The sequence below is a fragment of the Paenibacillus campi genome (assembly GCF_034659835.1).
Taxonomy (GTDB): Bacteria; Bacillota; Bacilli; order Paenibacillales; family Paenibacillaceae; genus Saccharibacillus; species Saccharibacillus campi.
On record NZ_JAXSQZ010000013.1, the window covers coordinates 1 to 57671 of the forward strand.

Annotated in this window: 62 protein-coding genes, 1 rRNA gene and 1 other annotated feature (1 of these 64 running past the window's edge); of the genes, 62 read left to right on the forward strand and 1 reads right to left on the reverse strand. The window is 47.2% G+C overall.

The genetic code is table 11. The features are described from left to right. Positions 1 to 10 precede the first annotated feature (10 nt). The 6 genes from rrf (at position 11) to U1I11_RS20325 (ending at position 8031) form a co-directional block, all read left to right on the forward strand. Positions 11 to 127, forward strand: a 5S ribosomal RNA gene (gene rrf, locus U1I11_RS20300). Positions 128 to 406: 279 nt separating this feature from the next. Further along, positions 407 to 2209 carry a sensor histidine kinase gene (locus tag U1I11_RS20305; protein WP_322907955.1) on the forward strand — a complete coding sequence of 601 codons (1803 nt, stop codon included), beginning with the start codon at positions 407 to 409 and terminating at the stop codon, positions 2207 to 2209. A gap of 148 nt (positions 2210 to 2357) precedes the next feature. Then, positions 2358 to 3131, forward strand: a complete 774-nt coding sequence (locus U1I11_RS20310) for a response regulator transcription factor (RefSeq protein ID WP_322907956.1) — start codon at positions 2358 to 2360, stop codon at positions 3129 to 3131. Between the two features lie 967 nt (positions 3132 to 4098). After that, a complete protein-coding gene (locus tag U1I11_RS20315; protein WP_416235642.1) occupies positions 4099 to 5400 on the forward strand; it encodes an extracellular solute-binding protein in 1302 nt (433 codons plus the stop codon). A gap of 846 nt (positions 5401 to 6246) precedes the next feature. Then, positions 6247 to 7125: a carbohydrate ABC transporter permease gene (locus U1I11_RS20320; protein WP_322907958.1), complete on the forward strand. Its 879-nt coding sequence runs from the start codon at positions 6247 to 6249 to the stop codon at positions 7123 to 7125. A 15-nt stretch (positions 7126 to 7140) separates the two neighbouring features. After that, positions 7141 to 8031: a carbohydrate ABC transporter permease gene (locus U1I11_RS20325; protein ID WP_322907959.1), complete on the forward strand. Its 891-nt coding sequence runs from the start codon at positions 7141 to 7143 to the stop codon at positions 8029 to 8031. A gap of 563 nt (positions 8032 to 8594) precedes the next feature. On the opposite strand, the gene serS is transcribed toward U1I11_RS20325, so the two are convergent. After that, positions 8595 to 10034 carry a serine--tRNA ligase gene (serS, locus tag U1I11_RS20330; protein WP_322907960.1) on the reverse strand — a complete coding sequence of 480 codons (1440 nt, stop codon included), beginning with the start codon at positions 10032 to 10034 and terminating at the stop codon, positions 8595 to 8597. Between the two features lie 772 nt (positions 10035 to 10806). Between serS and U1I11_RS20335 the strand changes: the two genes are divergently transcribed. The 56 genes from U1I11_RS20335 to map all read left to right on the forward strand — a co-directional run. Further along, on the forward strand, positions 10807 to 11265 hold the full coding sequence (locus U1I11_RS20335; RefSeq protein ID WP_322907961.1) for a CtsR family transcriptional regulator: 459 nt from the start codon (positions 10807 to 10809) through the stop codon (positions 11263 to 11265). Between the two features lie 26 nt (positions 11266 to 11291). Continuing rightward, the gene (locus U1I11_RS20340; protein WP_322907962.1) at positions 11292 to 11816 is read left to right on the forward strand and encodes a protein-arginine kinase activator protein McsA; all 525 of its coding nucleotides are present in this window, start codon (positions 11292 to 11294) and stop codon (positions 11814 to 11816) included. A gap of 13 nt (positions 11817 to 11829) precedes the next feature. Further along, entirely contained in the window at positions 11830 to 12903 is a 1074-nt protein-coding gene (locus tag U1I11_RS20345) for a protein arginine kinase (protein WP_322907963.1), read from the forward strand. A gap of 19 nt (positions 12904 to 12922) precedes the next feature. Further along, complete coding sequence (gene clpC / locus U1I11_RS20350; RefSeq protein ID WP_322907964.1) at positions 12923 to 15400, forward strand: ATP-dependent protease ATP-binding subunit ClpC; 2478 nt, start codon at positions 12923 to 12925, stop codon at positions 15398 to 15400. 193 nt (positions 15401 to 15593) lie between these two features. Then, entirely contained in the window at positions 15594 to 16970 is a 1377-nt protein-coding gene (radA, locus tag U1I11_RS20355; RefSeq protein WP_322907965.1) for a DNA repair protein RadA, read from the forward strand. 12 nt (positions 16971 to 16982) lie between these two features. Further along, positions 16983 to 18059, forward strand: coding sequence for a DNA integrity scanning diadenylate cyclase DisA (gene disA, locus U1I11_RS20360; RefSeq protein ID WP_322907966.1), 1077 nt, complete (start codon positions 16983 to 16985; stop codon positions 18057 to 18059). Positions 18060 to 18114: 55 nt separating this feature from the next. After that, positions 18115 to 18846 (forward strand): CDP-diacylglycerol--serine O-phosphatidyltransferase, encoded by a 732-nt coding sequence (gene pssA, locus U1I11_RS20365; RefSeq protein ID WP_322907967.1) that lies wholly within the window; start codon positions 18115 to 18117, stop codon positions 18844 to 18846. 112 nt (positions 18847 to 18958) lie between these two features. Continuing rightward, positions 18959 to 20059, forward strand: a complete 1101-nt coding sequence (locus U1I11_RS20370; protein ID WP_322907968.1) for a PIN/TRAM domain-containing protein — start codon at positions 18959 to 18961, stop codon at positions 20057 to 20059. A 199-nt stretch (positions 20060 to 20258) separates the two neighbouring features. Beyond that, a complete protein-coding gene (gene ispD / locus U1I11_RS20375) occupies positions 20259 to 20957 on the forward strand; it encodes a 2-C-methyl-D-erythritol 4-phosphate cytidylyltransferase (protein WP_322907969.1) in 699 nt (232 codons plus the stop codon). Beyond that, positions 20954 to 21433 (forward strand): 2-C-methyl-D-erythritol 2,4-cyclodiphosphate synthase, encoded by a 480-nt coding sequence (gene ispF / locus U1I11_RS20380; protein WP_322907970.1) that lies wholly within the window; start codon positions 20954 to 20956, stop codon positions 21431 to 21433. Before ispD ends, ispF begins: the two co-directional genes overlap by 4 nt. Before the next feature lie 172 nt (positions 21434 to 21605). Beyond that, positions 21606 to 23069 (forward strand): glutamate--tRNA ligase, encoded by a 1464-nt coding sequence (gltX, locus tag U1I11_RS20385; RefSeq protein WP_322907971.1) that lies wholly within the window; start codon positions 21606 to 21608, stop codon positions 23067 to 23069. Between the two features lie 487 nt (positions 23070 to 23556). Further along, positions 23557 to 24237: a serine O-acetyltransferase gene (cysE, locus tag U1I11_RS20390; protein WP_322907972.1), complete on the forward strand. Its 681-nt coding sequence runs from the start codon at positions 23557 to 23559 to the stop codon at positions 24235 to 24237. 137 nt (positions 24238 to 24374) lie between these two features. Continuing rightward, a complete protein-coding gene (gene cysS / locus U1I11_RS20395; RefSeq protein ID WP_322907973.1) occupies positions 24375 to 25772 on the forward strand; it encodes a cysteine--tRNA ligase in 1398 nt (465 codons plus the stop codon). A 16-nt stretch (positions 25773 to 25788) separates the two neighbouring features. Further along, positions 25789 to 26232, forward strand: coding sequence for a Mini-ribonuclease 3 (locus tag U1I11_RS20400; RefSeq protein WP_322907974.1), 444 nt, complete (start codon positions 25789 to 25791; stop codon positions 26230 to 26232). 130 nt (positions 26233 to 26362) lie between these two features. Then, a complete protein-coding gene (gene rlmB / locus U1I11_RS20405) occupies positions 26363 to 27109 on the forward strand; it encodes a 23S rRNA (guanosine(2251)-2'-O)-methyltransferase RlmB (protein WP_322907975.1) in 747 nt (248 codons plus the stop codon). A gap of 5 nt (positions 27110 to 27114) precedes the next feature. Next, positions 27115 to 27639, forward strand: coding sequence for an NYN domain-containing protein (locus tag U1I11_RS20410; protein WP_322907976.1), 525 nt, complete (start codon positions 27115 to 27117; stop codon positions 27637 to 27639). A gap of 186 nt (positions 27640 to 27825) precedes the next feature. Continuing rightward, entirely contained in the window at positions 27826 to 28473 is a 648-nt protein-coding gene (gene sigH, locus U1I11_RS20415; RefSeq protein WP_322907977.1) for an RNA polymerase sporulation sigma factor SigH, read from the forward strand. Between the two features lie 348 nt (positions 28474 to 28821). Continuing rightward, positions 28822 to 29013, forward strand: a complete 192-nt coding sequence (gene secE, locus U1I11_RS20420; protein ID WP_188777936.1) for a preprotein translocase subunit SecE — start codon at positions 28822 to 28824, stop codon at positions 29011 to 29013. A gap of 22 nt (positions 29014 to 29035) precedes the next feature. Next, positions 29036 to 29569 (forward strand): transcription termination/antitermination protein NusG, encoded by a 534-nt coding sequence (gene nusG / locus U1I11_RS20425; protein ID WP_322907978.1) that lies wholly within the window; start codon positions 29036 to 29038, stop codon positions 29567 to 29569. 13 nt (positions 29570 to 29582) lie between these two features. Beyond that, positions 29583 to 29753 carry a hypothetical protein gene (locus U1I11_RS20430; RefSeq protein ID WP_322907979.1) on the forward strand — a complete coding sequence of 57 codons (171 nt, stop codon included), beginning with the start codon at positions 29583 to 29585 and terminating at the stop codon, positions 29751 to 29753. Further along, the gene (gene rplK, locus U1I11_RS20435) at positions 29738 to 30163 is read left to right on the forward strand and encodes a 50S ribosomal protein L11 (protein ID WP_026136396.1); all 426 of its coding nucleotides are present in this window, start codon (positions 29738 to 29740) and stop codon (positions 30161 to 30163) included. Before U1I11_RS20430 ends, rplK begins: the two co-directional genes overlap by 16 nt. A gap of 104 nt (positions 30164 to 30267) precedes the next feature. Then, positions 30268 to 30960 carry a 50S ribosomal protein L1 gene (rplA, locus tag U1I11_RS20440; protein ID WP_322907980.1) on the forward strand — a complete coding sequence of 231 codons (693 nt, stop codon included), beginning with the start codon at positions 30268 to 30270 and terminating at the stop codon, positions 30958 to 30960. 75 nt (positions 30961 to 31035) lie between these two features. Next, positions 31036 to 31202: a sequence feature (ribosomal protein L10 leader region), on the forward strand. A gap of 65 nt (positions 31203 to 31267) precedes the next feature. Further along, on the forward strand, positions 31268 to 31771 hold the full coding sequence (gene rplJ, locus U1I11_RS20445; RefSeq protein ID WP_322907981.1) for a 50S ribosomal protein L10: 504 nt from the start codon (positions 31268 to 31270) through the stop codon (positions 31769 to 31771). Between the two features lie 89 nt (positions 31772 to 31860). Further along, the gene (rplL, locus tag U1I11_RS20450; protein WP_322907982.1) at positions 31861 to 32223 is read left to right on the forward strand and encodes a 50S ribosomal protein L7/L12; all 363 of its coding nucleotides are present in this window, start codon (positions 31861 to 31863) and stop codon (positions 32221 to 32223) included. 88 nt (positions 32224 to 32311) lie between these two features. Further along, positions 32312 to 32908: a class I SAM-dependent methyltransferase gene (locus U1I11_RS20455; RefSeq protein WP_322907983.1), complete on the forward strand. Its 597-nt coding sequence runs from the start codon at positions 32312 to 32314 to the stop codon at positions 32906 to 32908. 427 nt (positions 32909 to 33335) lie between these two features. Then, a complete protein-coding gene (gene rpoB, locus U1I11_RS20460; protein ID WP_322907984.1) occupies positions 33336 to 36884 on the forward strand; it encodes a DNA-directed RNA polymerase subunit beta in 3549 nt (1182 codons plus the stop codon). 147 nt (positions 36885 to 37031) lie between these two features. Continuing rightward, positions 37032 to 40646, forward strand: a complete 3615-nt coding sequence (gene rpoC / locus U1I11_RS20465) for a DNA-directed RNA polymerase subunit beta' (RefSeq protein ID WP_322907985.1) — start codon at positions 37032 to 37034, stop codon at positions 40644 to 40646. A 273-nt stretch (positions 40647 to 40919) separates the two neighbouring features. Further along, positions 40920 to 41168, forward strand: a complete 249-nt coding sequence (locus U1I11_RS20470) for a ribosomal L7Ae/L30e/S12e/Gadd45 family protein (protein WP_322907986.1) — start codon at positions 40920 to 40922, stop codon at positions 41166 to 41168. Between the two features lie 134 nt (positions 41169 to 41302). Beyond that, positions 41303 to 41722 (forward strand): 30S ribosomal protein S12, encoded by a 420-nt coding sequence (rpsL, locus tag U1I11_RS20475; RefSeq protein WP_188777916.1) that lies wholly within the window; start codon positions 41303 to 41305, stop codon positions 41720 to 41722. A gap of 50 nt (positions 41723 to 41772) precedes the next feature. Further along, entirely contained in the window at positions 41773 to 42243 is a 471-nt protein-coding gene (gene rpsG, locus U1I11_RS20480; protein WP_017815359.1) for a 30S ribosomal protein S7, read from the forward strand. A 50-nt stretch (positions 42244 to 42293) separates the two neighbouring features. Then, positions 42294 to 44366, forward strand: a complete 2073-nt coding sequence (fusA, locus tag U1I11_RS20485; RefSeq protein WP_322907987.1) for an elongation factor G — start codon at positions 42294 to 42296, stop codon at positions 44364 to 44366. Between the two features lie 119 nt (positions 44367 to 44485). Next, on the forward strand, positions 44486 to 45676 hold the full coding sequence (tuf, locus tag U1I11_RS20490) for an elongation factor Tu (RefSeq protein ID WP_322907988.1): 1191 nt from the start codon (positions 44486 to 44488) through the stop codon (positions 45674 to 45676). Between the two features lie 332 nt (positions 45677 to 46008). Next, complete coding sequence (gene rpsJ / locus U1I11_RS20495) at positions 46009 to 46317, forward strand: 30S ribosomal protein S10 (RefSeq protein WP_017692074.1); 309 nt, start codon at positions 46009 to 46011, stop codon at positions 46315 to 46317. A gap of 45 nt (positions 46318 to 46362) precedes the next feature. Further along, positions 46363 to 46986, forward strand: coding sequence for a 50S ribosomal protein L3 (gene rplC, locus U1I11_RS20500; protein WP_322907989.1), 624 nt, complete (start codon positions 46363 to 46365; stop codon positions 46984 to 46986). A gap of 25 nt (positions 46987 to 47011) precedes the next feature. Beyond that, positions 47012 to 47635, forward strand: coding sequence for a 50S ribosomal protein L4 (gene rplD / locus U1I11_RS20505; protein WP_322907990.1), 624 nt, complete (start codon positions 47012 to 47014; stop codon positions 47633 to 47635). Beyond that, entirely contained in the window at positions 47635 to 47928 is a 294-nt protein-coding gene (gene rplW, locus U1I11_RS20510) for a 50S ribosomal protein L23 (RefSeq protein ID WP_188777907.1), read from the forward strand. The genes rplD and rplW overlap by 1 nt, the downstream gene beginning before the upstream one ends. Before the next feature lie 13 nt (positions 47929 to 47941). Further along, positions 47942 to 48772 (forward strand): 50S ribosomal protein L2, encoded by an 831-nt coding sequence (rplB, locus tag U1I11_RS20515; protein ID WP_322907991.1) that lies wholly within the window; start codon positions 47942 to 47944, stop codon positions 48770 to 48772. Between the two features lie 62 nt (positions 48773 to 48834). Then, positions 48835 to 49113: a 30S ribosomal protein S19 gene (rpsS, locus tag U1I11_RS20520; protein ID WP_188777901.1), complete on the forward strand. Its 279-nt coding sequence runs from the start codon at positions 48835 to 48837 to the stop codon at positions 49111 to 49113. A 35-nt stretch (positions 49114 to 49148) separates the two neighbouring features. Beyond that, on the forward strand, positions 49149 to 49496 hold the full coding sequence (gene rplV, locus U1I11_RS20525; RefSeq protein WP_188777899.1) for a 50S ribosomal protein L22: 348 nt from the start codon (positions 49149 to 49151) through the stop codon (positions 49494 to 49496). A 15-nt stretch (positions 49497 to 49511) separates the two neighbouring features. Next, positions 49512 to 50177 (forward strand): 30S ribosomal protein S3, encoded by a 666-nt coding sequence (gene rpsC, locus U1I11_RS20530; protein ID WP_188777897.1) that lies wholly within the window; start codon positions 49512 to 49514, stop codon positions 50175 to 50177. Between the two features lie 2 nt (positions 50178 to 50179). Further along, the gene (gene rplP, locus U1I11_RS20535) at positions 50180 to 50614 is read left to right on the forward strand and encodes a 50S ribosomal protein L16 (RefSeq protein WP_322907992.1); all 435 of its coding nucleotides are present in this window, start codon (positions 50180 to 50182) and stop codon (positions 50612 to 50614) included. Further along, a complete protein-coding gene (gene rpmC, locus U1I11_RS20540; RefSeq protein ID WP_017815370.1) occupies positions 50604 to 50804 on the forward strand; it encodes a 50S ribosomal protein L29 in 201 nt (66 codons plus the stop codon). The genes rplP and rpmC overlap by 11 nt, the downstream gene beginning before the upstream one ends. Before the next feature lie 51 nt (positions 50805 to 50855). Then, positions 50856 to 51119 carry a 30S ribosomal protein S17 gene (gene rpsQ, locus U1I11_RS20545; protein ID WP_322907993.1) on the forward strand — a complete coding sequence of 88 codons (264 nt, stop codon included), beginning with the start codon at positions 50856 to 50858 and terminating at the stop codon, positions 51117 to 51119. Between the two features lie 40 nt (positions 51120 to 51159). After that, positions 51160 to 51528, forward strand: coding sequence for a 50S ribosomal protein L14 (gene rplN / locus U1I11_RS20550; protein ID WP_322907994.1), 369 nt, complete (start codon positions 51160 to 51162; stop codon positions 51526 to 51528). A gap of 53 nt (positions 51529 to 51581) precedes the next feature. Continuing rightward, positions 51582 to 51938 carry a 50S ribosomal protein L24 gene (gene rplX / locus U1I11_RS20555; RefSeq protein ID WP_229685996.1) on the forward strand — a complete coding sequence of 119 codons (357 nt, stop codon included), beginning with the start codon at positions 51582 to 51584 and terminating at the stop codon, positions 51936 to 51938. A gap of 33 nt (positions 51939 to 51971) precedes the next feature. Then, positions 51972 to 52514 (forward strand): 50S ribosomal protein L5, encoded by a 543-nt coding sequence (gene rplE, locus U1I11_RS20560; RefSeq protein WP_322907995.1) that lies wholly within the window; start codon positions 51972 to 51974, stop codon positions 52512 to 52514. A gap of 70 nt (positions 52515 to 52584) precedes the next feature. Further along, the gene (locus U1I11_RS20565; RefSeq protein ID WP_013312154.1) at positions 52585 to 52770 is read left to right on the forward strand and encodes a type Z 30S ribosomal protein S14; all 186 of its coding nucleotides are present in this window, start codon (positions 52585 to 52587) and stop codon (positions 52768 to 52770) included. 32 nt (positions 52771 to 52802) lie between these two features. After that, the gene (rpsH, locus tag U1I11_RS20570; RefSeq protein ID WP_322907996.1) at positions 52803 to 53201 is read left to right on the forward strand and encodes a 30S ribosomal protein S8; all 399 of its coding nucleotides are present in this window, start codon (positions 52803 to 52805) and stop codon (positions 53199 to 53201) included. Positions 53202 to 53232: 31 nt separating this feature from the next. Then, positions 53233 to 53775, forward strand: a complete 543-nt coding sequence (gene rplF, locus U1I11_RS20575) for a 50S ribosomal protein L6 (protein WP_322907997.1) — start codon at positions 53233 to 53235, stop codon at positions 53773 to 53775. Positions 53776 to 53856: 81 nt separating this feature from the next. Next, positions 53857 to 54222, forward strand: a complete 366-nt coding sequence (rplR, locus tag U1I11_RS20580; protein WP_322907998.1) for a 50S ribosomal protein L18 — start codon at positions 53857 to 53859, stop codon at positions 54220 to 54222. Positions 54223 to 54248: 26 nt separating this feature from the next. After that, positions 54249 to 54746 (forward strand): 30S ribosomal protein S5, encoded by a 498-nt coding sequence (gene rpsE / locus U1I11_RS20585; protein ID WP_188777883.1) that lies wholly within the window; start codon positions 54249 to 54251, stop codon positions 54744 to 54746. A gap of 12 nt (positions 54747 to 54758) precedes the next feature. After that, positions 54759 to 54944 (forward strand): 50S ribosomal protein L30, encoded by a 186-nt coding sequence (gene rpmD / locus U1I11_RS20590; protein WP_322907999.1) that lies wholly within the window; start codon positions 54759 to 54761, stop codon positions 54942 to 54944. A 46-nt stretch (positions 54945 to 54990) separates the two neighbouring features. Next, positions 54991 to 55431 (forward strand): 50S ribosomal protein L15, encoded by a 441-nt coding sequence (rplO, locus tag U1I11_RS20595; protein WP_322908000.1) that lies wholly within the window; start codon positions 54991 to 54993, stop codon positions 55429 to 55431. Further along, the gene (gene secY, locus U1I11_RS20600; RefSeq protein ID WP_322908001.1) at positions 55431 to 56729 is read left to right on the forward strand and encodes a preprotein translocase subunit SecY; all 1299 of its coding nucleotides are present in this window, start codon (positions 55431 to 55433) and stop codon (positions 56727 to 56729) included. Before rplO ends, secY begins: the two co-directional genes overlap by 1 nt. 91 nt (positions 56730 to 56820) lie before the next feature. Next, positions 56821 to 57465, forward strand: a complete 645-nt coding sequence (locus U1I11_RS20605; RefSeq protein ID WP_322908002.1) for an adenylate kinase — start codon at positions 56821 to 56823, stop codon at positions 57463 to 57465. Between the two features lie 5 nt (positions 57466 to 57470). Further along, a protein-coding gene (gene map, locus U1I11_RS20610; protein ID WP_322908003.1) for a type I methionyl aminopeptidase crosses the window boundary here: on the forward strand, positions 57471 to 57671 show its 5' end (the start). It continues 552 nt past the right edge of the window; the window shows 201 of its 753 coding nt (coding positions 1–201); its start codon is at positions 57471 to 57473; the stop codon falls past the right edge of the window.

Genomic DNA, 57671 nt, shown 5'->3' on the forward strand with positions numbered 1-57671 from the left:
ACAACTAAGGTTTGGTGATGATGGCGGAGGGGTTCCACACGTACCCATCCCGAACACGACCGTTAAGCCCTCCAGCGCCAATGGTACTTGGACCGCAGGGTCCTGGGAGAGTAGGACGTCGCCAAGCGAATGAAAAGACATGATCCATTTTGGATGATGTCTTTTTTTTTGTGCTTTTTTGCATTGTGAGGATTATGTTTGATTGAGACATCTATATAGGATGAGCTATAGGCAAAAGATACTATTGAGCTTTTGCAGACTATTTTATGAACGGAAAATAAGATATGTATGTTCTATTGTGCGACTTTCTGCTATTCTTACCTTTAATTGTATATTACATAATTGGTTGTTATCAACTATGCTAGAAGGTAGGGTATGTACAAAGTACAACAGAAAGGCGATGGATATGCTGCATGTGTTAAGAAAATGGAATACGCTACGTAATCAGGTGCTGTTTGTGTTTTTGTCAGTGATGGTGATTGTGTTGCTTGTAGTCAGTGTACTGACGTTTCGACCGATTTCATCGATGTTGCAGGCAAATACGGAACATCAGATTCAGCAAGTAGCAGTGGAGGCGACTGGGCGGTTTGATTCATTGTATGAGCAGGTGAATATGGTATCTAAGCTGGTAACGACGAATAGAAATGTGCAAAATGTGCTACAGCGTAAGTATTATAACAATGAAGTTTCCTTTAAAGATCGGCAGGAGTTAAAAGGGATTGTGAATACGATTCAAGCGAATTCGGACGGTATTTCTTCGTTTGAGTTGTATACAAAGCAATTGGAACGTGTGTTGCCATTGGATGGTGTCAGTCCATCAGGGCGACTTACGGATGAATGGATTGCTAGAGCGGATGAAGCGGGTGGTAGGCTTGTATGGATTGGGGATGATCCGACCGATAAAAATTATTTTTTGGCGATTCGGCGGGTAAATTTGATGGAGCAGCATTATACGAGTGGTGGGTATTTGCTTGTGAGTATGTATCGTTATTATTTTCAGTTTGCTAATCAGCAACTGGCGAGTGAAGCGGATCAATATTCGATTTTGCTGGGCAGACAGTTGGAGACGATTAGTTCGAATTATGGTGGATCATTGACTGCGATTATCGATCATCCACAGCAGATGCCGATAGTGGAATTGGAGGGGCAGCAATATATTATGGCGAGGCAGCCGTCGACAGTTACGGGATGGACGGTTTTGATTTTAACTCCTGTAAGCGCTTTATATGAAAGTATTCATGTACTGCGAAATGGAATTGTGTATGCTGGTGTGATTGGGATCGTCATTTATTTTATTTGTTCTTATTTTTTGTCGACTTTAATTACGAAGCCGATTTTACGGTTGACGGATACGATGCAACAGGCGATTGCAGGCCCGCTAACGTTGAATCCGAACATTCATACAGTCAATGAGATTAATGAGCTAAACAGTACGTATAATCAATTGGTCAAGGAAACGAATCATTTGATCAAAATGGTGTATGAAAAAGAAATTACACGCAATCGTAGTGAACTGAAAGCATTGCAGGCGCAAATTAATCCGCATTTTCTATTTAATGCTTTGGATGCACTGCGTTGGTCGCTGGAGGAAAAAGACCAAGAGGAGCTTGCCGAGCAGGTGGTAACGATGTCGAATTTGTTCCGTTATACGATTACCCGGCAAAGCGATGAGGAATGGGTGCTGCTGCGCGATGAGATTCGGCATATCGATAACTATATGGAAATTATGAAAATGCGTTTTGGTGAACGACTGCATTATGAAGTGTTGCTGTCCCCCGCAGCGGCACAGGTGCGAATTCCACGTCTGCTCATTCAGCCGTTGGTAGAAAATGCGGTTTTGCATGGAGCAGGTAATAAAAAGGGTGCTTGCACGATTACGATCTGTGCACAGCCTGATGTGCAGTACAGTCAATTGCATATCGTCGTGCAGGATGATGGGCCAGGGATGACAGAGCAGACGCTGGAAAAGGTACAGAGATCGATGGAAAACGGTGGATTTTATGCTCATATCGGCACAGATCGCAATGAACAGGCAACACGCTCGGAAGCAAATGGAAAGGGGATTGCGTTATCGAATGTGTACCAGCGGCTACAGTTATATTTTCCAGAACAAGAGGGATCGCGTATTCATATCCAAAGTGAGCCTAATGTAGGCACATGTATTTCGCTGGAGATTCCGTTTCATACAGCGGATGTGCGACATGGATAGAGGAGTTGCTGATTGCATAGTGGCTGGTGGAATTACTGCGGATTATATGCTGTATAGTTGGAATCTGTACGTCAATCATAAGTAAGCACTTTAAGTCATCATACGTAAGCAATAAAGCTAAAGCTTAATGGATTAAAGGAGGTACAGTATGTATAGCAAAACGATTTTGATTGTGGATGATGAGCCGCGTACACGGCAAGGTTTGAAAAAGGTACTTGATCAATGGTGTGAGGGGCGGTATCAGGTCATAATCGCGGAAAATGGGGAGGAAGCGATCGGGATCGTCAGTCGACAGCAGGTGCATGTGCTGTTAACCGATATTCGGATGCCGGAGATGAGCGGGTTGGCGATGTTACAGCAAATTCGTGCGCAAGGGCAGACACCGGTCGTTATTTTGATCTCGGCGTATTCGGAATTTGCCTATGCACAGGAAGCGATTCGGCTCGGTGTAGTCAATTATTTGCTGAAGCCGATCGGTAAACATGATCTGATCGAAGCGGTGGAAGTGGCGCTCGACGTTGCAGCAAAGCAATCGCGCGCGACGATTATTGAAAAGGTCGTCGATGATAGACTGGTACAGGTGAACGAGAAAAGCCAGACGGCGGGTGAACGGATTCGAGAAGCGATGCATTATATTGACACTCATTTGCAAGATGAGCTGACATTGAAGGAGCTGGCGGATTATATTCATTTGAATCCGAGTTATTTGAGTGTGCTGTTTAAGGAGCAGGTGGAGCTGACGTTTAGCGAATATGTGACTCGGCAGCGTATGCAGCGGGCGAAGGAATTGCTCATTTCCACTAGCCTGTCTGTTAGCGATATTGCGGAGCAGTCGGGGTATCGGACGGCAAAATATTTTATTAAAATTTTTAAGGAGTTGGAAGGGATGACGCCGAGTACGTATCGTAAATCGGTGCAATGAGTGGATAGTAGACGAGTATGGCACAGGCAAATATAAACAGACAGCAGTGATGAGTGGATGAAATTAAAGATATGCAGTTTGTGTAAGTTTTACTGCATGTGTAGCAGTCTTAACTACTACTTTGAACGAGATTAATTTTAACTTTAAATATGCTTTAATTTTTAACGATATAAGTTTCGGTACACAATCAAAGTTAACATTTAGCATGGTCAATGCGCTATTGCCTTGACTTTTTTAATAGCAGCTTTAAATCCACGCGCTCGCTCTATTTATAGCGGAAACCTATACATTTAAAGCGGTTAGCTTACTATTAGCTTGTTTTAAGTACTGTTACAGTCGGTCTAACTATCGTTTGATGATGAATAGATTAAGGTACGTTCGTTCAAACACAATTTCACTTGAGACAGCCTACTATTACGTCGACCAAGTTGAATTTGAATTTTGATGGTGTACTGACATACTTATAAATAAGAGCTTGAGCTAGCTTCAAAATTAAGATTAATCTCGGTCAATATACGATGAGCTTGACCTTTTTCAATATTGGCTTTACATCTGCGATCTCTCCTTCATTCATAACGGAAACCTATGCAATGGTAAACTATATATTGAGAGCGGTCGTCTTACTATGCAGCAAGGGATGAAACGATTATACGATTGGGTTGATGTGTGTAGCAAGAAGTGAAGCGGAATTGGTGGGAACGCTGTAAAATATGCGTTCTGTTTTTGTTGGGCGGACGTTCGTTTGAGAATGGAGCGCTCTATTTATAGTGTGTGGCAAATGGACGGTATAAGGATGTAGCGTATATATTTGGCTACGAATGTAAAATGTCCAAAGAAAAGAGAATTTTTACCAATCGCTGTTGCCTTATGTGGATTTCTGCCAACTGCTAGACTTGAACTATAGTCAAACGGCTATGAACCCATAAAGGAGGTAGTTTCATTGTTTAAAAAGAAAGCGCTTCCCGTCATGCTGGCTTTATTGCTTATACTGTCTTTTGCGCTTGCAGGCTGTAGTTCTTCCGCTAGTAATGCGGATGGCAATAATGCATCCGGTAGCGGTGGACAGACGGTGATCAAATTTATGCATTTATGGCCGGAAGGCAGCTCAAAAGCACAGTATACGATCGTGAACGATATTATTAAAGATTATGAACAGCAACATCCGGATGTGAAAATTCAGACCGAAATTCTTGGCAATGACCAATATCGCGAAAAGCTGAAAGTACTCGCTTCTTCCAACGAATTGCCGGATGTGGGCATGACTTGGTCGGACGGCTTCCTCAAGCCTTATGTGGAAGGACAGCTTTTTGCACCACTGGATGATGTGATCGATGCGAATCTTAAAGATGCCTTTATCCCTGGTGTGAAAGAATCGTACGCCATCGATGGCAAAACATACGGCATGCCGCTGGAGCTGAACATTTCCTATATTTTCTACAATAAGGAAATGTTCAAAAAATACAACCTCCAGGTACCTAAAACATACGCGGAATTTAAAAATATCGTCAACACATTGAATCAAAACGGTGTCATTCCGGCAGCGGTTGGCAATAAAGAAGGCTGGCCAGGTTCGTTCTGGTTTATGTATTTGGCAGATCGCATTGGTGGCCCAACGATTCTAACCGATGTGATTCAAGGCAAACGCAGTTTTAATGATCCTGATATTTTGAAAGCGGCGACCGAAGTGCAAAATTTAGTCGATATGAATACGTTTGAAAAAGGCAATAGCGGTTTGTCCAATGATGAAGCTAAAGGTTATTTTATGAACGAGCAAGCGGCGATGTTCCTGACCGCAACATGGGAGCTGCCAAACTATACGACCAGCCAAGATGTAGCACAGGAGTTTAAAGACAAAATCGACTATTTTAAATTTCCGCTTTATGAAGGCGGTAAAGGTACAGATATAAACAGCTATGTCGGTGGGCCAGGTGTCGGTCTGTTTGTAGCGGATCATTCTCAGGTGAAGGAACAGGCGAAAGATTTTGCCGCTTTTCTCGTCAAAGAGTGGGGCAATAAATCGGTCACCGATGCGGGTGTCATTCCGGCAACAAAGGTTGATACGGCAGACAAAAAGCTTGATCCGATGTATGTGGAAATTTTGAAAGATTTGAGTGGGGCTTCTAATGTAACGACATATTTTGATACACAGGCGAGTCCAAATGTGGCGGAACTGCATCACGATCTGATCGCAGCGCTGTTCGGCAAGCAGATCACACCGCAGCAATTTGTCGATCAAACGGCTGCTGCACTGGCAGAGGAAAAGCAATAAAATCGTTGTGACAGGTGACAGGTGACAGGTGACAGGTGACAGGTGACAGGTGACAGGTGACAGGTGACAGGTGACAGGTGACAGGTGACAGGTGACAGGTGACAGGTGACAGGTGACAGGTGACAGGTGACAGGTGACAGGTAGCAGCTGGCTGTTGTCTGTCATGTTGCCGACTTTCATTATGCCGAATAGTACCCAGACCCCGTTAAATATTAGATTGGGTTATGTGCTGGTGTCGCTATAATTAAGAGCTTGAACCTAATTCAATATTCCAATTGATCTCGGTTTAGGTAATCGTACACTGACTTGAATAAAAATCATGTTTAAATGTACCTCAACGCGTTGGTGATTAAGCGATGATGAGATAGGCAGATGCTGAATTTATCTGAGGCAAGTTAATAGTAGCTTGCCCATGTTAAATATTAATTTTAATCGTATAGTGATATTTCTTTCGCGCAAGTATTGAACTCACTTGAACATTCAAATGAATCGTGATCAAAGTCATAACTAGCAGTTTGTCTTAAATACATTTACAGTTTGTCGATCTAACAATCGCTTGGCGCTGAATCGATTTAGGTACGGTTAAACGCAATTTTCATTTGAGACAGCCTACTAGGATGTGTCGGCGTTGCCAACACGATCGGAATGTGCGGCTGATGGTGTAATAGGTCGATTTTGATGCCAAATGAATAGCTTGTTTTGTTCCAGTTCAGCGATGTCTATCTCATCATAACTAGCTGGTAAATGAGTTTGGAGATATTCCAATTTGATTTTGGATAGAGTCAACATACCGGTTGTCTGTCATAAGTTGTAAAGGGGAATGGGATCAAAGGGAGGCAATCCATTATGAAAGCTGTCATGTCCAACAGAGCCGCAATTGCGATGTATGTGCTACCGGCGCTGCTGCTGATTCTAGTTATTATTTATATCCCGCTCGTGCTGACCGGTTATTATGGCATGATGGAATGGAAAGGCTTTGCACCGATGAAGTTTATCGGGCTGGGCAATTACAATAAACTGATCCATGATTCGATGTTTTGGAAAAGTACGTATCATTCGGTATTACTCGGCATTTTCTCGACGCTGAGCCTGTTTATTTATTTGGCGGTATCGATGGTGTTAGCAAGCCGGATTAAAGGTGCTAATCTGTTTCGCAAAATTTATCTGATTCCGATGCTGTTATCGTCGGTTGCGATTGCACAATTGTGGTCGAAAATTTATGATCCGTCGAATGGAATGCTAAACAATTTGCTAATGGCATTTGGCGTGGAAAATCCGCCGTTATGGCTGTCTGATCCGAATATCGTGCTGTATTCGATTTTCGTACCGATCGTATGGCAGTATGCGGGCTTTTATATCATCATTTATTATGCGGCATTGAAAAATGTGTCGGAGGAAGTAGTCGAAGCGGCTACGATTGATGGTGCGACACCGTGGCAAGTGGCAACACGCGTAAAATTGCCGCTCATTGCCTCTGTATTTAAAGTGACGATCGTACTTGCGCTGGTCGGATCGCTCAAATATTTTGACCTGATCTTTGTCATGACCGGGGGCGGACCAAACCATGCTAGTGAGGTCATGGCATCGTACATGTATGGGGAAGCGTTCAGCAAATACAATTTTGGCTATGGCAGTGCGGTTGGCTTTGCTTTGTTAGTCATTTGTTTGTTGATGACCTGGTTGATTCGCAAACTGACGGCATCGAGCGAAGATGTCCAATACTAAGGAGGGAATGGGCAGATGAGTGAATTTGCTGCACGTAAGCGATCCCATACAGGTACGAAGACAAGCGTAGGCGCCAAATGGATCGGACGGCTCGGTTTTGGTGTGCTGTATCTCGTACTGGGTATACTGGCGATTATTCAGATTTATCCGTTAATTTGGCTGTTTATGTTTTCGCTAAAAACGAATCAGGAAGTGTTTGGCATGTCGCCGTTTGCGCTGCCACAACAGCCGCAATGGAGCAATTATCCGAAGGTGTGGAGCCAGGGACATATTAATTTGTATTTTTTGAACAGTGTCTGGTATACGGTGGTGGCGGTCATTTTGACGATTGCGCTGGCAAGTTTGGTGACGTTTGCAATTACACGGATGCATTGGAAGCTGAGCAAGTTGGTACTGGGATTGTTTATTATCGGGTTGATGATTCCGCTGCATTCGACATTGATCCCGCTGTTTAACTTTTTCAAACATGTGCATTTGATCGATAATCCGCTATCGGTTATTTTATCGTATACGGCGTTTAATTTGCCGGTGACGATTATGATTTTGCTCGGCTTTTATCAGGCGATTCCGCGTGAAATTGAGGAGGCGGGCGTAATCGATGGTTGCTCGGTGCACCGGATATTTTTCCGAATTGTGTTGCCGCTCACTTCGCCGGTGATCGCTACGACTGCAATTATTAATATGATTTATAACTGGAATGAGTTTGTGTTTGTGAATACGTTTATTAGCTCGGATCGGTGGAAGACGTTAACGGTTGGGGTGAACAATTTTGTCGGGCAATATTTGACTGATTGGGGCGCGATTGGGGCGACATTGATGATTAGTATTGTGCCGATTTTGGTGGCGTTTTTGCTGCTTAGTAACCGGATTGTGGAAGGGTTGGCTGCCGGATCGGTGAAGGGGTGAGTGTGGGGGAAAGGTCGGATGGACAGTGGGAAAGCGATTGGATGTAGTTAAGGATAAGAGTAGTCGGTATGTTGGTGTTGAAATGGAGCCGCTTCGGTTGAGGAAGCGGCTTTGTTGTTGTTGTAAGATGGATGAGCTTAGGAATGAGCGATATTAAAATAGGGATCGGGCTGTGAAGAACGAGTGAAGCGTGCAAGGCAAGTGTGGGAAAAGGATGCAAAAAGTGCGAACCCCAAGCTCACATGAAATCCCTGGCAGGTTCGCACTCCTTGCTGGGCAAGGGATTGCGGCGTTTTTATTGTGTTTTGCTGACTTTTCGGCTACCCTAAAAGGGAGGTTCGCACTTTTGGGTGTGAAATGCCTTGTGGTGTAAGGGGTGAAAGTGCCCGCAGTCGCTCTCCGTGCGAGGGCGTGGATTGAAATTGGTAATGCATTAATGTAAGCTAAATGTGCTTTAGCGTCGCTCTCCGTGCGAGGACATGGAAATTACAACAGCACACAAACAGCCCGCGTAAAAGCGGGCTGTTTGCACACTGCTAAAATTAACTGTATTTCACAAACGATCAATCACAATCCGCTACCCCCATTTCCAACTTCTCCATCCCATTCAAATACGGACGCAATGCCACCGGTATATAAACACTTCCATCTGCCTGCTGGTGATTTTCCAACAACGGAATCAGAATACGCGGCGAAGCGACAGCGGTGTTATTGAGTGTGTGACAATAGCGCAGTTTGCCGTCTGCTGCCCGATAACGAATATTAGCGCGGCGCGCTTGGAAGTCATGCAAATTCGACGACGAATGGGTTTCGCCATACGCCTGACGACCGGGCATCCATGTTTCGATATCGTATTGTTTGTACGTTTTTTGCGACATGTCACCGATGCAGACGGCGACAACTTGGTATGGCAGTTCTAGCAATTGCAACAGTTGTTCCGCATTGGCGGTAATTTCCGCATGAATCTGTTCTGATTGCTGCGGGTCGGCTTCGCACACAATGACTTGTTCCACTTTGGCAAACTGGTGTACACGGTACAATCCGCGCACATCTTTACCCGCCGAACCAACTTCGCTGCGGAAACTTTGCGAAGCGGCAGCCAGCTTGATGGCGCCAGCGCTGAGATCGACGATTTCATTTTGATAATACGAGACGAGCGCGACTTCCGATGTGCCGGTTAGCCAGTGATCTTCGTTTTCGATTTTAAACGTTTGCTCAATGCCGAGCGGGAAAAAGCCGGTATTTTGCAGCGCTGCGCCTCTAACTAGCATCGGCACTTCCAGCGGTGTATAACCTTTGCCAAGCAGCAGATCAAAGGCAAGTTGCTGTACAGCACGATGCAGCAGCACACCGTTGCCTGTTAAATAATACTGGCGGCTACCGCTCACCTTCACGCCTCTCGCGGTATCAAATAAACCGTGTAGCTCACCAAGTTCAACATGATCTTTAAGCGGAAAAGGAAACTCCGGCACGGTTCCATATTGCTTCAGCACCACATTGTCTGCATCACACTGTCCATCCGGTGTATCCGGCGCGACGATATTGGGCACAAGATTCATTAATGTATCGTATTGTTGCTGAATCCGTTCAGCTTGCGGTTCCAATTGCTGCAATTGCGCATTGATGTGTTTGGCGAGTAAGCGCATTTGCTCGGCATCGGCTGGAGCATGCGCATAAGCGTGCTGGTGCGCTGTTGGGAGTGTACCGCTCGCCTTGGCACTCTGTTCACGATCATCGTTGGCATACACGATTGGCGTCTGTGGACGTTCAGCAGGATGATTGTGGCTGCTCGTCTTGGCAGCTGTTTGCTGTTGTTTCATCTGTGCGCCGATCTGGCGGGTAAGCTGATTGCGCTGTTGGCGTAGCTGCTCCATTTGCTGCATCAGTTGATTGCGCGCCTGATACGTGTGCAGTAGCTCGTCAATCGACAGCTGGATATGTTTTTTGGTGGCAATGTCCTGTAGCAAAGTGGCATGTTGCTGGATGTACTGAATGTCTAACATCGGTATTCGCTCCTTTGGCAGAGGGCAGCATCTGCGCTGCCGCTTATTTGGCAAAACACAAAGAACGCTCCTCATCAACTTGGGACGAGGAGCGTTCTGCTCGCGGTGCCACCCAATTTAATCAGAGACAACAGCCTCCGATCCACTCAGGTTCCGCGATAACGGGCGAATACCGTTTAACTTAGGGACATTACTGCAACCGATCATGATGCTATATCGCAGTAACGCCTTGACGAGAACGCCTCCGGGTTGGATTCCCTTCACAGGCGATTTGCCGAATATGGATTTTGTCACAGTGTACAGGATGTGGAGGAAGGAGTCAACAGGATGAATGTTAAGCGGATATAAATGATACTTTCCATCATAAGCTTGCGTACTGCTTCTCAAAGCCAAACACTTTGCTGAAGAAAAGCAAATCAAAGATCACACTGTAAAACACCAAAACACCGTTCTCCTCTTGGCAAACCGGAATTTTATGGTATAATATTATAAAGTCAAAGAAAGTCAAAGTCAGCGAGCAATGGCTTTCATTACTGTTAGCCACAGGAACGATATTTTGCTAGGCAAACTCCTGTTCATTGCATCTTGTGTTGGGGAATGATAAACACTGGAAATGGATGTTGTGATATTTGGAAATAGTAACCTAAATGTCACAATAACTGTGTTATGCATTCGTTTCTGACCATGAATGATATGGTTAATTGTTATTTATGTGGACTTTGATATTATCATTGACGAATTCATGTTTTAACTATACATGGAGGAGGATACGATGCGTAATATCTCCGACATTATCGAACAATATTTAAAACGCATGCTTCAGGAAGGTGAAGGCGCACTGGAAATTCAGCGTAATGATTTGGCTGACCAATTTTCCTGTGTACCATCACAGATCAATTATGTAATCAGCACTCGCTTTACGCTGGAAAAAGGCTATCTGGTGGAAAGTAAGCGTGGTGGCGGCGGTTATATTCGCATTCGGCGGATTGAGCTACCTGCGCAATCGACGATTCATACCCATATCCACGAAAGTATCGGTCAAAGTATGAGCCAGAGCGCTGCCGAAGGGCTGATTTATCAGCTGTCGGAAGCAAGGCTTATTTCCAAGCGTGAAGCTGAACTGATGCGTGCGGTTGTATGTAGAGATGTCATTTCAATCAATCTTCCCTATAGAGATGAAGTGCGTGCAAGAATGATGAAAGCGATGTTAATCGCCTTGCTCGGTTCTTGATCACTCGGGAGAAGGGGGTTACTTGAATGATTTGTCAGGAATGCCAGCAGCGACCGGCTACCCTGCATTTCACCAAAATCGTAAATGGCGAAAAGACTGAGTTTCACATTTGCGAGCATTGTGCGCGTGAAAAGGGAGAGCTGATCCCAGGCACTTCCGGCGGCTTTTCTATCCATAATCTGTTATCCGGATTGATGGATTTTGATGCAGGTAACAAAGCGAAGGCGACCGGTATGCCGACACAGCAGCTGCAATGTCCGGAATGCGGAATGACCTATGCACAGTTCCGTAAGCTGGGACGGTTTGGTTGTAGCTCGTGTTACGAAACGTTTGACCGTCAGCTTGATCCGATGCTTAAGCGTGTGCATGGCAGTACCGCGCATGCGGGAAAACTGCCTGCTCGTGCAGGTAAACAGATCAAAGCAAGGCAGCAGGTGAACGAGCTGCGCCAGCAAATGCAGCAACGTATCGCTGAAGAAGAATTTGAACAGGCAGCGCAGCTGCGGGATCAGATTCGCGAGCTGGACAAGCAAATTTCACAGGAGTTATAAGGAGGAATGACGTATGTCGAATCTCCGTTTTACCGAAAAGCCTTTGAGTGAATGGATGCAAAAAGGCGGAGATTATGCGGACGTTGTAATCAGCAGCAGGGTGCGAATTGCCCGCAATCTGGTGCATCAGCCATTCCCGATTATCGCTTCCACCGAGCAAGCCCAGCAAGTGCGTGAACGACTGACCGCTGCGCTGCATGATGAAGGTGTGCAAGCGCAGGGACCGTTTGAACCGCTTATGTTGGATGAGCTGGATGATGTGGACAAGGAAGTGTTAATGGAGAAGCATCTGATCAGTCCGAATTTGATCCATGACTCACGCGCTGGAGCGGTATTGCTGGCGGAGAATGAATCGGTGAGCATTATGATCAACGAGGAAGATCATTTGCGCATCCAGTGTTTGTATCCGGGCTTCCAATTGGAAGAAGCATGGCAGCGTGCTACCGCGATCGATGATGCATTTGAACGTGTCGTTGACTATGCGTTTGATGATCGGCGTGGATATTTGACCAGTTGCCCGACTAATTTGGGCACCGGGCTGCGCGCATCGGTCATGCTGCATTTGCCTGCATTGGCGATTATGAATCAGATCGGCCGCATTTTAGCAGCGGTATCGCAGGTCGGTTTGGCAGTGCGTGGGTTGTATGGTGAAGGTAGCGAAGCACTCGGGAATATTTTTCAAATTTCCAATCAGATTACACTCGGTCTGTCTGAACAGGAAATTATCGATAATTTGCGCAGTGTAGTCATGCAGATTATCGAATACGAACAACATGCACGCAGTCGGCTGCTGGGCGAATCGCGCCTGCGTATTACCGACCGGATTATGCGCTCGTATGGCATTTTGACGTATGCAACGATGATGGATGCGAAGGAAGCGTTTCAGCGCATATCCGATGTGCGGCTCGGTGTGGACCTCGGTTTGATCGACCGTGCTTCGGCAGGTCAGATGAACGAATTGCTGATTATGACACAACCGGGTTTCCTTCAGAAAACGTTCGGTGTTAAAATGGGATCAGGAGAACGCGATATGTACAGGGCGCAGATGATCCGCGATACACTAAGTGATGTACACGCAGAAGACTAAACCGTGGAGGTGCTTGAATATGATGTTTGGCAGATTTACGGAGCGGGCGCAAAAAGTCCTGGCCCTGGCACAGGAAGAAGCGGTTCGTCTCGGTCATAATAACATCGGTACAGAGCATATTTTGCTCGGATTGATTCGTGAGGGCGAAGGCATCGCCGCTAAAGCGTTAATCGGTCTCGGTCTTGGACTTGAAAAAATTCAGGACGAGGTTGAATCGTTAATCGGTCGTGGCCAAGAGCAACCTACGAATATTGCTTACACTCCGCGCGCCAAAAAAGTCATCGAGCTGTCGATGGACGAAGCGCGTAAGCTTGGTCATACGTATGTGGGTACAGAGCATATCCTGCTCGGTCTGATCCGTGAAGGTGAAGGCGTCGCTGCCCGAGTACTGAACAATTTGGGCATCAGCCTGAACAAAGCGCGTCAACAAGTATTGCAGCTTCTGGGCAGCAATGAAGCCGTATCGAGTCATCACGGCACACCTGCCAATGTGAGCACGCCGACATTGGATAGTCTCGCCCGCGACCTGACGGCAATTGCCAAAGACAGCAATTTGGACCCGGTAATCGGACGCAGCAAAGAAATCGAGCGCGTCATCCAAGTGCTGAGCCGTCGTACGAAAAATAACCCGGTATTGATCGGTGAGCCAGGCGTTGGTAAAACAGCCATCGCTGAAGGTCTCGCACAGAAGATCATCAACAATGAAATTCCGGAAACGCTGCGTGACAAACGCGTCATGACGCTGGATATGGGTTCCGTTGTTGCCGGTACGAAATATCGCGGTGAGTTTGAAGACCGCCTCAAAAAAATTATGGACGAAATTCGCCAGGCTGGCAATATCGTACTGTTCATTGACGAGCTGCACACATTGATCGGCGCAGGTGGGGCGGAAGGTGCGATCGACGCCTCCAACATCCTTAAACCTGCACTGGCACGTGGCGAGCTGCAATGTATCGGTGCAACTACACTGGATGAATATCGCAAATATATCGAAAAAGACGCCGCGCTGGAACGTCGTTTCCAACCGATTACGGTCGATCAACCTTCACCGGAAGAAGCGATTCAAATTTTGATGGGACTGCGCGATCGTTACGAAGCCCATCATCGCGTAAAAATTACCGATGAAGCGATCGAGCAGGCAGTGAAGCTGTCGGATCGTTACATTACCGATCGTTTCCTGCCGGATAAAGCGATTGATCTGATTGACGAAGCGGGTTCCAAAGTAAGACTGAACTCGTACACGATCCCACCTAACCTGAAGCAATTGGAAAGCCGTCTTGAAGATATCCGTAAGGAAAAAGACGCGGCTGTACAAAGCCAGGAGTTTGAAAAAGCGGCAGCACTGCGCGATACCGAGCAGAAAATTCGTGAAGAACTGGATACGACTCGCAATCAGTGGAAAGAGAAACAAGGTCGTACCGATTCCGAAGTGACGCCTGAAGATATCGCGGATATCGTAGCGAACTGGACCGGTATTCCGGTAACGAAGCTGAAGGAAGAAGAAACCGATCGTTTGCTCAATATGGAAAGCTTGCTGCATGAGCGTGTCATCGGTCAGGATGAAGCTGTTGTCGCTGTCAGCCGTGCGATCCGCCGTGCGCGTGCCGGACTGAAAGACCCGAAACGTCCGATGGGTTCGTTCATTTTCCTCGGTCCAACCGGTGTCGGTAAAACCGAGTTGGCACGTGCGCTTGCCGAATCGATGTTTGGCGATGAAAATGCGATTATCCGCATCGATATGTCCGAGTATATGGAGAAACATTCCACTTCCCGTCTCGTCGGTGCCCCTCCGGGATATGTAGGCTACGAAGAAGGCGGACAGTTGACCGAAAAAGTACGCCGTAAACCATATTCTGTTGTATTGCTGGATGAGATTGAAAAAGCGCACCCGGAAGTGTTCAACATTTTGCTACAAGTGCTGGAAGATGGTCGTCTGACCGATTCCAAAGGTCGTGTCGTTGACTTCCGTAATACGCTGATCATTCTAACCTCTAACGTAGGTGCCGAAGCGATCCGTCGCAATACGACGCTTGGTTTTACAGCGACGATCGATTCCGGCGCAGAATACAACAATATGAAGGGTAAAGTAACGGATGAGCTGAAACGCCATTTCCGTCCGGAGTTCCTGAACCGGATCGACGATGTGATCGTGTTCCACTCGCTGGAGCAAAAGCATATTGCTGAAATCGTTACCTTGATGTCCGAAGAACTGCGCAAGCGTCTGCGTGAATACGCGGTCGACTTTACGCTTAGCGACAGTGCCAAAGCGTTTCTGGCAAAAGAAGGCTTTGATCCTGCTTATGGTGCGCGTCCGCTGCGTCGTGCGATCCAGAAGCATATCGAAGACCGTTTGTCCGAAGAATTGCTGACCGGCAATGTCAAAAAAGGCGATCATTTGATCATCGATGAAAAAGAAGGCACGCTGACCGTCGAGAAGGTGGAGCCATCAGCGCAGCCCGATACGGATGAAGTGTCTGCCAATCAGACGAAATCCTGATTAACCCGAGCGAAAGCATCGTAAAATAAAGGTTGGTTCCAAAGGCAAATCTGCCCGCGGAACCAACCTTTTTAGTGTTATAATACAATAGACTGCAAAATACTGTCTGTGATTTGCTGAACGCTTCTATATTCAGCGCTAAAATAAATGAAATGTTAACATCAAGTTAACGTACAAATAGAAAGGGACGTTCATGGCTAAAGTAAAAACGAAATTTTTCTGTACTGATTGCGGATACGAATCGCCAAAATGGTATGGCAAATGTCCAGGTTGTCAGGCATGGAACACGATGGTGGAGGAAAAGGAAACGACTGCCGTTAAAACGCAAGGCATGAACTCCAGTCTGTTCCAGACACAAACGTCACAACGAGCACAAGCGATTACCGAAGTAGAAGCAGGACAAGAGCCGCGCATTCAAACCGGGATTGAGGAGCTAAACCGTGTGCTTGGTGGCGGCGTAGTACCAGGCTCGCTCGTACTCGTAGGCGGCGATCCGGGAATCGGAAAGTCGACATTGTTATTGCAAACGTCGCATGCGCTTACGCAGGCGGGTTTACGTGTGTTATATATTTCGGGCGAGGAATCCGTACGGCAAACGAAGCTTCGTGCCGAGCGCCTCGGTGCGCTGTCCAATGAGCTGTTTGTACTGTGCGAAAGCAATATGGATTTGATCGAAGAAGCGATCGATAGCATCAATCCAGGCTTTCTCGTCATCGACTCGATCCAAACGGTTTATCAGCCAGAGGTGACGAGTGCACCGGGCAGTGTGTCCCAGGTGCGTGAGTGTACGTCGCGTTTTATGCGGGTTGCCAAAATTCGCGGCATTGCCACCGTGCTGGTCGGTCATGTGACCAAAGAAGGTGCGATTGCCGGGCCGCGTATGTTGGAGCATATGGTCGACTGTGTGCTGTATTTTGAAGGGGAGCGACATCATACGTATCGATTGCTGCGTGCGGTAAAAAACCGTTTTGGCTCAACGAATGAAATGGGTATTTTTGAAATGCATGAGGAAGGATTGACCGAAGTATCGAACCCATCCGAGCTGTTTCTATCGGAGCGTGCGCTTGGAGCGGCAGGTTCGACGGTCATCGCCAGTATGGAGGGGACACGTCCGATGCTAGTCGAGCTGCAAGCATTGGTGGCGGCAACGCATTTTCCATCGCCACGGCGTATGGGCACCGGGATCGATAATAATCGGCTTGCGCTCATTATTGCGGTACTGGAAAAGCGAATGGGCATGTTTCTGCAAAATCAGGACGCGTATTTGAACGTAGCGGGCGGTGTGCGGCTGGATGAACCGGCGGTCGATCTGGCAATCGCGGTCAGTCTGGCTTCCAGTTTCCGCGATGCACCGACCAAGCCGGATGATGTTGTGTTTGGCGAGATCGGTTTAACCGGCGAAGTACGTGCGGTATCACGCGCCGAGCAACGTGTCAAAGAAGCAGCCAAACTTGGTTTTAAACGTGTTATTATGCCGGAGAAAAGTCTAAAAGGGTGGAAGCATCCAAAAGATATTCAATTAATAGGTGTCAATACGGTCGCGGAAGCATTAAAGGCGGCGTTGGATTAGGGGGAACAGGGAATGAAGGAGCTCAGCCAAGCTGAGAAAGTCAATCGTTTATTAAAAATGGTCGCGCCAGGCACCGCCTTTCGCGATGGCTTGGAAAACGTGCTGCGTGCCAAAACGGGCGGATTGATCGTCGTCGGCTTCTCACCACAAGTGATGGAAGTAGTCGATGGCGGCTTTTCCATCGACTGTGAATTTTCGCCCAACTATTTGTATGAATTGGCGAAGATGGACGGCGCCATTATTTTGAGTGATGATCTGAAACGGATTTTATATGCCAATACACAGCTGATTCCGGATTCGTCGATCTCGTCGATCGAGACGGGCATTCGGCACCGGACTGCCGAGCGTGTAGCTAAGCAGACCGGTGAACTGGTCATTTCGATCTCGCAGCGCCGCAATATTATTACACTGTACAAAGGTAATTTGCGTTATGCGCTCAAAGAGATCGGCGTCATTTTGACAAAGGCGAATCAGGCGATCCAGACGTTGGAACGTTATCAAGTCGTGTTGCGTCAGGCGCTGACGAATCTTACAGCGTCAGAGTTTGAGCAGATGGTAACGATCCCCGAGGTGGCAGGTGTTATTCAGCGGGTTGAGATGGTGCTGCGCATTCAGACCGAGATCGATCGTTATATTATCGAGCTGGGCGCTGAAGGTCGTCTGATCTCTATGCAAATGGAAGAACTGATCGGTACGATCGAGGAGGAGTTCCGTTTGCTGCTCAAAGACTACGGTCGCGATAGCAGTGAGGAACGTTTGAACGAGATTGTTAACGGATTGAAGCGGATTACCGATAATGAACTTATGGATGCAAACCAAATTGTGAAAATGCTCGGCTATCCGATGGCAGCGGCACAATCGGAAGAAGTAGTACCGACACGTGGCTATCGTGTGCTGAACAAAATTCCGCGCTTGCCTAATGTGATCATTCATAATCTGGTGGAGCGTTTCGGTGCATTTCATCATGTGATCAATGCCAGCATCGATGAATTGGACGAAGTGGACGGGATCGGTGAAGTTCGCGCACGTACGATTCGCTCCGGTCTGGAACGGATTCAAGAGCAAGTATTTATTGACAGACAAATCTAAAAGCGTTAGAATCGTAAAGTTAATTGGCTAATATATCCATTTTTGAGGTGACAAGATGATAACAAAATCAATTCCAAACCTATGTACGCTATTTAACTTAGGACTTGGAATGTTGGCTATTTTACTAGCGCTGAATGACAATTATAGTCTGGCGGCTATTATGGTCATTGTAGCAATGTTAATGGATGGTCTGGACGGACGTATGGCGCGTGCGCTTAATGCTCAGAGCGAGTTTGGTAAAGAGCTGGATTCACTGTCCGACCTTGTTTCATTTGGTGTAGCACCGATTGTCATTATGTACGATATGGTATTCAGAGACATTAACCCTGTGCTTGCCATTACAGCGGCATTGATTTTCCCGATGTGTGGAGCGATGCGTTTGGCTAGATTTAATGTCAAAGCCGGGGTACCGGGTTATTTTACCGGATTGCCGATTCCGGCAGCTGGTGGCGTACTGGCAACGTTGTCGCTTTTCCATAATGAAGTATCTACACCTTATATGATCATCAGTACATTTATGTTGTCGTATTTGATGGTCAGCCAAGTCAGATATCCAAATTTCAAAAAAATCGGCATTCCGAAAAAAGCATTATGGCTCGCACCGGTTGTAATCGCAGCCGCAATCTTTATTGCGATTATGTACCCGGATCAGGTGTCCAAGCTTATTTTTGTACCACTTGCTTTGTATGCATTGTATGGGTTTAAACAGAATATTCGCAAATTGATGCGCCGACAGCGGCGGACTCAGCGCGATGAAGACAATTCATCCAAAGAGTCGCTACGTTAAGCGAACACCGCCCGCAGCGACGCACACGATTAAAAAGCATTTATTTCTCGATTTCGTTGGGGAAATGAATGCTTTTTTTATTGGAATGAATAATAGTAAAGGAGAGCGATCGATGCTTGATCAATTATGGCAATGGAATACGGTAATATGGGATGGAGAGCAGACGCCGCTGCGCACATTTAGCGAGCTTGCATTTATTTTAATGGCTGTATTATTGTTGTCGCTGCTACTCCGCTATGTGCTCATCATGCTGGAAAAGTGGCGTTTGCACGTACTCACGATGCCGATTAATAGTGTGATCGTCGGTTTATGTGGCTTATCGTTCGGTCTGGTGCTCGGTTGGCTTGGTGCTATCATGATCAGTTGGTGGGAGCCTATATATGAGGCGGTGCGCACCTTTCTGATGCTGACGCTCGGTTATGTAGGATTGCGTATAGGTTATGAGCGCGCGGGAGAGCTAATGCCTACAATTGAGCTTACGCAAGTGACAGCAGGAGCAGACGGTCAAGGTCGGTGTCAACGTGACCAACAATCAAATGGTGAGCATACGGACATGTTACAGCCATCTATGACAGCGGCAGAGCAGACCGTTTTAGCAGCGTTGCCTACGATCAGTGTACTGGATGCTAATATTGCGATTGATGGACGCATCGAAAGTATAATCGAATGCGGATTTATAGGTGGAGTTGTGATCGTGCCTGATTTTATCGTACAGGAGTTACAGCTTATCGCCGATTCAGCAGATACGTTGCGTCGTCAACGCGGCAGAAAGGGTCTAGATACATTAACCCGGCTCCACACATTGCCCGGTATTGAGTTGGAACTCGCTACTACACATTATTCGGATAAGTTAAGCGCAGATGAGCGGTTGGTGCAGCTAGCGGCGGCGCGTAAGGCGGTGCTGCTGACCCATGATCGCAATTTGGAGCAGATTGCCGGTCTGTATAGTATCCGTGTGTTGTCGATCAATCGTCTCGCCGCACGGCTAAAGCTACCGCTGCTTGCCGGAGAGTTATTACAGGTGCAAATTACCCGTGTCGGTAAAGAGGCAGGGCAAGGTGTTGCTCATCTGGACGATGGTACGATGATCGTGGTGGAGCAAGGGCGAGCGTATATGAACCGTGAGTTGGAAGTGATCATTACGAGTGTACTGCAAACAGCTAGTGGACGTATGATCTTCGCCCGTCCGTATGATTCGGCAACCGGACAGTAACGGCAAGCAAGACTGCGTTTGAGCGTTAAAATAGCGATTACATCGCTAGTAGTGCATGTGCTCATACGGTCATCATCCTTATTCGCTGTTGTGCTGCGGGTGCAGACGGGTATATTATTAAAGAATGGAATTCAGATGCTGTTTAGCCATCTGTTCAGTCACAGAAGACGGCGAAAAGCAATCGTTAAGGATGGGGATTATGGCACAAAAAGCTGGAATCATCGTCGTCGCAGCGGGTAAAGGCTCGCGTATGGGCACGGTGGAAAGCAAGCAATATCTCAGGCTCCAAAACAAGCCGATCATTATACATACACTGGAAGTGTTTGAACGTTCGGAACTTGTGGACGAGATCGTCGTCGTTACAGGAGCGGACGATCGGGAGCGTTGTCAGCAATGGATAGAGCAATATAGACTGCACAAAGTTGTAAAGGTTGTGGCTGGCGGTTATGATCGTCAGCAATCCGTTTATTTGGGACTGCAACAGCTGACAGCGGATTGGGTGATGGTGCATGATGGTGTGCGTCCATTTGTGACTGAGCAGCAGCTTCAGCGCTGTTTGGAGGCAGCACAGCAAGTCGGCGCTTCCGTATTAGCGGTGCCAGTCAAAGATACGATCAAACAGGTAGATGCCAATCTGCATATCGCGGGTACGCCTGATCGCAGCACATTATGGGCGATTCAGACACCGCAGACGTTTCGTTATACCGAGTTACTTACCGCACATGAACAAGCGGATATAAGCGGTTTTCGTGGCACCGATGATGCGATGCTGATAGAACGGCTTGGCATACCGATTACTGTTGTTGAAGGTAGCTATACGAATATAAAGCTGACCACTCCGGACGATCTGGATTATGCTGCATATTTACTTGCTCGCAAGGGAGAGAATAATGGATGATTCGTATAGGACAAGGATTTGATGTGCATCAGCTGGTCGAGGGCCGCCCATGTATTATTGGCGGAGTGACGATTCCATATGAAAAAGGGCTACTCGGACATTCCGACGCCGACGTGCTGCTGCATACGATTGCCGATGCAGCGCTGGGCGCACTGGCACTGGGTGATATCGGCAAGCATTTTCCAGATACCGATCCGGCATTTAAAGATGCGGATAGCGTAAAACTGCTTCAGCATGTGTGGGGGCTTATTCGAGAGCGTGGCTATCGGCTTGGCAATGTCGATGCGACCATTATCGCGCAAAAGCCAAAAATGGCACCGTATATTCCACAGATGGTGGAAGTGATCGCCTCTGTACTGGAAGCGGAAGTCGATCAAGTCAATGTGAAAGCAACGACAACCGAATGGCTCGGCTTTACTGGACGTGGTGAAGGCATCGCGACGCAGGCGGTCATTTGTCTCGTCAAAGAAGCGTAAACTGTAATACGCGCTTGTATGCGAGCGGTACAGTATGCTGTTGTTCGTATGCTTATTAGAGCAGTATACCGTTAACAGCGAATGGATGAAGCGAGCATACAGTCTCCCAAGCTCCAAACAGCTTCTGCGTAGGGACATCTGTAACAACTTTGTTGAATCGGAGGAAATCAATATGTCTACTGAAATTCGTGTGCGATATGCACCAAGCCCAACCGGGCATTTGCATATCGGTAATGCGCGTACCGCATTGTTTAACTATTTGTTTGCCCGCAGTCAGGGTGGTAAATTCATTATTCGTATCGAGGATACGGATGTAAAACGTAATGTAGAAGGCGGCGAAGAAAACCAGCTTTCCTATCTGAAATGGCTCGGTATCGACTGGGATGAAAGTATTGACGTAGGCGGCGAATACGGCCCGTATCGTCAAACTGAGCGGCTTGATATTTACCGTAAGTACTGGCAAGACTTGCTAGATCGCGGCTTAGCTTACAAATGCTACTGCACTGAAGCGGAGCTGGAACAAGAGCGCGAACAACAAATCGCCCGTGGCGAAACGCCGCGTTACTCTGGCAAACATCGTGATTTGACCGCAGAGCAATGTGCAGCTTATGAAGCCGAAGGTCGCGTACCGAGTATTCGTTTCCGTGTGCCAGCTAACAAAACGTACACGTTTAACGATATCGTTAAAGGCGAAATTTCGTTTACGACAGAAGATACCGGCGACTTCGTAATCGTAAAAAAAGACGGCATTCCGACGTACAATTTCGCGGTAGCGCTCGATGACCACTTGATGCAAATTTCCCATGTGTTGCGTGGGGAAGATCATATTTCCAATACGCCGCGTCAGCTCATGATCTATGAAGCGCTAGGCTGGGAACCGCCGCAATTCGGTCATATGACACTGATCGTCAGCGACAATCACAAAAAGCTAAGCAAACGCGACGAATCGATCATTCAGTTTATCGAGCAATATGATCAGCTCGGTTACTTGCCTGAAGCGCTGTTTAACTTTATCGTGCTGCTCGGCTGGTCACCGGAAGGCGAAGAAGAAATTTTCTCGCGTGAAGAACTGATTAACATTTTTGATGCGAAGCGTCTGTCCCGCAGCCCGGCGGTATTTGATACAAACAAGCTGGATCACTTGAGCAATGTGTATATCAAAAAAGCCGATACCGACCGCATTACGGCGCTGGCGATTCCGCATTTGCAAAAAGCAGGTCGTCTGCCGGCGGAACTGAGCGAAGAACAGCAGGCATGGGCATATGATCTAGTAGCTCTGTATCAGGAGCAAATGGTGTCTGTATCCGATATCGTTGATCTGTCAGCGATGTTTTTCCGTTCCCATTTGCAGCTTGATGCCGAAGCACAGCAATTGCTCGGTGAAGAACATGTGAACACGGTATTGCAAGCATTGCTGGACAAAATTAAAGTTGCGGATGAGTTCAGCCCAACGATAGCAGCAACGCTGATCAAAGAAGTGCAAAAAGAAACCGGTTATAAAGGCAAACAGCTATTTATGCCGATCCGCGTAGCACTGACTGGCGAAATGCATGGCCGCGATTTGAACCATACGATCTATTTGCTCGGCCGCGATCGTGTTATTGCGCGTCTGGAAGCACAGATCAAAGGCTCCTGACGAAAAGGATATTGTTTATTGGCGCATAGTCCGTTATAATGATCACCTGAACAGTGATTCATTGTGGTTATACGTTTAACGTTACAACACGTAGTCATATATCGCATATACAATGGCAATGATCAGGAAAAGTACAGCTGTGTATGAAGTCTCAGAGAGGATGAATCCGCTACATGACAGCGGATCGCTGCGAATCATCTACTTCATCCAGTTGGAAAATGCACCTGTGAGCTGCGGAGCCGAACGTTCCCGCCTGCTTTTACCCATTTTGAGTGAAAGCGGTGGCGAAGAAGTAGGCTTTGCCGTCTAGTCCTCCGTTACGGACTGTATAAGTTGGGCAAGTGCTGTCGTTTACGGATGTGCAGTCAGGCGATTTGAGATCGCCCATTTGTCCAAGCAGAGTGGAACCGCGTAAATCGACGCCTCTGCAGCCATCACTGGCTGCCGGGGCGTTTTTTAATGAGTGCAAGCAAAGAGAGGTAATCCAATGCTGACCAATTTGAAATCCGATATCCGCGCCGTGTTCGATAATGATCCCGCTGCGCGGGGCTGGTTTGAAGTCATTTTTACCTATTCAGGGTTGCATGCAATCTGGGCGCACCGGCTTGCGCACTGGTTTTACAACAGACGATTTTTTACGATTGCGCGTGTCGTTTCACAGCTGAGCCGTTTTATGACCGGGATCGAAATTCATCCGGGGGCGACGATCGGCAAACGCCTGTTTATCGATCATGGGATGGGCGTCGTGATCGGGGAAACGTGCGAAATTGGCGACGATGTGGTCATTTATCAAGGGGTAACGCTCGGCGGTACAGGTAAGGAAAAAGGCAAACGCCATCCGACGATCGGCAATAACGTCGTTGTCGGCTCCGGCGCGAAAATTCTCGGCTCCTTTTCCGTCGGTTCGAATGCTAACATCGGCTCCAATTCAGTCGTCCTGCGCGAAGTGCCCGCCAATAGCACCGTAGTTGGCATTCCCGGCAAAATCGTCATTAAAGACGGCAAGCGCGCCGATCGGCTTAGTCACCAGATGCCCGATCCGGTCGCCTCCCGCTTGGCGGAGCTGCAAGCTGAGATCGATCGGCTGAAGCAGGAGTTGGAGCAACAGCAACGTCAGCTTGACCATCGGATGATGAGCAAGCGCGAGCATAATCGTCATTCCTGCTAAATCAATTAGCGCCAGCCGTATTGGCGCTGACGCACACAGCTAATATGCAGCATTATCAGATATAATCATAACAGCACAATTCAGCCGAACAGTCGAATCGCTATGATTCGCTTTGGAACAGAGGAAGGGATGAACGTATGGCATTGCAAATTTACAATACGATGAGTCGCCAAAAAGAAGATTTCGTCAGTCAAGTACCTGGCGAAGTGAAAATGTATGTGTGCGGACCGACCGTGTATGATTATATTCATATCGGTAATGCACGCCCGATGATCTTTTTTGATGTCGTGCGCAGCTATTTGGAAAATCAGCAATATAAAGTGAACTATGCGGTTAACTTTACCGATGTGGATGACAAGCTAATCCGCAAAGCGGAGGAGTTAAATACGACCGTTATCGAAGTGGCGGAACGCTTTATCGATGCGTACTTTGCCGATCTGGAAGGGCTCGGTATTCGCCGCGCTACGATCCATCCGCGTGTCACCGAAAATATGGACGTTATTCTTGATTTTATTAGCACATTGATCGATAAAGATGTCGCTTATGCGAAGGAAGGCGATGTATACTTCCGCACGCGCAAATTTAAAGATTATGGCAAGTTGTCCAACCAGAGGCTTGATGAGCTGCAATTCGGGATTCGGATTGAGGTAGATAAACGCAAAGAAAACCCGGAGGATTTTGTACTGTGGAAAGCGGCAAAGCCGGGTGAGATTTTCTGGGAAAGCCCGTGGGGCAACGGTCGTCCAGGCTGGCATATCGAATGCTCTGCGATGGTGCGTCATTATTTGGGCGATACGCTGGATATTCACGGCGGCGGTCAAGATTTGCAATTCCCGCACCATGAATGCGAATGCGCACAATCCGAGTCAGTCACTGGTAAGCCGCTGTCCAACTACTGGATGCACAACGGCTTTATCCGTATCGATGATGAGAAAATGTCCAAATCGCTCGGCAACGGCATTTTGGTCAAAGATTTGCGTGCCGCACACAAGCCAGCAGCGATTCGTTATTTGATGTTATCGACGCATTATCGCAATCCGCTGAACTATACCGATGATACGATGACACAGGCGGAGAACAGCATTGAACGGATCGCCAATGCGGTTGGCAATGTGAAGCACCGTCTGTCCGCTTCGGATACGGCGGCACCGGTAGATGAGGCGCTAGCTGCACGGCTGGAAGCGATTCGCGCCTTGTTCCATGAGAAAATGCAGGACGATTTCAATACGCCGGATGCAATTACAGCCGTATTTGAATGGGTGAACGAAGCGAACCAGTTGCTGCAACGCGAAGTTGTACAACAAGCATCGCTTACAGCGCTGCTGTCGCTGTTCGACGAAATGAACGAAGTGTTGCGCCTGTATTGGGAAGACGAGCAATTGCTCGATGAAGACGTAGAAAAGCTAATTGCCGAGCGTACCGAAGCGCGCAGCAACAAAAATTGGGCGCGTTCCGATGAAATTCGCGATCAATTGTCCGCGCAAGGCATTTTGCTAGAAGATACACCGCAAGGCATGAGATGGCGCCGCAAATGAACGGAGGGAGCAGCTTATGACATCTTCCGATCCGAAACAGCCGCTCATGTGGTTTCCGTTCGCAATATCCCGTCCATTGGAGCAGATGCCACCGCTGGCGCTGGCGTATATCGGTGATGCGATTCATGAAGTGGCGGTGCGCCAGTATTTGTTATCCGGCAAAAATCTACGTCCGAACTATTTGCATCGCCTGTCGACTAGTTATGTGTCGGCAGGCGCACAGGCGAAAATGCTACTCTATTTGGAGCCACAGCTTACCGAGGAAGAAGCGAGCATGACTAGACAAGGACGTAATGCCAAATCCGGTACGGTGCCGAAAAATGCTAGCGTGCTTGATTATCGTTATGCGACGGCATGGGAATGCCTGCTTGGTTATTTATACTACAAGGGACATCAGCAGCGCTTGCTGGAGCTGATTACCGCAGGAATACAGCATCTGGAGCAGCCGCCCAAGCCTTGAGCAGGTGCGGCTGCTTCCGTTTTGAATATAATGTTTGCTGGCACCGTGAGTCGAAACATTATGCACTCATCGTCAAAGCGGGTAATGAATGAGCAATGCGAACGCGATTTACATTACAGGAGGAAAACAAATGGAAGAAGAATATATCGCCGGCAAGCACTCCGTTACGGAAGCGCTGCGTGCCGGAAGAAGCATCAATAAAATTTGGATCGCTGATGGCGCGCAAAAAAATCTGGTGCAGCCTGTCGTAACCGAAGCGAGAGAAAAAGGTATTGTGATCCAGTATGTGGATAAGCGCAAGCTGGACAGCTTTGTGCCAGGCGTACAACATCAGGGCATTATCGCACAGGCGGCACCGTACGCCTACGCCGAAGTGGAAGATATTCTCGCTGCGGCGGCTGCGAACGGTGAAGCGCCATTTTTGCTGCTGCTGGATGAAATTGAGGACCCGCACAATCTCGGCTCTATTTTACGAACAGCCGATTGTACCGGTGTGCATGGCGTCGTCATTCCAAAGCGCCGCTCGGCATCGATTACTGCCACCGTGTCCAAAACATCCGCCGGAGCGGTTGAATATGTGCCGGTAGCGCGTGTGACTAATCTCGGGCAAACGATCGATCGCCTGAAGGAGCAAGGCGTCTGGGTTGTCGGCACGGATGTGAATACGGACAGCAATCTGTATCAAGCAGATGTATTTACCGGCCCGGTAGCGATCGTAATCGGTAATGAAGGCAAAGGGATGGGGCGCTTGATCCGCGAGAAATGCGATGTGCTCGTCAAGCTGCCGATGCAAGGTCAGATCAACTCGCTCAACGCTTCGGTAGCGGCTGGTGTCATCATGTATGAAGTGCTGCGTCGCCGCCAGTCGCTCGGGTAGAGGCGATGGCCGATCTTCGGGACGTGCTGCTGGTGGACGGCTACAATATGATCGGAGCCTGGGGGGAGCTTGCCAAGCTTTCCGAAATCAGTTTGCAGGAGGCGCGTGACCGTCTGCTGGAACGGCTGGCGAATTATCAGGCATTTTCCGGACGCCGTGTCATCGCCGTATTTGACGCATATCGAGTGCCCGGGCTTGGCAAAGTGTATGAGCAGGGTAAAGTCGAACTGTATTTTACAAAGGAAAAGGAAACGGCGGACGAAGCGATCGAGCGTTTTGTCGGACAACTTAAGCATCGACGCCGACAGATTTATGTCGCCACTAGCGATATGACCGAACAGCATGTCATTTTCGGTCAGGGGGCATTGCGATTGTCGGCGCGTGAACTGCTGATCGAAGTGCAGATTAGCGAAAAAGAAATCAAGGAGCGTCTGCGCGAGCAACAGCAGGATAGTAACCGGAATACGCTCGATGGAAAGCTGAATGCCCAGCAGCGAATCATGTTTGAAAAATGGCGCAGGGGAGAGTGAGCTGTCAATAGGATGACAGCTCATCTACGAACCCCTGTTCTTGTTTAGGGCAATACGAACATATAGGTGTGCAATCCCGTGTTAAATGGCGTAAATTCGGTTGACGATGTGAGGTTACATAATATATACTGATGCTATATTTTATAGGGTAACGGAGACCTTGCGTTGCAACCGGAGGGATTGTTTGTGAGTGTCGACCTCAAAGATATCATGGTATCACCATATGATTACCAGAGTGATGAAGATCTTGTAGAAGCCGTCCGTCATGGTGATTCCGAAGCGCTGGAATACTTGATTACCAAGTATAAAAACTTCGTGCGTGCAAAAGCTCGGTCTTATTTTCTTATCGGTGCCGATCGCGAGGATATCGTACAGGAAGGCATGATTGGCTTGTACAAATCGATTCGCGATTTCAAAAACGATAAACTGTCTTCGTTCAAGGTGTTTGCCGAACTATGTATTACCCGCCAGATCATTACGGCGATCAAAACAGCGACTCGGCAAAAGCATATTCCACTCAATTCGTATGTCTCTCTGGACAAGCCGATCTATGACGAAGATTCCGATCGTACATTGCTCGATGTGATCTGTGGCTCACCGATGTCCGATCCCGAAGAACTGGTCATCAACAAGGAAGAATTTACCGGCCTTGAAGATAAAATGTCCGAAATTCTCAGCGAGCTGGAACGCAAAGTGCTAATGCTGTATTTGGATGGACGCTCTTACCAGGAAATCGCGATTGATCTATGTCGCCATGTGAAGTCGATCGATAATGCGTTGCAGCGTGTAAAACGCAAGCTGGAACGCTATTTGGAAGTACGTGACGACAACTGAACTCCGAACAGCAACCAAGTGAAGACTCTATCATGGAGTCTTTTTTATTTTGCCGCTGCTCCTGTAAAATACGGCGGTTTGCGCCGGAAATAATGATGTGACAAGTCGGAAAATTTTTGTGAAACAAACGCTAATATTCGTTGACAGTGTAAGGGTGCTATGCTAAAGTGTTTTAGGTAGGCCAAAAATCGCCTGTTTTTAAGTGTGCCAATCTTTATTTGCTTTGAAGAATGGCGTGCCTGACAACTTGCGTAACCACCCTGACCACATGGGAATGAAGAGCAAACCAGACTCTTTGGGTCTGGATGCGGTCTTCGTTTAACCAGATCGTCTTTTGGAGGTGTAATCGTGGCACGAAGCTTTAAGTCTGTGTTTTCCTTTTTCTCCGAAAGCTGGGCTGAACTTAAAAAGGTTCGCTGGCCTAATCGTAAAGAGCTGACCAACTACACGCTGATCGTTATTGGTACGATTCTGTTTGTCGGCATTTATTTTTGGGTTTTGGACATCGGCATTTCCGCTGTGATCGAAGCGATAATTTAAGAAGGGTTCCAGGTGGCTTGATATGGAAAAAAGATGGTACGTCGTTCATACTTATTCCGGGTATGAAAACAAAGTCAAAGCCAATTTGGAAAAACGCGTTGAGTCGATGGGCATGGAAGACAAGATTTTCCGGGTTCTTGTTCCGATGGAAGAAGAATTGGTAAACAAAGACGGTAAGAAAAAAACCGTTATGCGTAAAGTTTACCCTGGTTATGTGCTTGTTGAAATGATCCAGACTGACGACTCCTGGTATGTAGTACGCAATACGCCTGGCGTAACCGGCTTTGTCGGTTCGACCGGTTCAGGCTCTAAGCCGACTGCGCTGCTGCCGGAAGAAGTGGAACAAATTCTCAAACATATGGGTATGGATCAGCCGAAGGAGCATATCGACTTCGAGGTCAAAGAATCCGTACGCATCAAAGTTGGACCGTTTGCGAATTTTGTTGGCTCCGTGGAAGAAATTTTGGTGGACAAAAGCAAGCTCAGAGTGCATGTTAACATGTTCGGACGGGAAACCCCGCTTGAGCTGGATTATACTCAAGTGGAAAAGATATAAGCAGGTTTCTAGGATGACACAGGGAATAGGGACAGAGCAATCTGTACCGATTCTGACCGGTGTTTCCGGTTTTTACCGCAGTTTGTGCGGCATTAGCCCGCAATTGCGGCGTTTTACGTGGGAGGGCAGCGATGTCCGTCTACCACTATTCGCAAGGAGGTGTTTTACATGGCTAAAAAGGTAATCAAAATGGTAAAACTGCAAATCCCGGCTGGTAAAGCGAATCCGGCTCCTCCAGTAGGTCCGGCTTTGGGTCAAGCAGGTGTCAACATTATGGCATTCTGTAAAGAGTTCAACGCTCGCACAGCAGATCAAGCAGGTTTGATCATTCCGGTTGAGATCACCGTGTTTGAAGATCGTTCTTTCACTTTCATCACTAAAACTCCACCGGCTGCAGTTCTTCTGAAAGTTGCTGCCAAGATCGAAAAAGGATCGGGCGAACCGAACAAGAAGAAAGTTGCAGTTGTTAAACGTTCCGCAGTTCGTGAAATTGCTGAACAAAAAATGCCTGACCTGAACGCAGCGTCGATCGAAGCTGCAATGCTGATGGTTGAAGGTACAGCACGTAGCATGGGTATCACAATCGAAGACTAAAATTAGTCTTTACTGTTGTTCGCAAGAATGCAGTCTGCGCGGAATCATCCGGTTCCGCATATGTGGGAGGAATATCCGCTAATACCACAAAGGAGGAATAATAAATGGCTAAACATGGTAAAAAGTATCTGGAAGCTGTTAAGCTGATTGACAGCGAAGCTAGTTACGAGCCAGCCGAGGCAGTTGCCTTGGTGAAAAAGGCAGCTACTGCAAAATTCGACGAAACCGTTGAAGCGGCAGTACGTCTGGGTGTTGACCCTCGTAAACAAGATCAGGCTGTTCGTGGCGTCGTTGTACTGCCACACGGTACTGGTAAAACTCAACGTGTTCTCGTATTCGCGAAAGGCGAAAAAGCAAAAGAAGCGGAAGCTGCTGGTGCTGACTTCGTTGGCGATCAGGACATGATTAACAAAATCCAACAAGGATGGTTCGACTTTGATGTCTGCGTAGCTACGCCGGACATGATGAGCGAAGTTGGTAAACTGGGTCGTCTGCTTGGTGGTAAAGGTCTGATGCCTAACCCTAAAGCAGGTACAGTTACATTCGACGTTACCAAAGCGGTTCAAGAGATCAAAGCGGGTAAAATCGAATACCGTCTGGACAAAGCAGGACAAATTCACGCGCCAATCGGTAAAGTATCCTTCACAGAGGAGCAACTGAACGAGAACCTCAAAGCTCTCATCGAAGCTCTAAACCGCGCTAAACCAGCTGCGGCAAAAGGTGTTTATCTGAAAAACATTGCGGTATCTTCCACAATGGGACCAAGCGCTCGCGTAAACGCTTCGACTTACAGATAATTAATGCTTGACATTCGTCAACACATTTGATAATCTGTAAAAGTTGTGATGATGCACGAACTTGTTCTTGCAATTACACTTGAATATGTTTAACCGTAGACAGTAGGTGCCGCTTGCGGCTTAATTTCCTACCGAGGTGTTCTGATAGAATACAGAATAGTGGAGTTGCTGCTTCAGCAGCACTCCTCGTATTCCAACTTATCAAGCCTTCGTGATTCTACGGGGGCTTTTTTCATGCCCGTAGAACTTTTGGACATTCATTCAGGAATGACCAAAAGGCCAAAAAACGATCAGGAGGTGTCCAAACTTGGCAAACGCAAAAGTAATCCAGTCTAAACAGGAAGCGGTAGAAGCAGTTGCATCTAAACTGCGCGAAAGCGTATCGACAGTTGTTGCTGACTATCGTGGTCTGAACGTAGCTCAAGTTACAGAATTGCGCAAACAACTGCGTGAAGCTGGCGTTGATTTCCAGGTATTGAAAAATACATTGGTTCGTCGCGCAACTGAATCTGCTGAATTGACTGAACTGAACGAAGTGCTGGTAGGTCCTACCGCTATCGCGTTCAGCAAAGACGATGCAGTAATCGCAGCGAAAATTCTGAACGATTTTGCAAAAACGAACACTGCTCTCGAACTGAAGGGTGGCGTTGTAGAAGGTCGCGTAGTAAGCGCGGACGAAATCAAAGCGCTGGCATCCCTGCCATCCCGCGAAGGTCTCTTGTCCATGCTGCTTAGCGTACTTCAAGCTCCAGTACGTAACTTTGCACTGGCAGTTAAAGCTGTATCCGAGAAAGAAGAACAAAGCGCGTAAGCATATTGTTCATCTGCCTCACGCCCCGGCGGCGTAAAACCGGCTATATAGCCGAACCAAAAATACAACCAATAATGGAGGGTTTATAAATGAGTCAAGAACAAATCCTTGAAGCAATCAAAGGCATGACTGTACTCGAACTGAACGATCTGGTTAAAGCAATCGAAGAAGAATTCGGCGTAACTGCTGCTGCTCCTGTAGCAGCAGCTGCTGGTGGCGGTGCTGAAGCTGCTGCTGAGCAAACAGAATTCGACGTAGTACTGACTTCCGCTGGTGCTTCCAAAATCAACGTAATCAAAGCGGTTCGTGAAGTAACTGGTCTGGGTCTGAAAGAAGCTAAAGAAGTAGTTGATAACGCTCCTAAAGCAATCAAAGAAGGCGTTAGCAAAGACGAAGCTGAATCCGTTAAAGCAAAATTGGAAGAAGCTGGCGCATCCGTAGAAGTGAAATAAGAGACGCTCTTGTTTCTTACAAGCCCCTTGAATTCGTTCAAGGGGTTTGTTTTATAAAGAGGTTTCGTAAAAAAGGTGAGGGAATGATATGGGGGATCATTATTATTCCAGTCAGCCAGGTGCTGCACATGAACGCCGCAAGTTGGAAACCGAGCTGCGCGGACGTCCATTTACATTTATAAGCGATGCTGGTGTCTTTTCCAAAACAGGGATCGATTACGGCAGTCGTGTATTGATCGAAGCGCTGGACATTCCGGCTGATGCACATGTGCTCGATGTTGGCTGCGGCTATGGTCCGATGGGACTGTCTGCTGCCGTACTGGCACCGCAAGGACGTGTGACGATGGTCGACGTCAATGAACGTGCGGTTGAATTGGCACGGGAAAATGCTAGACTAAACGGCATTCACAATGTCGATATCCGGGTCAGCGATCTGTTCGAGGCGGTGCAAGGGGAAACATTCACTGTCGTGATTACCAACCCACCGATTCGTGCCGGTAAAGAAACGGTGCATACTATTTTCGAACAGGCAGCGGCGCATTTGGAGCCAGGCGGTTCGTTATGGATTGTGATCCAAAAAAAACAGGGCGCTCCTTCAGCCAAAGCAAAGCTGGAGCAATTGTTTCAACAGGTAGAGGAAGTTACCAAAGATAAAGGCTATCGCATTTTTAAAGCGACCAAATAAAAAAAGCCGCTACCGGCGAGGGTAAGCAGCTTTCTATCGAAACAGCGACGATCACACACAATAGAATGAGCGATAGATGTTGACTCTGTTTGCTTAATATGATATTATTACAAAATGTCAGTATTAAGATGCCCTTTTTGGCTTTAGTTTTCTGAAAGTTACGAAAATTATGCATGCTAAAGGGTGTTTAATATTGCCCATAAACGTATAATAATCGGTATTTCGGTTATTTTCAACCGTAATCCACGTTTCAGATACTGGATCACATCCGTTGATAGCTGATGGTGCTCTTTTTTCGAAACAATTCGATAAGAGCTTTCTCTATTTATGGGTGTGAACTTCTATGTTATGGACTTATTATACGTGATCCAAACAGCAGTTCGCAATGAAATTTTTAAGTGAGTAGACATTAAGGGGTGAGTATAAGTTGGCAGGACATCTTGTTCAATATGGTCGACGCACTCGGCGAAGTTATGCACGAATTAACGAAGTTCTTGAAGTACCAAACCTGATCGAAATCCAACAAAAATCTTATCAGTGGTTTTTGGATGAAGGATTGCGTGAAATGTTTCAGGATATTTCACCAATTCAAGATTTCACGGGCAATCTGGTGCTTGAGTTCATCGACTACAGCCTGGGTGAGCCTAAATATACAGTAGACGACGCAAAAGAACGCGACGTTACGTATTCCGCTCCACTGCGGGTTAAAGTCCGTCTGATCAACAAAGAGACGGGTGAAGTCAAAGAGCAGGAAGTATTCATGGGTGATTTCCCGCTGATGACGGAAACCGGCACGTTTATTATCAACGGTGCAGAACGGGTTATTGTCAGCCAGTTGGTTCGCTCTCCCAGCGTCTATTTCAGCACTAAAGTCGATAAAAATGGTAAAACATCATATACAGCTACCGTCATTCCTAACCGTGGAGCATGGCTGGAACTGGAAATGGATGCGAAGGACATTGTCTATGTTCGTATTGACCGCACCCGTAAAATTCCGGTAACGGTTTTGCTACGTTCGCTCGGATTCGGCACGGATGCTGAAATTCTCGACCTGCTCGGTAATGACGAATACATTCGTAACACATTGGATAAAGACAATACCGACTCGACTGAAAAAGCGCTGATTGAGATTTACGAGCGCCTTCGTCCGGGCGAGCCGCCAACATTGGATAACGCCAAAAGCTTGCTCGTTGCACGTTTTTTCGATCCAAAGCGCTATGATCTGGCGAATGTTGGTCGCTACAAAATCAACAAAAAGCTGCACATCAAAAACCGTCTGTTCAACCAACGTCTGGCTGAAACACTGATCGACTCCGCTACTGGAGAGATCGTGGCTGAAGCAGGGGAAATGGTCGATCGTCGTCTGCTTGACGAGATCATGCCATACCTGGAAGGCGAATTGAACTTCCAAACGTATCATGTTGCAGGTGGCGTACTCGATGCTAACGATATTCCACTGCAAACGATTAAAGTGTTCTCACCAAATGAAGATGGTAAAGTCGTTTCCATCATTGCGAACGGCAACATCGAAAAGGTAACAAAACATATTACCCCAGCAGATATTATTTCGTCGATCAGCTACTTCTTGAACTTGCTGCAAGGGATCGGCAACACCGACGATATTGACCACCTCGGTAACCGTCGTCTGCGTTCCGTAGGTGAGCTGCTGCAAAATCAATTCCGGATCGGTTTGTCCCGTATGGAACGTGTCGTTCGCGAAAGAATGTCCATTCAGGACGCTAACGTGATCACACCGCAGGCACTGATCAACATTCGTCCTGTCATTGCTTCGATTAAGGAGTTCTTTGGTAGCTCCCAGCTGTCGCAGTTTATGGATCAAACGAACCCACTGGGCGAATTGACGCACAAACGTCGTCTGTCTGCACTCGGACCGGGCGGTTTGACTCGTGAGCGCGCAGGCTTTGAAGTTCGAGACGTCCATCCGAGTCATTATGGCCGTATGTGTCCGATCGAGACGCCAGAGGGACCGAACATCGGTTTGATCAACTCCCTGTCTACTTTTGCCCGTATTAACGAATACGGCTTTATCGAAGCGCCATATCGTCGCGTTGATCCGAAAACACATCGTGTAACGGAACATATCGATTATATGACAGCCGATGAGGAAGACAACTATGTGATCGCGCAGGCGAATGCACAGCTGACGGAAGATGGCTCATTTGCGGATGAGATGGTTATCGTTCGTTACAATAAGCAGGCTGACAACATCTTGCCGATGCCAAGTGAACGTGTTGACTACATGGACGTATCGCCTAAACAGGTCGTATCTGTAGCGACAGCGCTCATTCCGTTCCTGGAAAACGATGACTCCAACCGTGCGCTTATGGGTTCCAACATGCAGCGTCAAGCGGTGCCACTGCTTATTCCGAAGGCGCCACTAGTCGGTACAGGTATGGAACACAAAGCGGCAAAAGATTCCGGCGTATGTATCGTAAGTAAGTTCGATGGTGTGATTGAGCGTTCCACAGCGAGCGAGATTACATTGCGTCGTATCGAAAACGTCGACGGCAAGGAAGTCAAAGGCGACCTTGTTAGATATAAATTACACAAATTTATGCGTTCGAACCAAGGGACATCGATTAACCAGCGTCCGATCGTCAAAACCGGCGATATTATCAAAAAAGGTGATATTCTGGCAGACGGTCCTTCCACCGAGATGGGCGAGATCGCACTGGGACGTAACGTTGTCGTAGCGTTTATGACCTGGGAAGGTTATAACTACGAGGATGCGATCCTGTTGAGTGAGAAGCTGGTGAAGGAAGATGTATACACTTCGATCCATATCGAGGAATACGAATCCGAAGCCCGCGACACGAAGCTTGGACCGGAAGAAATTACGCGCGATATCCCGAACGTTGGGGAAGACGCATTGAAAAATCTCGACGAGCGCGGCATCATCCGCATCGGTGCCGAGATTGCTGCTGGCGACATTCTCGTTGGTAAAGTTACGCCTAAAGGTGTAACCGAGCTGACCGCAGAAGAACGTCTCCTGCATGCGATCTTCGGTGAGAAAGCACGCGAAGTTCGCGATACGAGCCTGCGTGTACCTCACGGTACAGACGGGATCGTCGTCGACGTTAAAGTGTTCACCAGAGAAAATGGCGATGAATTGCCACCAGGCGTTAACCATCTGGTACGTGTATACATCGCGCAAAAACGTAAAATCTCCGAAGGTGACAAAATGGCGGGACGTCACGGTAACAAAGGGGTCGTAGCTCGTATTTTGCCGGAAGAAGATATGCCATTTATGCCGGACGGTACACCTGTACAGGTCGTACTGAACCCGCTGGGCGTACCTTCCCGTATGAATATCGGTCAGATTCTCGAAGTTCACCTTGGTATGGCTGCTATGAAACTCGGTATCCACGTGTCCACACCGGTATTTGACGGTGCGAACGAGTACGATGTATTCGATACGATGGAAGAAGCCGGCATGCAGCGCAACGGTAAAACCGTCCTGTACGATGGCAGAACCGGCGATGAGTTTGAACGTGAAGTTACGGTCGGCGTTATGCATATGATCAAACTGGCGCATATGGTTGACGATAAAATCCACGCCCGTTCCACGGGTCCTTACTCGCTCGTTACGCAACAGCCGCTGGGTGGTAAAGCTCAGTTCGGCGGTCAGCGTTTCGGGGAGATGGAGGTTTGGGCACTGGAAGCATACGGCGCCGCCTACACTCTGCAAGAGATTCTTACCGTCAAATCCGATGATGTTGTTGGTCGTGTGAAAACGTACGAGTCGATCGTCAAAGGCGAAAACGTTCCGGAACCAGGCGTTCCTGAATCGTTTAAAGTTTTGATCAAAGAGCTTCAAAGTTTAGGTATGGATGTCAAAATCCTGAACGAAGAAGAAAACGAGATCGAAATGAGAGAGCTGGATGATGAAGACGAAGCTACCAACAATGACAAACTGAGTCTGAATTTGGAAGGCTCTGAAGTCGGCGTAGATTAATAACACTTGTCATATTCCCAAGCATTGTCCCATGAAGGTAGACCGGAGCTGTTCCGGTCTATCCTCATTCATCGGACAGAGCATTGGGTTTTGTGCGGAATACAGAGTTTTATAATAAATAGGATTTGGCCTTAGGAGGGGTGTCTCTTGATAGACGTTAACAATTTCGAATTTATGAAAATTGGGCTTGCTTCCCCAGACAAAATTCGTTCTTGGTCCCGCGGAGAAGTTAAAAAACCGGAGACAATCAACTACCGTACGCTCAAACCGGAAAAGGACGGTCTGTTCTGCGAACGCATTTTTGGACCGACCAAAGACTGGGAGTGTCATTGTGGTAAATACAAGCGCGTACGTTACAAAGGGGTCGTTTGTGACCGTTGTGGCGTTGAAGTAACTCGTGCCAAAGTACGCCGTGAGCGTATGGGACACATCGAATTGGCAGCACCGGTATCGCATATTTGGTACTTTAAAGGTATCCCGAGCCGTATGGGTCTGGCACTGGACATGTCCCCACGTTCCCTGGAAGAAGTTATTTATTTTGCATCTTATGTTGTTACTGATCCAGGCGAGACACCACTGGAAAAGAAACAACTGCTGTCCGAAAAAGAATACCGCAGCTACCGTGAAAAATACGGCTACGGCTTCCAAGCAGGTATGGGTGCAGAAGCGATCAAAAAATTGCTGCAAGACCTCGATCTGGAAAAAGAACTGGAATTTTTGCGTGAGGAGCTGCGTACCGCTCAAGGTCAGCGTCGTAATCGTGCGATCAAACGCCTTGAAGTTATCGAAGCATTCCGTAACTCCGGTAACTCTCCGGATTGGATGATCATGGATGTATTGCCGGTTATTCCACCGGAAATTCGTCCGATGGTACAGCTGGATGGCGGACGTTTTGCAACATCCGACTTGAACGATCTGTATCGTCGTGTCATCAACCGTAACAACCGTCTGAAACGTCTGCTTGATTTGGGCGCACCTGACATTATCGTACAAAACGAGAAACGTATGCTACAAGAAGCGGTAGATGCTTTGATCGATAACGGCCGTCGCGGACGTCCGGTAACCGGTCCTGGTAACCGTCCACTGAAATCCCTGAGCCATATGCTGAAAGGTAAACAGGGTCGTTTCCGTCAAAACTTGCTCGGTAAACGTGTCGACTATTCCGGTCGTTCCGTTATCGTTGTAGGGCCTTACCTGAAAATGTACCAGTGCGGTCTGCCAAAAGAAATGGCACTGGAACTGTTCAAGCCGTTCGTCATGAAAGAGCTGGTGAACAAAGGTCTAGCACACAACATTAAGAGTGCAAAACGCAAAGTAGAACGCGTAAGCCCTGAAGTGTGGGATGTGTTGGAAGAAGTGATCAGAGAACACCCTGTTCTGCTTAACCGTGCACCGACGCTGCACAGACTCGGTATTCAAGCATTTGAACCGATTCTCGTTGAAGGTCGTGCAATCCGTCTGCATCCGCTCGTATGTACAGCATATAACGCTGACTTTGACGGTGACCAGATGGCGGTTCACGTTCCATTGTCCGCTGAAGCACAAGCTGAAGCACGCCTGCTGATGCTGGCATCCGGTAACATCCTTAACCCTAAAGACGGTAAACCGGTTGTTACGCCATCCCAGGATATGGTGCTTGGTTCGTACTATCTGACGATGGACAATATGGAAGCCAAAGGCGCAGGTATGATTTTGCGCACCGTTAACGAAGCGGTATCCGCTTATCAACGTGGCACAGCTTCCTTGCATGCACGCGTAGCGATTCCGGCTAAAGCTTTAGGTAAAACAAGCTTTACGGAGAAACAACAAACCGGTCTGCTCGTAACGACGGTTGGACGGATTATCTTTAACGAGATTTTCCCGGAATCGTTCCCTTATATTAACGAACCAACTCGTGCTAACCTGTATCAAGGTATTCCGGATCACTACTTCATTTACGAAAAAGGTACAGATGTACTGGAGTTTATGAAGGCTGTTCCACAAACCGGCGCTGTCGGCAAAGAATATCTCGGTACGATCATCGCGCGTTGTTTTGAAATTTATCATACAACATTGACTTCGGTCATTTTGGACAAAATCAAGCAGCTTGGTTTCACATACTCCACACGTGCCGGTATTACCGTTGCGGTGTCGGACGTTGTCGTTCCACCGGAAAAAACCGCATTGCTGGCTGAATCCGATAAAAAAGTTGCCGTTATTACGAACCAATACCGCCGTGGTCTGATCACCAACGAGGAGCGCTATGACCGTGTTATCGAAATCTGGTCCCGTACGAAGGACGAGCTGACCGATATTCTCATGAAGTCGATGGATCGTTACAACTCCATCATGCTTATGGTTGATTCTAAAGCCCGGGGTAACAAATCGCAGATCACCCAGCTGGGCGGTATGCGTGGTCTGATGGCGAACCCATCCGGTCGTATTATCGAGCTCCCAATCAAATCGAATTTCCGTGAAGGTCTGACTGTCCTTGAGTACTTCCTATCCACTCACGGTGCGCGTAAAGGTCTGGCGGATACAGCGCTTCGTACGGCTGACTCCGGTTACCTGACTCGCCGCCTTGTTGACGTAGCACAGGACGTAATCGTGCGCGAAGACGATTGCGGAACCGACAAAGGCTTTATCGTTGGTCGTATCCAAGATGGTAAAGAAGTTATCGAAGACCTGTACGATCGTCTGGAAGGACGTTACTGTTTCGAAACTGTTCGTCATCCGGAAACCGGCGAACTGATCGTTGGTCGCAACGAACTGATCGACTCCGACAAAGCGGAAGCGATCGTTGCTGCCGGCATTAACAAAGTACAGATTCGTTCTGTACTGAGCTGCCGTACGCGTCATGGCGTATGTAAAAAATGTTACGGTCGTAACTTGGCAACTGGTAAACACGTTGAGATCGGTGAAGCGGTTGGTATTATCGCTGCCCAATCGATCGGTGAGCCAGGAACACAGCTCACGATGCGTACGTTCCATACCGGCGGTGTTGCCGGAGACGATATCACACAAGGTTTGCCGCGTATCCAGGAGCTGTTTGAAGCCCGTAACCCTAAAGGTCAGGCGACAATCAGTGAGATCGATGGTACCGTTAAGGAAATTCGCGAAGCGAAAGACCGTCGTGAGATCGAAATCGAAGGCGAAGCGGAAACAAAAGTGTACTCTGTACCTTACGGTTCCCGTCTGCGTGTACGCGAAGGCGCTGAGATCGAAGCAGGGGACGAGCTGACCGAAGGTTCGATCGACCCGAAAGAAATGCTGCGCATCAAAGGTATCCGTGGCGTACAGAACTACATTTTGCAAGAAGTACAGCGCGTATACCGTAACCAGGGCGTAGAAATCAACGATAAACACGTTGAAGTTATGATCCGTCAAATGCTGCGCAAAATCCGTATCGTCGACAACGGCGAAACGACATTGCTGCCAGGTTCTTTTGTCGACATCTACGAATATGAAGATGCCAACAAAGTGGCGATCGTTGCAGATCGTGAGCCTGCCGTTGCGAAACCGGTATTGCTCGGTATTACGAAGGCATCCCTGGAAACAGATTCTTTCCTGTCTGCTGCATCGTTCCAGGAGACGACTCGTGTCCTGACTGATGCTGCAATCAAAGGTAAAGTCGACAAGCTGCTCGGCCTCAAAGAGAACGTTATTATCGGTAAGCTGATTCCTGCCGGAACCGGTATGAACCGTTATCGTAGCGTTAAATTTGAAGAACCAGAGCAACTGGAAGGCAATGAAGAAAACCTGGAAACCGTCACTGTCGAATAGTCGGCAGTAAAGTGTATACAGGTATATGAATAAATATACCGTGGCGGATACATCGGCACGGTAGCTGCAAAACTTCAGCCGGCTGGAAGAAGGGCATTCCTTTTTTCAGACCGGTTACCGTTTTGTAGTTACAGTATAACAACACTTCATACTCGTGATGATTTTTCCAAAACAAATTGATTTATGTATTGACACCTGACCTATAGTAATGCTAATATAGCAAAGGTGCGTGAATAGAACGTTATCCCTGATCTTTTGGAGGGAATCGTAAAGATGACTAATGATAAAGGATTACAGGATGCCCGGATCAAGATCGGCACGAAGCAGACGATGCGAATTGTCGAACAAGGTCAGGCTGAAGAAGTCTATGTTGCGCAGGATGCAGAACAGCATCTGATTACGAAGATCGTACAGTTGTGCGAGAAGCATACCGTCAAAGTCACCTATGTGGAGACGATGAAGGAGCTTGGCAAAGCGTGTGGGATTGAAGTGGGAAGTGCGATGGCTGTCATCCTTAAATAAAGGAAGTCAGGAACGTTTTTGCAGGTCGAGGGACAGGCAAGAACTTTTCATTTGTCCTTTTATGAACCGCCTGGGTCTGTGGGCTTAACAAACGGTTTACAAAAGGAAACATATTGGAAGGAGGTGGCAATACAATGCCAACTATTAATCAATTGGTCCGTAAAGGACGTCAAGCAAAAATCGAGAAATCGAAATCTCCTGCACTGCAAAAAGGGTTTAACGCTCTGAAACGTCAAGAGACAAACCTAAGCGCTCCACAAAAACGTGGTGTTTGCACTCGTGTAGGTACGATGACTCCGAAAAAACCGAACTCCGCGCTTCGTAAGTATGCCCGTGTACGTTTAACTAACCGTATCGAGGTTACTGCTTACATTCCAGGTATCGGTCACAACTTGCAAGAGCACAGCGTCGTACTCGTACGCGGTGGTCGTGTAAAAGACTTACCAGGGGTTCGTTACCATATCGTTCGTGGCGCACTGGATACTGCTGGTGTGAACAACCGTATGCAAGCTCGCTCTAAATATGGTACAAAACGTCCGAAAGAAAAAAAGTAATTTGATCGTGCAGCTGATTAGCACTGCATATTTAAGAAAGGGGGATAAACATGCCAAGAAAAGGTCCAGTTACCAAAAGAGACGTGTTGCCTGATCCGGTATATAACAGCAAGCTTGTTACTCGCCTGATTAACCGCATCATGATCGACGGAAAACGTGGAGTTGCTCAAAGCATTCTTTATAATGCGTTCAACCTGATCCAAGAACGTACAGGAAATGATCCTATGGAAGTATTCGAGGCGGCAATCAAAAACATCATGCCGGTTCTCGAAGTTAAAGCTCGCCGTGTCGGTGGTGCGAACTATCAAGTACCTATCGAAGTTAAGCCGGAGAGACGTACTTCCCTTGGTCTGCGTTGGCTCGTAAACTACTCCCGCAACCGCGGCGAGAAGACGATGGAAGAACGTTTGGCTGCTGAAATCATCGATGCATCCAACAACACTGGCGCATCCGTGAAGAAACGCGAAGACACACACAAAATGGCTGAAGCGAACAAAGCATTCGCACACTACCGCTGGTAGGATTCAAGCCTGTTTTCAAAAATTCATATTTTTGAAGGGAGTACCTATTCATGGCAAGAGAGTTCTCCTTGAAAAATACACGTAATATCGGTATCATGGCGCACATTGACGCTGGTAAAACTACCACTACAGAACGTATCCTGTTTTACACAGGCCGTACGCACAAAATCGGTGAAGTTCACGAAGGTGCTGCGACTATGGACTGGATGGAGCAAGAGCAAGAGCGTGGTATCACAATCACGTCCGCTGCTACCACTGCTCAGTGGAAAGGCTACCGCGTTAATATCATTGATACTCCAGGTCACGTTGACTTCACAGTTGAAGTAGAACGTTCCCTGCGTGTATTGGACGGGGCCGTAGGCGTATTTAGTGCGAAAGAGGGCGTTGAGCCACAATCCGAGACTGTTTGGAGACAAGCAGACCGTTATGGCGTACCTCGTATCGCTTATGTTAATAAAATGGATATTATCGGTGCAGACTATCTGAATGTTGTTAAAGACATGCGCGAGCGTCTGCAAGCTAACGCAGTTGCGATTCAGTTGCCAATCGGCGCTGAAAATGACTTCGTTGGTATCATCGATATCATCGAAATGAAAGCGATCCAGTACAAAGACGATTTGGGTAAAGACCCGGTAGAAATCGATATCCCAGCCGATCTGAAAGATACTGTTGATGAGCTTCGTATGGAACTGGTAGAGAAAGTTTCAGAACTGGATGAAGACCTGATGATGAAATACCTCGAAGGTGAAGAACTGACGATCGACGAGATCAAAGCTGCTCTCCGTAAAGGTGTTTGTGAAGTTAAAATCTTCCCAGTAATCTGTGGTTCCTCTTACCGCAACAAAGGCGTTCAGCCGATGTTGGATGCTGTTATCGACTACCTGCCGTCTCCTCTGGACGTACCGGCGATCAAAGGTGAGCTCGAAGACGGTACAGAAGCAGTTCGTCATTCTTCGGATGAAGAACCGTTCTCTGCGCTTGCATTCAAAATCATGACTGACCCTTATGTTGGTAAACTGACATTTTTCCGTGTATACTCCGGTGTATTGCAATCCGGTTCTTACGTTGTGAATGCCACTAAAGGCAAACGCGAACGTATCGGTCGTATCCTGCAAATGCACGCCAACAGCCGTGAAGAAATCAGCATCGTATATGCTGGTGACATCGCTGCCGCTGTAGGTTTGAAAGATACAGGAACAGGTGATACACTGTGTGATGAGAAACACCCGATCATTCTGGAGTCCATGAACTTCCCTGATCCGGTTATCGAAATCGCTGTAGAACCTAAAACTAAAGCAGACCAAGACAAAATGGCAACTGCTCTGGGCAAACTGACAGAAGAAGACCCTACTCTGCGCGCTTCGACAAACGAAGAAACAGGTCAAACGATCCTGGCAGGTATGGGAGAGCTTCACCTTGATATTATCATCGACCGTATGCGTCGTGAGTTCAAGGTTGAAACTAACGTAGGTCAACCACAGGTTGCTTATCGTGAAACATTCCGTCAGCCAGCTCGCGTCGAAGGTAAATTCGTTCGTCAATCCGGTGGTCGTGGTCAATACGGTCACGTATGGGTTGAGTTCGAACCTCTCGAAGCAGGTACAGGTAACCAATTCGAAAGCAAAATCGTCGGTGGTTCCGTACCAAGAGAATACGTTGGTCCAGCACTTGCAGGTATCGAGGAGCAAATGAAGAACGGTGTTCTGGCAGGCTTCCCGGTTGTAGACGTTAAAGCTACAGTTGTAGACGGCTCTTATCATGATGTCGATTCCAACGAAATGGCGTTCAAAATTGCCGGTTCGATGGCGCTTAAAGCAGCTAAAGACAAGTGTAAACCTGTCCTGCTTGAGCCAATCATGAAAGTTGAAGTTACAGTACCAGAGGAGTACATGGGTGACGTAATGGGTATGCTGAACTCCCGTCGCGGCCGTATCGAAGGTATGGATTCCCGCAGCGGTACTCAAATTATCCGTGCTAAAGTGCCTCTGTCCGAAATGTTTGGTTATTCCACAACACTTCGTTCCGGTACTCAAGGACGCGGCGTGTTCTCCATGGAACTTTCTCATTACGAAGAAGTGCCTAAGAGCATTGCTGAAGCAGTTAGCGCAAAAGCTAACGGCTAATACGCCTAATCTTCGTTTTTACCTATGGGATGTACAGAGAGCGGGTTGACCGCTTTCTGGGTCGCATTCCGTACTTAATTTCAATACACAACACTACCTTTAAGGAGGAAATGTTTAAAATGGCTAAAGCTAAATTTGAACGTAATAAACCGCACGTTAACATCGGTACGATCGGTCACGTCGATCATGGTAAAACAACTCTGACTGCTGCAATCACAACTGTACTGTCCAAAACTTACGGTGGTGCTGCTGTAGCATTCGACCAAATCGATAAAGCTCCAGAAGAGCGCGAGCGCGGTATCACAATCTCTACTGCACACGTAGAGTACGAAACTCCTAACCGTCACTACGCACACGTTGACTGCCCAGGTCACGCCGACTATGTTAAAAACATGATCACTGGCGCAGCACAAATGGACGGAGCGATCCTGGTTGTATCCGCAGCTGACGGCCCTATGCCACAGACTCGTGAGCACATCCTGCTTTCCCGTCAAGTAGGTGTTCCTTACATCGTCGTATTCCTGAACAAATGTGATATGGTTGAAGACGAAGAACTGTTGGAACTGGTTGAAATGGAAGTTCGTGACCTGCTGAGCGAGTACGAATTCCCAGGCGACGACACTCCAATCACTCGCGGTTCTGCTCGTGAAGCTCTGCAAAACCCAGAAGGTGAGTGGGCTAAGAAAATCGTTGAGATGTTCGAAACAATCGATACTTACATCCCAACTCCAGAGCGTCAAACTGACAAGCCTTTCCTGATGCCTGTCGAGGACGTATTCTCCATCACTGGTCGTGGTACAGTTGCGACTGGTCGTGTAGAGCGTGGTGTGGTTAAAGTCGGCGATGAAATCGAAATCGTTGGTATCCACGAAGAAACTAAAAAATCCGTAGTTACGGGCGTAGAAATGTTCCGTAAATTGCTGGATTCCGCTCAAGCGGGTGACAACATCGGCGCACTGCTGCGTGGTGTTGATCGTACTCAAATCGAGCGTGGACAAGTACTGTCCAAACCGGGTTCCGTTAACCCACACACTGAGTTCTCCGCTCAGGTTTACGTTCTGACAAAAGAAGAAGGTGGCCGTCACAAGCCTTTCTTCAGTGGTTACCGTCCACAGTTCTACTTCCGTACAACTGACGTAACAGGTATCATCACTCTGCCAGAAGGTACTGAAATGGTTATGCCTGGTGATAACATCACAGTTACAGTATCCCTGATCAACCCAATCGCAATCGAAGAAGGTACTCGCTTCGCGATTCGTGAAGGCGGACGTACTGTAGGCGCTGGCGCGGTTGCTAGCATCTCCAAATAATTAATCTTTCCTCGCGCTCTTGTAAGAGATCAGGAAGATTTCTCATAAGCAACATTGTATTGTAACGAAGCAACATTGTATCCTAATCGAACGTCAAGATAAGGCCTGCTTCCTTCATTAGTGAAGCAGGTCTTATTTTTTTATGTAAAAGTTTCAAAAAACACTTGCGTCAATGCTAACTCATCATATATAATAGTTAATGTTGTGCTGAGACGTTGCGATGATGTGAGAGGTTACTGACACACCCGGCTCCTTTGCCATGAGCGGTGCGGTCGGAAAATTTTCACGGAGTATGTCCGATAATAAATTGGGCGATAGAAGGAGGGACTAAAATGGCAAAGCAGAAAATTCGTATTCGCTTGAAAGCATACGATCACAGAATTCTTGATCAATCCGCAGAGAAAATCGTTGAAACGGCTAAACGTTCCGGCGCAGGAGTATCGGGACCGATCCCGCTGCCGACTGAGAAACAAATCATTACGATTCTCCGTGCGGTACACAAATACAAAGATTCTCGTGAGCAATTCGAACAACGTACACATAAACGTTTGATCGATATTGTAAACCCAACTCCACAAACTGTGGATGCTCTGATGCGTCTGGACTTACCGTCTGGCGTAGATATCGAAATTAAATTGTAATCCACATAGATTGTGGTACTACGGAAAGTAGAAAGAGGTGTCAACATGAAAGGTATCTTAGGAAGAAAACTGGGTATGACTCAAGTCTTTACCGCGGAAGGTAACGTTATTCCTGTAACGGTTATCGAAGCTGGACCATGTGTGGTTCTGCAGAAGAAAGACCTGGAAAATGACGGATACGAAGCGGTACAAATCGGTTTTGCCGACAAGAAAGCTAATCGCGCAAACAAACCGGAAGCAGGACATGCTACTAAAGCAAACACTGTGCCTAAGCGCTACGTTCGCGAAATTCGCGGTGTTGACCTCGCTAGTGTCGAGGTTGGCCAGGAACTGAAAGCAGATTTGTTTGCTCAAGGTGAATTCGTTGATGTAACGGGTATTTCCAAAGGTAAAGGTTTTGCCGGCGTAATTAAACGTTGGGGCCAAAGCCGCGGACCAATGTCTCACGGTTCCCGTTACCATCGTAGACCAGGTTCTATGGGTTCCATCCAGGCTAACCGTGTACCAAAAGGTAAACGACTGCCAGGACATATGGGTCATGATACAGTAACGATCCAACGTCTTGAAGTGATTCGTGTCGATGCTGAGCGTAACGTAATTCTCGTTAAAGGCTCCATTCCAGGCCCGAAAAACAGCTTCGTTAAAGTAAAAGAAACGGTGAAGAAATAAGTAAAAAAGAAAGGAGGAACATGAAATGCCAAAAGTAGCACTTTACAGCATTGATGGCAAACAAGTAGGCGAGATCGAATTGAACGATTCCGTATTCGGTATCGAGCCTCATGCCAGCGTGCTCCACGATGCAGTAGTTATGCAACGCGCTTCCCTTCGTCTGGGTACTCACAAAGTTAAAGGACGTTCTGAAGTACGCGGTGGTGGACGTAAACCTTGGAAACAAAAAGGAACTGGACGTGCCCGTCAGGGTTCTATCCGTTCTCCACAATGGAAAGGCGGCGGCGTAGTATTCGGACCGACTCCGCGTAGCTATGCTTTCAAACTGCCTAAAAAAGTTCGTCGTCTGGCGATCAAATCGGCTCTGTCTTCCAAAGTGATTGCTAACGAAATCATCGTTCTGGACGCTCTGACTCTGAGCACTCCAAAAACAAAAGACTTCGTAGCGATTCTGAACAACCTGAATGTAGACCGTAAAGCATTGATCGTTGCTTCGGAATACGATAACAACGTTGCTCTGTCGACTCGTAACATCCCAGGTGTTAAATTCGTTGCAGCTGATGGTGTAAATGTTCTCGACGTGCTCGTGCACGACAAACTGATTCTGACTAAGGATGCAGTTCAGAAGGTACAGGAGGTGTTCGCGTAATGAAGGATCCTCGTGATATCATTAAGCGTCCGGTAATTACTGAGCGCACTGCTGAGTATATGAGCGAATTGAAATATGCTTTCGAAGTTGACATTCGTTCTAACAAAACCGAAATCAAAAAGGCAATTGAAGAAATCTTCAAAGTGAAAGTGTCGAAAGTCAACACACTTCGCATGCCTGCTAAACCAAAACGCTATGGTCGCTACAATGGCTATACTTCCGAATGGAAAAAAGCTATCGTAACATTGACTTCAGATAGCAAACCGCTAGAGTTTTTTGAATCTGTAGAGTAAGGAGGGACAACCTGTGCCTATTAAAAAGTACAAACCGACATCGCCGGCTCGTCGTAATATGAGTGTTTCCACATTCGAAGAAATTACAACGAATCAACCGGAGAAAACGTTGCTGGCTCCACTTTTCAAAAAAGCTGGCCGCAACAACCAAGGTAAAATCACTGTTCGTCACCACGGCGGCGGACATAAGCGTAAATATCGTATTATCGACTTCAAACGCAACAAGGATGGAATACCAGGTCGCGTTGCTACAATCGAGTACGATCCAAACCGTACTTCCAACATCGCACTGCTGCACTATGCAGATGGTGAAAAACGTTATATCATCGCTCCAAAAGGACTGAAAGTTGGAGATCAAGTATTCTCCGGCGCGGACGCTGATATCAAAATCGGTAACTCCCTTCCACTGGAAAACATTCCGGTTGGTACAGTTATCCACAACATCGAATTGAAACCAGGTAAAGGTGGTCAGCTCGTTCGCGCAGCTGGTACGGAAGCCCAATTGCTTGGTAAAGAAGAAAGATACGTATCGATTCGCCTGTCTTCCGGTGAAGTACGTCGCGTGCTGAAAGTATGCCGTGCTACAATCGGTTCCGTAGGTAACGAAGATCATGAATTGATCAAAATCGGTAAAGCTGGTCGTAACCGCTGGTTGGGCAAACGTCCACAAGTTCGAGGCGTAGTTATGAACCCTAACGATCACCCACACGGTGGTGGTGAAGGTAAAGCTCCGATCGGTCGTAAATCTCCAATGTCGCCTTGGGGTAAACCAACTCTGGGTTACAAAACTCGTAAAAAAGGTAAAGCTTCCGATCAATACATCATTCGTCGCCGCACGAAGTAATCTTTGTGCGTGACCGATGTGTTCGGAAAGAAGCATGAACAGATGAAGGGAGGATTCAATCGATGAGCCGCAGTCTTAAAAAAGGTCCTTTCGTTGATGGATATTTGTTGAAAAAGGTAGAAGTGCTGGATGCTGATAGCAAAAAAGCAGTGATCAAAACTTGGTCCCGTCGCTCTACAATTTTCCCACAATTCATCGGACACACATTTGCTGTCTATGATGGACGCAAACACGTGCCTGTATACGTAACTGAGGATATGGTAGGACACAAACTCGGTGAGTTTGCTCCAACTCGTACGTACAAAGGTCACACTGATGACGACAGAAAAACAAGACGTTAATATAGAGTGGTAACAGTAAGAGAGGAGGTCACGCAATGCAAGCGAAAGCACATGCAAAGTTTGTACGCATCGCTCCGCGCAAAGTTCAACTCGTTGTTGATCTGATCCGCGGTAAGCAAGTTGGTGAAGCGATCGCAATTCTGCGTCACACACCAAAATCTGCGTCTCCGGTAGTTGAGAAGTTGCTCAATTCCGCAATCGCAAACGCTGAGTTCATCAGCTCCGAGAAAAACGAATCTGTGGACGTGAACAGCCTGTTCATCTCCGAGGTTTACGTAAACCAAGGTCCTACTTTGAAACGTTTCCGCCCTCGTGCAATGGGACGCGCAAGTAAGATCAATAAACGCACTAGCCACATTTCTTTGGTGGTAACTGAAAAATAAAAGGAGGGAAAACGTGTGGGCCAAAAGGTAAATCCCATCGGATTGCGTGTAGGTATTATCCGTGACTGGGAATCTAAATGGTATGCTGGTAAAGATTTTGGCGATCTTCTGCTCGAAGACGTGAAAATTCGTGAATACCTGAAGAAGAAACTGAAGGAGTCCGCTGTCTCCCGTATCGAAATCGAGAGAGCGGCTAATCGTGTGAACGTAACAATTCACACCGCAAAACCAGGTATGGTTATCGGACGCGGTGGTTCCGAAGTTGAAGTTCTTCGTAACGAAGTGACTAAAATTGCGGGCGGTAAAAAAGTTCACATCAACATTTCCGAAATCAAAAACCAAGACCTGGATGCAACACTCGTTGCTGAAAGCATTGCACAACAACTGGAACGTCGCGTTTCTTTCCGTCGTGCTCTGAAACAATCGATTCAAAGAACTATGCGCTCTGGCGCTAAAGGTATTAAAACAGCCGTTAGCGGACGTCTTGGCGGTGCTGAAATCGCCCGTTCCGAAGGTTATAGCGAAGGAACTGTTCCACTGCATACACTTCGTGCTGATATCGATTACGGTACAGCTGAAGCTCATACAACTTACGGCCGTATCGGCGTAAAAGTATGGATTTATCGTGGCGAGGTTCTTCCTACGGCTAAGAAACAAGCTGCTCAGGAAGGAGGCAACTAATCATGTTGGTACCTAAACGTGTAAAACACCGTAAACAGCATCGTCCAGGTATGAAAGGACGCGCTAAAGGCGGTACTGAACTGAACTTTGGTGAATTTGGTCTGCAGTCTCTCGAGCCTGCTTGGATCACTAACCGTCAAATCGAAGCTGCTCGTATTGCTATGACTCGTTATATCAAACGTGGCGGTAAAGTATGGATCAAAATTTTCCCGGATAAGCCAATCACTCAAAAACCTCTTGAGGTTCGTATGGGTAGTGGTAAAGGTAACGTAGAGAAATGGGTTGCCATCGTAAAACCAGGAAAAATCATGTTTGAACTTGCCGGCGTATCTGAGGAAATCGCGCGTGAAGCAATGCGTCTGGCTTCCCATAAGCTGCCTGTAAAAACTAAGTTTGTGAAACGTGAAGAATTGGGTGGTGAAGCAAATGAAGGCTAATGAATTGCGCAACCTTACCACTGCTGAAATCGAGCAAAAGATTGCTGGTTTTAAAGAGGAACTCTTTAACCTGCGCTTTCAACTTGCTACCGGTCAATTGGATAACCCTACTCGTATTAGTGCCGTTCGCAAGCAAATTGCACGCGCTAAAACAGTAGTTCGTGAAAGAGAACTCGGAATTACTTCATAATATCCAATATTTGACGGACCGTGAGCCCGTCAGCAAGGGAGGAGGCACACTATGAGCGAACGTAATGCCCGCAAAGTACAGGTAGGTAAAGTAGTCAGCGACAAAATGGACAAAACAATCGTTGTTGCTGTAGAAACTTACAAAAAGCATGATCTGTATCACAAACGCATTAAGTACACTAAGAAATTCAAAGCTCATGATGAAAACAACACTGCGAAAATCGGTGATACTGTTAAAATCATGGAAACTCGTCCACTGTCGAAAGACAAAAACTGGAGACTTGTGGAAATCGTAGAAGAAGCAGTCACCATTTAAGGATGAACGATAGATAAGCTGTCCGGAAGGAGGAAGTAAAATGATTCAACCATTTACACGTTTGGCTGTAGCCGATAACTCCGGCGCAAAAGAACTGATGTGTATCCGCGTATTGGGTGGTACTGGACGCCGTACAGCTGCAATCGGTGACACTATCATCTGTTCCGTAAAACAAGCAACACCAGGCGGCGTTGTCAAAAAAGGTGATGTAGTTAAAGCAGTAGTTGTTCGTACGAAAAGCTCTGTACGTCGTAAAGACGGTTCTTACATCGCATTTGACGAAAACGCAGCAGTGGTAATCAAAGACGACAAAGGCCCTCGTGGTACTCGTATCTTTGGACCAGTTGCTCGTGAACTGCGCGATCGCGATTACATGAAAATCGTTTCCCTGGCTCCAGAAGTCATCTAAACGATTCCGATATAGGGCACTGTGCCTGAGTGAGTTATAGGAGGTGTACAGAAATGGCTAAAGTGAAAAAGGTTTTGGAATCCCACAACAACAAGCTGCACGTTAAAAAGGACGACACGGTTATCGTAATCAGCGGTAAAGACAAAGGTAAAAAAGGTCGCATCATCGCTGCTTATCCTCGTGAAAACCGCGTGCTGGTTGAAGGTGTGAACATGATTACGAAGCATCAAAAACCGTCTCAGCTGAACCCGCAAGGCGGACGCATCGAGCAAGAAGCACCTATCCACGTGTCTAACGTAATGCACGTTGATCCAAAGGACGGAAAAAAAGTAACCCGCGTTGGTTACAAAACACTGGACAACGGCAAGAAAGTTCGTGTGGCTAAGCGCTCCGGCGATACAATCGATTAATAACTACTGTTAAGGAAAGGAGGACCTTACCCAATGGCTTCAAGAATGAAAGATATGTACCTGAACGAAATCGTTCCTGCTCTGACTACGAAGTTTCAATACAAAACGGTAATGCAAGTACCTAAAGTAGAGAAAATCGTTATCAACATGGGTGTGGGCGAAGCAGTATCGAACTCCAAAGTTTTGGACTCTGCTGTAAACGACCTGCAACTGATCGCTGGTCAAAAGCCAATCATCACTCGCGCCAAAAAATCCATCGCTGGATTCAAATTGCGTGAAGGTATGCCAATCGGTGTTAAAGTAACACTGCGTGGTGATCGCATGTACTACTTCCTGGACAAACTGGTAAATATCACACTGCCGCGCGTACGCGACTTCCGTGGTGTTTCTTCCAAAGCGTTTGACGGTCGTGGTAACTACACACTGGGTCTTAAAGAACAACTGATCTTCCCAGAGATCGAATACGATAAAGTCGATAAAGTACGTGGTATGGATATCGTTATCGTAACAACTGCGAAAACAGACGAAGAGTCCCGTGAGCTTCTGACTCAACTGGGAATGCCTTTCGTAAAATAAGATGGACAAGGTACGGGGTTCGAATATAAGCCCCTTTTTCTCCGAAAATATTTAGGAGGTGTCAGGCGAAGTGGCTAAAACTTCAATGAAGGTTAAACAACAGCGTACTCCGAAGTTCAAAGTGCGTGCGTATACTCGTTGCGAGCGTTGTGGTCGTCCACATTCCGTTTTGCAAAAGTTTAAAATCTGCCGTATTTGCTTCCGCGAATTGGCGTACAAAGGCCAGATTCCTGGCGTGAAAAAAGCAAGTTGGTAAATCATTGATTAACAGGAAGGAGGTTCACACACATGTCTATGTCAGACCCAATTGCTGATATGCTTACACGTATTCGTAACGCCAACACTGTGCGTCACGAAACAGTAGAAGTTCCAGCTTCCAAAATGAAAAAGCAAATCGCTGATATTTTGAAGCGTGAAGGCTTCATTCGTGATGCTGAATTCATCGAGGACAACAAACAAGGAATTATCCGTATTTTCCTGAAATACGGTCAAAATAACGAACGCGTAATTACTGGCCTGAAACGTATCAGTAAACCAGGACTTCGTGTTTACACAAAGAGCAATGAGGTTCCTCGTGTTCTTGGTGGACTCGGAATCGCGATCATCTCTACTTCAAACGGAGTAGTAACTGATAAAGAAGCTCGTCAAGCAAAAAGCGGCGGCGAAGTTGTTTGTTACGTTTGGTAATTGACGTCATAAAATAAGGAGGTGCAATGCAATGTCCCGTATTGGTCGTAAACCAATTGAAGTACCAAGTGGTGTAGAGGTGTCTTTGAACAACACTACCTTGACGGTGAAAGGGCCGAAAGGCAGCCTGTCCCGTGAAGTTCACCAAGATATGAAAGTAGTCATTGAAGGTAACGTGATCACGATTGAGCGTCCTTCTGACAACAAACTGCATCGTTCCCTGCACGGAACTACACGCAGTGTAGTAAGCAACATGGTTAGCGGAGTAACTACTGGTTTCTCCAAAGCCCTGGAATTGGTTGGTGTCGGATACCGCGCAAGCAAATCTGGCGACAAAATCGTTCTGAACGTTGGTTACTCTCACCCGGTAGAAATCACTCCAGAAGCTGGCATCGAATTCGATGTTCCTTCTAACACACGTATCGTCGTTAACGGTATCGACAAAGAGCGCGTAGGTGCTTATGCTGCGAAAATCCGTTCCGTTCGTGAACCAGAGCCGTATAAAGGTAAAGGTATCAAGTACGAAGGCGAACGCATTCTGCGTAAAGAAGGTAAAGCTGGTAAGAAGAAGTAAGCTAGGGGATAATGTTGCATTACCCCGAGCTGCTTAGCTTGAAGCTGGCTCATGTAAAATGAAAGGAGTGAAAGATAAGTCATGATTACTAAAGCGGATAAAAACAAAGCTCGTCTGAAAAGACACATGCGTGTTCGTAAGAACATCACTGGTACAGCTACACGTCCACGTCTGAACGTGTTCCGTTCTTCCAAACACATTTATGCTCAATTGATCGATGACGTGGCTGGCGTAACTCTCGTTGCTGCTTCCACTCTGGATAAAGAGCTTAGCGAAATCAAAAACGGCGGTAGCGTTGAAGCGGCTACTCAAGTTGGCGAACTGATCGCGAAGCGTGCGAAAGAACAAGGACACGAAGTTGTAGTATTCGATCGCGGTGGCTATTTGTATCACGGACGGATTAAAGCCCTGGCAGATGCAGCTCGTGAAGCGGGTCTTCAATTCTAATCTATTGCAAAAAGGAGGTAAACGACTTGCGTATTGATCCAAACACTTTGGAACTGACTGAAAGAGTAGTTCACATCAACCGTGTTGCTAAAGTAGTAAAGGGCGGACGCCGTTTTAGCTTTAGCGCGCTGGTAGTAGTAGGCGATGGTAAAGGCTGGGTTGGTGCTGGTCTGGGTAAAGCTGGCGAAGTACCTGACGCGATCCGTAAAGGTATCGAAGATGCCAAGAAAAACCTGATCCACGTTCCACTCGTAGGAACAACAATTCCTCACCTGGTAAACGGTAAATTCGGCGCAGGCCGCGTTATGCTGAAACCAGCATCGGAAGGTACTGGCGTTATCGCTGGTGGTCCAGTTCGTGCTGTTCTGGAACTTGCCGGCGTAGGCGACATCTTGACAAAATCCCTGGGTTCTTCGAATTCCATGAACATGGTTAACGCTACACTTGAAGGCTTGTCTCGCCTGAAACGTGCTGAAGACGTAGCTAAACTGCGTGGAAAAACAATCGAAGAACTGCTCGGTTAAGGAGGGAATCACATGGCTAAATTGGAAATTACCCTCGTCCGTAGCGTGATTGGCCGTCCAGAAACACAACGTGTTACTGTGAAAACATTGGGTCTGCGCAAGCTGAACCATTCGGTCATTCAAGAAGACAATGCTGCAATTCGCGGTATGGTTAACCAAGTACAACACTTGGTATCTGTAAAAGAAATTCAAGGCTAATTGATCGAAAGATTAGCCTATTATCAATAAGGAGGTGCAACGAACGATGAAATTGCATGAGCTTTCTCCAGCTCCTGGTTCCCGTAAAGAACGCAAACGCGTAGGTCGTGGTACTAGTAGCGGTACAGGTAAAACATCGGGTCGTGGTCACAAAGGACAAAACTCCCGCTCTGGCGGTGGCGTGCGTCCAGGATTTGAAGGCGGTCAAAACCCATTGTATCGTCGTTTGCCGAAACGTGGATTTGTTAACCCTACCCGTAAAGAGTATGCTCTAGTAAATGTAGCTGAGCTGAACAAGCTGGCTGCTGATACTGAAGTAACTCCTGAGTTCTTGATGGAACAAGGTATTGTTAAAAATGCACAAAGCGGTATTAAGATCCTCGGTAACGGTGATCTGACTGTAAAACTGACTGTAAAAGCGAATAAGTTCTCTCAATCTGCGGTAGAGAAGATCGAGGCTGCCGGCGGTAAAACCGAGGTGATCTAATGTTCAAGACCCTGAAGAATATATGGCGGGTGGAAGACCTTAGAAATCGGATACTTTTTACTTTGCTGGTGCTGATTGTCTACCGTATCGGTTCGTTTGTACCAGTACCTGGAGTAAACACGCAAGTTTTCACTGCTGTAAATAACCAGGGGCAAGAATTGTTCGGTCTTCTAAACACTTTTTCCGGTGGTGCATTGTCTCGATTCTCGATCTTTGCTCTCGGAATTATGCCGTATATCACTGCGTCCATCATCGTACAGCTTTTGTCGATGGACGTTATTCCGAAATTTGCGGAATGGGCCAAACAAGGGGAACACGGTAAAAAGAAACTGGCACAGGTTACCCGTTATGGCACGATCATTTTGGGTCTGATCCAGGCTTTTGGTACGTCTATCGGCTTTAACCGTTTGTACAATACAGAGATGATTCCAGGCGCTACGTTTTGGAGTTACGCTTTGATTGCGATCGTATTAACTGCTGGTACATCCTTCCTAATGTGGTTGGGTGAGCAAATTACCGAAAAAGGAATTGGTAACGGGATTTCGATTATTATCTTCGCTGGTATCGTTGCGGCTATTCCGCAGCATATCCGTGATATGGTTCAATCGGATTTCCTTACCCAGGGTCAGACGTTCATGAACGTGATCAAGCTGGCCGTCGTTGTTATCGTCGTTGTGTTGATTGTAGTGGGTGTTATCTTTATCCAACAAGGGATTCGGAAAATTCCGGTACAATATGCAAAACGTGTCGTTGGTAACAAAATGTACGGTGGGCAGAACACACATATTCCATTGAAGATTAACTCGGCTGGTGTAATTCCTGTTATCTTCGCTGTATCCCTGCTGCAATTCCCGATCATTATTGCAAGCTTTTGGTCTACACATGCCTGGGCAAAATGGGTTACCGCAAATCTGTGGTATGACCAACCGCTCGGTATGGTACTGTATGTTGTAATGATTATCGGTTTTACTTTCTTCTATACATTTGTACAAATGAACCCTACGCAAATGGCAGATAATATGAAGAAGAACGGTGGTTACATTCCAGGCGTTCGTCCAGGCAAGCCAACGGCAACGTATCTGACGAAAGTTATGACACGTTTGACGATGACAGGCTCTCTGTTCCTGGCGATCATTTCGGTACTACCGGTATTCCTCGGGGCGCTCTCCGGTTTGCCAAAATCGGTTCAAATCGGCGGTACATCGCTACTCATCGTAATTGGTGTTGCACTGGATACGATGAAAACGATCGAAAGCCAGCTTATCAAACGCCATTACAAAGGTTTTATCAATAAATAGACGGCAGGTTCCGGTGAATGGGTCATTCCGTTCTAACCGGCACCTTTCCGTGCTGTTCTTGCAATAGTCGTTTTGGGGGGAGTGAAGTAGCGTGAACATCATATTCATGGGACCTCCGGGAGCTGGTAAAGGAACACAAGCTGCTGTAATCGTAAAGGAGCTTGGTATTCCTCACATCTCGACAGGCGATGCATTTCGTCTGGCGATCAAGCAGGAGACACCGATCGGCGTAAAAGCAAAATCATACATCGATCAAGGTCTGCTTGTACCGGATGACGTAACCAACGGAATTGTGGAAGAGCGACTCGCTCAACCTGACTGTGAGAAAGGTTTTTTGCTTGACGGTTATCCGAGAACGCTCGCTCAGGCTGAAGCGCTCGACAACATGCTGGCAGCAATGGACCGCAAGCTGGACCACGTAATCAATCTGAAGGTAGACCGCGACAAGCTGCTCGTTCGCATTACCGGACGACGCATTTGCAAAATATGCGGCGCTACGTATCACATTGTTTTCAATCCACCTAAACAAGAGGGCATTTGCGATCTTGATGGTGGTGAGCTCTACCAGAGACCGGATGATAACGAAGAAAGCGTAGCGACTCGTCTTGACGAGTACGGCAACAAAACGGCTCCGCTACTGTCTTACTACGGTGATCAAGGTTTGCTGAGAGACATTGATGGCGAACAAGGCATTGACCAAGTATCCTCCGATATTGTGTCACTGCTTCGGGGTTAAGCAGAATGATCATTTGCAAATCCGAAACAGAACTTGGCTTTATGAGAGAAGCAGGGCGAATCGTTGCCGAAACTCATGCTCTGATCAAGCGATACATCGAGCCAGGGATTACAACGGACGAGCTAGATGTCATTGCGGATCGTTACATTCGCAGTCAAAATGCCTTGCCGTCATTCAAAGGATACAATGGTTTTCCTGCCAGTATT

What these genes read in the sequence shown, in the direction of transcription:
- U1I11_RS20305 (WP_322907955.1), top strand. Translation starts at nt 407, where the DNA reads ATGCTGCATGTGTTAAGAAAATGGAATACGCTACGTAATCAGGTGCTG.
- U1I11_RS20310 (WP_322907956.1), top strand. Translation starts at nt 2,358, where the DNA reads ATGTATAGCAAAACGATTTTGATTGTGGATGATGAGCCGCGTACACGG.
- U1I11_RS20315 (WP_416235642.1), top strand. Translation starts at nt 4,099, where the DNA reads ATGCTGGCTTTATTGCTTATACTGTCTTTTGCGCTTGCAGGCTGTAGT.
- U1I11_RS20320 (WP_322907958.1), top strand. Translation starts at nt 6,247, where the DNA reads ATGAAAGCTGTCATGTCCAACAGAGCCGCAATTGCGATGTATGTGCTA.
- U1I11_RS20325 (WP_322907959.1), top strand. Translation starts at nt 7,141, where the DNA reads ATGAGTGAATTTGCTGCACGTAAGCGATCCCATACAGGTACGAAGACA.
- serS (WP_322907960.1), bottom strand. Translation starts at nt 10,034, where the DNA reads ATGTTAGACATTCAGTACATCCAGCAACATGCCACTTTGCTACAGGAC.
- U1I11_RS20335 (WP_322907961.1), top strand. Translation starts at nt 10,807, where the DNA reads ATGCGTAATATCTCCGACATTATCGAACAATATTTAAAACGCATGCTT.
- U1I11_RS20340 (WP_322907962.1), top strand. Translation starts at nt 11,292, where the DNA reads ATGATTTGTCAGGAATGCCAGCAGCGACCGGCTACCCTGCATTTCACC.
- U1I11_RS20345 (WP_322907963.1), top strand. Translation starts at nt 11,830, where the DNA reads ATGTCGAATCTCCGTTTTACCGAAAAGCCTTTGAGTGAATGGATGCAA.
- clpC (WP_322907964.1), top strand. Translation starts at nt 12,923, where the DNA reads ATGATGTTTGGCAGATTTACGGAGCGGGCGCAAAAAGTCCTGGCCCTG.
- radA (WP_322907965.1), top strand. Translation starts at nt 15,594, where the DNA reads ATGGCTAAAGTAAAAACGAAATTTTTCTGTACTGATTGCGGATACGAA.
- disA (WP_322907966.1), top strand. Translation starts at nt 16,983, where the DNA reads ATGAAGGAGCTCAGCCAAGCTGAGAAAGTCAATCGTTTATTAAAAATG.
- pssA (WP_322907967.1), top strand. Translation starts at nt 18,115, where the DNA reads ATGATAACAAAATCAATTCCAAACCTATGTACGCTATTTAACTTAGGA.
- U1I11_RS20370 (WP_322907968.1), top strand. Translation starts at nt 18,959, where the DNA reads ATGCTTGATCAATTATGGCAATGGAATACGGTAATATGGGATGGAGAG.
- ispD (WP_322907969.1), top strand. Translation starts at nt 20,259, where the DNA reads ATGGCACAAAAAGCTGGAATCATCGTCGTCGCAGCGGGTAAAGGCTCG.
- ispF (WP_322907970.1), top strand. Translation starts at nt 20,954, where the DNA reads ATGATTCGTATAGGACAAGGATTTGATGTGCATCAGCTGGTCGAGGGC.
- gltX (WP_322907971.1), top strand. Translation starts at nt 21,606, where the DNA reads ATGTCTACTGAAATTCGTGTGCGATATGCACCAAGCCCAACCGGGCAT.
- cysE (WP_322907972.1), top strand. Translation starts at nt 23,557, where the DNA reads ATGCTGACCAATTTGAAATCCGATATCCGCGCCGTGTTCGATAATGAT.
- cysS (WP_322907973.1), top strand. Translation starts at nt 24,375, where the DNA reads ATGGCATTGCAAATTTACAATACGATGAGTCGCCAAAAAGAAGATTTC.
- U1I11_RS20400 (WP_322907974.1), top strand. Translation starts at nt 25,789, where the DNA reads ATGACATCTTCCGATCCGAAACAGCCGCTCATGTGGTTTCCGTTCGCA.
- rlmB (WP_322907975.1), top strand. Translation starts at nt 26,363, where the DNA reads ATGGAAGAAGAATATATCGCCGGCAAGCACTCCGTTACGGAAGCGCTG.
- U1I11_RS20410 (WP_322907976.1), top strand. Translation starts at nt 27,115, where the DNA reads ATGGCCGATCTTCGGGACGTGCTGCTGGTGGACGGCTACAATATGATC.
- nusG (WP_322907978.1), top strand. Translation starts at nt 29,036, where the DNA reads ATGGAAAAAAGATGGTACGTCGTTCATACTTATTCCGGGTATGAAAAC.
- U1I11_RS20430 (WP_322907979.1), top strand. Translation starts at nt 29,583, where the DNA reads ATGACACAGGGAATAGGGACAGAGCAATCTGTACCGATTCTGACCGGT.
- rplK (WP_026136396.1), top strand. Translation starts at nt 29,738, where the DNA reads ATGGCTAAAAAGGTAATCAAAATGGTAAAACTGCAAATCCCGGCTGGT.
- rplA (WP_322907980.1), top strand. Translation starts at nt 30,268, where the DNA reads ATGGCTAAACATGGTAAAAAGTATCTGGAAGCTGTTAAGCTGATTGAC.
- rplL (WP_322907982.1), top strand. Translation starts at nt 31,861, where the DNA reads ATGAGTCAAGAACAAATCCTTGAAGCAATCAAAGGCATGACTGTACTC.
- U1I11_RS20455 (WP_322907983.1), top strand. Translation starts at nt 32,312, where the DNA reads ATGGGGGATCATTATTATTCCAGTCAGCCAGGTGCTGCACATGAACGC.
- U1I11_RS20470 (WP_322907986.1), top strand. Translation starts at nt 40,920, where the DNA reads ATGACTAATGATAAAGGATTACAGGATGCCCGGATCAAGATCGGCACG.
- rpsL (WP_188777916.1), top strand. Translation starts at nt 41,303, where the DNA reads ATGCCAACTATTAATCAATTGGTCCGTAAAGGACGTCAAGCAAAAATC.
- rpsG (WP_017815359.1), top strand. Translation starts at nt 41,773, where the DNA reads ATGCCAAGAAAAGGTCCAGTTACCAAAAGAGACGTGTTGCCTGATCCG.
- fusA (WP_322907987.1), top strand. Translation starts at nt 42,294, where the DNA reads ATGGCAAGAGAGTTCTCCTTGAAAAATACACGTAATATCGGTATCATG.
- tuf (WP_322907988.1), top strand. Translation starts at nt 44,486, where the DNA reads ATGGCTAAAGCTAAATTTGAACGTAATAAACCGCACGTTAACATCGGT.
- rpsJ (WP_017692074.1), top strand. Translation starts at nt 46,009, where the DNA reads ATGGCAAAGCAGAAAATTCGTATTCGCTTGAAAGCATACGATCACAGA.
- rplC (WP_322907989.1), top strand. Translation starts at nt 46,363, where the DNA reads ATGAAAGGTATCTTAGGAAGAAAACTGGGTATGACTCAAGTCTTTACC.
- rplD (WP_322907990.1), top strand. Translation starts at nt 47,012, where the DNA reads ATGCCAAAAGTAGCACTTTACAGCATTGATGGCAAACAAGTAGGCGAG.
- rplW (WP_188777907.1), top strand. Translation starts at nt 47,635, where the DNA reads ATGAAGGATCCTCGTGATATCATTAAGCGTCCGGTAATTACTGAGCGC.
- rpsS (WP_188777901.1), top strand. Translation starts at nt 48,835, where the DNA reads ATGAGCCGCAGTCTTAAAAAAGGTCCTTTCGTTGATGGATATTTGTTG.
- rplV (WP_188777899.1), top strand. Translation starts at nt 49,149, where the DNA reads ATGCAAGCGAAAGCACATGCAAAGTTTGTACGCATCGCTCCGCGCAAA.
- rplP (WP_322907992.1), top strand. Translation starts at nt 50,180, where the DNA reads ATGTTGGTACCTAAACGTGTAAAACACCGTAAACAGCATCGTCCAGGT.
- rpmC (WP_017815370.1), top strand. Translation starts at nt 50,604, where the DNA reads ATGAAGGCTAATGAATTGCGCAACCTTACCACTGCTGAAATCGAGCAA.
- rpsQ (WP_322907993.1), top strand. Translation starts at nt 50,856, where the DNA reads ATGAGCGAACGTAATGCCCGCAAAGTACAGGTAGGTAAAGTAGTCAGC.
- rplN (WP_322907994.1), top strand. Translation starts at nt 51,160, where the DNA reads ATGATTCAACCATTTACACGTTTGGCTGTAGCCGATAACTCCGGCGCA.
- rplX (WP_229685996.1), top strand. Translation starts at nt 51,582, where the DNA reads ATGGCTAAAGTGAAAAAGGTTTTGGAATCCCACAACAACAAGCTGCAC.
- rplE (WP_322907995.1), top strand. Translation starts at nt 51,972, where the DNA reads ATGGCTTCAAGAATGAAAGATATGTACCTGAACGAAATCGTTCCTGCT.
- rpsH (WP_322907996.1), top strand. Translation starts at nt 52,803, where the DNA reads ATGTCTATGTCAGACCCAATTGCTGATATGCTTACACGTATTCGTAAC.
- rplF (WP_322907997.1), top strand. Translation starts at nt 53,233, where the DNA reads ATGTCCCGTATTGGTCGTAAACCAATTGAAGTACCAAGTGGTGTAGAG.
- rplR (WP_322907998.1), top strand. Translation starts at nt 53,857, where the DNA reads ATGATTACTAAAGCGGATAAAAACAAAGCTCGTCTGAAAAGACACATG.
- rpmD (WP_322907999.1), top strand. Translation starts at nt 54,759, where the DNA reads ATGGCTAAATTGGAAATTACCCTCGTCCGTAGCGTGATTGGCCGTCCA.
- rplO (WP_322908000.1), top strand. Translation starts at nt 54,991, where the DNA reads ATGAAATTGCATGAGCTTTCTCCAGCTCCTGGTTCCCGTAAAGAACGC.
- secY (WP_322908001.1), top strand. Translation starts at nt 55,431, where the DNA reads ATGTTCAAGACCCTGAAGAATATATGGCGGGTGGAAGACCTTAGAAAT.